The sequence below is a fragment of the Xylophilus sp. genome (assembly GCA_009914555.1).
Taxonomy (GTDB): Bacteria; Pseudomonadota; Gammaproteobacteria; order Burkholderiales; family Burkholderiaceae_C; genus WNDY01.
The window spans coordinates 1-53,944 of the sequence record WNDY01000021.1; the positions used below are offsets into that span (position 1 = coordinate 1).

Here is a 53,944-nt window from a genome sequence, read left to right on the forward strand (position 1 = left end):
GAAAGCGTTCTCCTCCTCCAGCCGCGCCACTTCACGTTTGAGCCGTGCATGTTCGGCCAACTCCAAGCGTTGTGCCTGATCGTCCTGGTCGTGCCGCCGCGCCTGGGCGCGCCAACTGTACAGCTGGGCAGGCTGCAACCCCAGATCACGAGCCACCGTGGTTACCCCTTCTGTGGCCGCTCGCAACAGTGCCTGCTGCCTGAACTCCAGGCTGAACTCCTGCCCCTTTCTGCCTGCCTTGCTCTTGGTCATCGTCCACCTCCTATTGCGATAGTTAATCGCTTATAGGGGTGTCCGTGAAACGGGGGCAAGATCACTCGGTGTTCCGCTCCTCCTGCGCAACAGCAGGCCATTGCGGCTCACCGAGGCCGGTCGGTTCTTTTTCGAGCAGGCCGTTCAGGTGCTGGATCGGGTAGACCAGATGGCGAGCGCCACCCGACGGCTTGGCCTGAACCAACGGGGGACGCTATCGATCGGATTCGTGCCGTCCACGCTGTACGGTGGCGTGCCGGTGGTGCTGCGCAAGCTGCGTGACCAGCACCCAAAGCTGGATATCCAGCTCGTGGAACTGTCGTCGATCCAGCAGGTCGAGGCGCTGAAGACAGGGCGCATCGATATCGGTTTCGGTCGTATACGCGCCAACGACGGTGCGGTCGAGCGCATGGTGCTGCGGGAAGAGCGACTGGTCGTGGCCATGCCGTCGACTTCCGCCGGAGGTCCCAAGCCGCAACCCATGCGGCTGGCCGAGCTGTCTGACCAACGGCTGATCGTCTATCCGAAAAGTCCCCGGCCGAGCTTTGCGGACCAGATTCTTGCGCTTCTCAACGGCTGCGGTGTCCGTCCTTCCGAAATCATCGAGGTCACCGAGCTTCAAACGGCCCTGGGTATGGTCGCATCCGGGGCGGGGGTCTGCATCATTCCCGCGTCTGTGACGTTTCGCGCCGATCTCCGCTATCGCCCGATCATTGATGCGAACGCTACTTCACCAATCATCATGTGCCATCGCCTGAATGACGATGGGTGGTACATCGGCGTGGTGAAGAAACTGGTGAAGGATCTGTATGCCACCGGACCCACTGCGTCAGGCTTGGGCTTTCCCCAGTTCCCCGAACACATCGTCTAGCGAAAGCGATTGCACAACCGCCTCGGGCGCATCGAGCGTCGTCGCATTGGCCGGCGAAGCACGCGGTGCACAGGGTGTTGGAGCGTACCGGCATCCATTCACGCCGGCCAGCCGGCCGCGTCCTTGATCGACTCCAGCATGAAGCTCGACCGGCAGTCGCGTACGCTCGGGTGCCGCAGCAGCGTCTCGGAGATGAAGCGGTTGAGGTGCTCCACATCGGTCACGGCTACGCGCATCAGGATGTCGGTGTCGCCGGTGAGGGCCACGCAGTCCACGACCTCGCGCCAGGTCTGCACGGCGGCCTTGAACTGGTCCTTGTGGCTGGTGCGCTGAGCGCCGCCATGCTTTTCGAGCCGCAGGGTCACGTAGGCCACGAGACTGATGCCGAGTGCCGATGGGTCGAGCACTGCACGGTAGCCGGTGATGATGCCGGCGGCCTCCATGCGTTTGACCCGCCGCAGTACGGCCGAGGACGACAGGCCGACGGCATCGGCAATGTTGTCGAAGGTGGCGCGCGCATGGCCCTGGAGGGTACGCAGAATGCGGCGGTCGATCTCGTCGATGGGGGATTCTTTGGCTGCCATGGCTTGCCTGTGGAAAGGCGGTGCCATCTTAATGACCGCCAAGCAGCGTGCGGCAACAGGTATGAGGAAAAACCGTATCCAAGAAAAAAGCGGCCCGAGGAGCCGCTTGATTCATTTTGCCTTATGGCGGAGAGGGTGGGATTCGAACCCACGGTACGCTTGCACGTACGCCTGATTTCGAGTCAGGTACATTCGACCACTCTGCCACCTCTCCTGGTCGAAGCGCGGATTCTACATCAGCTTTTGCGCAGGATTTCCGTGCCGCCGAGGTAGGGCCGCAGAACCGCCGGCACGGTGACGCTGCCGTCGGCGTTCTGGAAATTCTCCAGCAGCGCGACCAGCGTGCGGCCCACGGCGAGGCCCGAGCCGTTCAGGGTGTGCACGAGTTCGTTTTTGCCCTGGGCGTTCTTGAAGCGCGCCTGCAGGCGGCGGGCCTGGAAGGCCTCGCAGTTGCTGATCGAACTGATCTCGCGGTAGGTGCCCTGCGCCGGGATCCAGACTTCGATGTCGTAGGTCTTGGCAGCGCCGAAGCCGATGTCGCCGGTCGACAGCGCCACCACGCGGTAGGGCAGGCCGAGCTTCTGCAGCACGGATTCCGCATGGCCGGTCATTTCTTCCAAGGCCTCGTAGCTCTTCTCGGGATGCGCGATCTGCACCAGCTCGACCTTGTCGAACTGGTGCTGGCGGATCATGCCGCGCGTGTCGCGGCCGTAGCTGCCGGCCTCGGAGCGGAAGCAGGGCGTGTGCGCCGTGAGCTTGATCGGCAGGTCGGCCTCGGCCACGATTTCGTCGCGCACGAAGTTGGTCAGCGGCACTTCGCTGGTCGGGATCAGGTACAGCGCCGACTGGTCGGGCACCGGCTCGGCGTCCTGGCCGCCCTTCTTTGCGGCGAACAGGTCGGCCTCGAACTTCGGCAACTGGCCGGTGCCGCGCAGCGTGTCGGCATTGACGATGTAGGGCACGTAGCACTCGGTATAGCCGTGCTCGTCGGTCTGCAGGTCGAGCATGTACTGGGCGAGCGCCCGGTGCAGCCGCGCGATGGGGCCGCGCATGACGGTGAAGCGCGCGCCCGCCAGCTTGGCTCCGAGGTCGAAGTCCAGGCCGAGCGGCGCGCCGACGTCCACGTGGTCCCGGGCTTGCGTCACCTTCGGATCCTGGCCGTCGGGGCTCCAGCGGCGTACCTCGACGTTGGCCGACTCGTCGGCGCCCACAGGCACGCTCTCGTGCGGCAGGTTGGGCACGGCCAGCAGCAGCGCGTGCAGTTCCGACTGGATCTGGTCGAGCCGTGCTGCGGAGGCTTCGAGCTCGCCCTTGAGCGCGCCGACTTCGGCCAGCACCGCGTCGGCATTCTCGCCGCGGGACTTCAACTGGCCGACCTGCCTGGACAGGCTGTTGCGCCGGGCCTGCAGTTCCTCGGTACGGGTCTGGATCTGCTTGCGTTCGGCTTCGAGACTGCGGAAGGCCTCGACATCGAGGAAGGGCTGCGGGTTGCGGCGCGTCTCCAGGCGGCGGATGGCGCTGTCGAGGTCCTTGCGAAGGAGAAGAATGTCGAGCATGGCGGCGATTGTAGGTTTGCGCCGCGCGTGCGCCCTTCGCGGTGGCGCGGCGAAGCGGTGACACGCTGACGCATGGCAGTCATAATCCGGCTTCCCGCTGCGGCCGCGCCAGCGCTCGCGAGCGTCCCATCTACCGCTGAACGCCCGTCAAGGAGACGATTCGTGCACGCTGCTGCTGCTGTTCCTTCCTTCCTCCGCAATCCCCTGACGGCCCTGGCGCTCGCCGCGGCCGCGCTGGCGCCGGGCCTTGCCGCAGCGGCCGACGCCTCGGTCGCGGTCACGACCATCGTGGAGCATCCCGCGCTCGACGCCACGCGCGACGGCGTGCGCGACGAGCTGAAGGCCGCCGGCTACGAGCCGGGCAAGAACCTCAAGTTCGAATACCAGAGCGCCCAGGGCAACACCGGCACCGCCGCGCAGATCGCGCGCAAGTTCGTCGGCGAGCGCCCGAGCGTGATCGTGCCGATCGCCACGCCCTCGGCCCAGGCCGTGATCGCCGCCACGCGCGACATCCCCGTGGTCTACAGCGCCGTGACCGATCCGGTCGCCGCCAGGCTGGTCAAGGGCTGGGGCGCCTCGGGCACCAACGTGACTGGCGTGTCGGACCTGGCGCCGGTCGAGAAGCATCTGGAGCTCATCAAGAAGATCGTGCCGAACGCCAAGCGCCTGGGCGTGATCTACAGCCCCGGCGAGGCCAACTCGGTGGCCATCGTCGCCGCGCTGAAGAAGGCCGCCGGCCCGGCCGGCCTCACCATCGTGGAGGCGCCCGCGGCCCGCACGGTCGACGTGGTCAGTGCCGCGCAGAGCCTGGTCGGCAAGGCCGACGTGGTCTACACGCCCACCGACAACAACGTGATCTCCGCCTTCGAAGGCATCGCCAAGGTCGCGCAGCAGGCCAGGCTGCCGGTCGTGGCCGGCGACACCGACACGGTCAAGCGCGGCGCGGTCGCTGCGCTCGGCCTGAACTACTACGACCTGGGCCGCCAGACGGGCAAGATCGTCGTGCGCATCCTCAAGGGCGAGAAGCCGGGCGCCATCGCCTCGCAGGTCAGCGACACCTTCGAACTGCACGTCAACCCCGACGCGGCCCGCAAGCAGGGCGTGACGCTGTCGGACGCGCTGATCAAGTCGGCCAAGGTCGTCGTCCAGTAGACGCCGGCACCGCCGGCCGCCGCCCGTTCACGGCAGGAACGGGCGGTTTTTTGCTTTTATCCACCTCCAGAATCCATTCCACGATTCACCTGCCAGGGTCCGTCGCGCCATGTCCCTCATCGCATCGCTGGGCGCCATCGAAATCGGCCTGATCTTCGGGCTGGTCGCGCTGGGCGTCCACCTCTCCTTCCGCATCCTCGACTTTCCGGACCTCACGGTCGACGGCAGCTTCCCGCTCGGCGGGGCCGTCGCCGCCACGCTGATCGTGGCCGGCTGGAACCCCTTCGCCGCCACCGCTGCCGCGGCCGGGGCCGGCGCGGCGGCGGGCTTCGTCACCGCCTGGCTCAACGTGCGGCTGCGCATCCTGCAGCTGCTGGCCAGCATCCTGACGATGATCGCGCTCTACTCGGTCAACCTGCGCATCATGGGCAAGCCCAACCAGGCGCTGATCAGCGAGCCCACGGTATTCAGCATCCTGAGCTGGGGCGGCTGGCCCGACTACATCACCAAGCCGATCGTGCTGCTCGGCGTGGTCGTCATCGCCAAGCTGCTGGTCGACCTGTTCTACGCGTCGGAGACCGGCCTGGCGCTGCGCGCCACCGGCAGCAACCCGCGCATGGCCCGCGCCCAGGGCATCGCCACGGGCCGGCTCACGCTGGGGGGGCTCGCGTTGTCCAACGCCCTGGTGGCCGTGGCCGGCGCGCTGTTCGCACAGACCCAGGGCGGCGCCGACATCTCGATGGGCGTGGGCACCATCGTGATCGGTCTGGCCGCCGTCATCATCGGCGAGACCGTCGTGCCCTCGCGCAGCCTGGCGGTCGCCACGCTGGCCTGCGTGGTGGGCGCGGTGCTGTACCGCGTCTTCATCGCGCTGGCGCTCAACAGCGACTTCATCGGCCTGCAGGCGCAGGACCTGAACCTCGTCACCGCCGTGCTTGTCGCCATCGCGCTCATGGTGCCGGCCTACAAGCGCAAGGTCGCCCGCTGGATGGGTGGCGTGCGCGCGAGCTCCGACCATCGCAGGGGAGCCCGCTGATGCTGCGTGCCGAGCAACTCGAAATCACCTTCAACCCCGGCACGCCGATCGAGAACCGCGCGCTGCGCGGACTCGACCTGCAGATCCCGGAAGGGCAGTTCGTCACCGTCATCGGCTCCAACGGCGCCGGCAAGTCGACCTGCCTGAACGCCATCAGCGGCGACCTGCCGGTGGACAGCGGCAGCATCCACATCGATGGCGTCGACGTGACGCGCCGCCAGGCCTGGCAGCGCGCCGACCTGGTGGCCCGCGTGTTCCAAGACCCGATGGCCGGCACCTGCGAGGGGCTGACCATCGAGGAGAACATGGCCCTGGCCGCGCGGCGCGGCGAGCGGCGCGGCCTGCGCCTGGCCATCAACCGCGTGCTGCGCGAGCGCTTCCGCGAGAAGCTGTCGATCCTGGGCCTCGGTCTGGAAAAGCGCCTGTCGGACCGCATGGGCCTGCTCTCGGGCGGGCAGCGGCAGGCGGTCAGCCTGCTGATGGCCTCGCTCAAGCCTTCGCGCATCCTGCTGCTCGACGAGCACACGGCCGCGCTCGATCCCAAGACCGGCGCTTTCGTGATGGAGCTCACGGCCCGCATCGTCGCAGCCGGCCGGCTCACCACGATGATGGTCACGCACAGCATGCGTCAGGCGCTCGACTACGGCGACCGCACCGTCATGCTGCACGAGGGCCGCGTGGTGCTCGACGTGAGCGGCGAGGAGCGCCAGGGGCTCGACGTGCCGGACCTGCTGCGCATGTTCGAGCGCGTGCGCGGCGAGACGCTCGATGACGACAAGCTGCTGCTGTCATAGCATGGCAGGGGGTATGCAGCTATAGCGCCCGTCATAAGGGCGCTGTAAGTATATCCTGGCCAGAGTATATGCAGCGGTACCCGACGCCTCAGCCAGCGCTGCGACGGTTCAGCCGAGGGCGGCACGCCCCAGGCCCTCGATGATCAGGCGCAGCCCTGCGTCGAATGCCTCGTCGTGTCCCATGCCCAGGCCGTCGATCCCGTCGCCGGCGCCACCGGCGGATTGCTGCTCCAGCACGCTGCCGACCGTGAAGTGCCCGGCGGTGAGCATCGCGGTCTTCACTGCGCGCTCCGGCAACCCTGCGGCGATCAGGAATTCCATCTTGTGCAGGGCGCGGGAGAGGTCTTCGCCCTGGGGGTTCGTCCCGGCATGCAGCCTCGCTCCGTCGCGGTGCATCAGCAGGGCGCTGCGGAAACTGCCCCAGTTGCCGCGGAACCATTCGCGCCAGTCATCCGCCGGCCCCGGCAACGGCGCGGCGGCATGCGGCGCCATCGCGGCCTTGGCCATCGCCGTGAGGAGTTCCGCCTTGCGGCGGAAGTGCCAGTAGAGCGAGGGCTGCTCCACGCCGAGCCGGCGGGCGAGCAGCCGGGTGCTCACCGCATCGAGGCCGACCTCGTCGAGGAGGGCCAGTGCTTCGGCGACGATCACGTCGCGGTCCAACTTCGTCATGTTGACATTTTATCAGCGATAGGGAATGATCGAGTCATCTATCGATGATAAGGAGAGGCGGATGGCACCATCAGACACGGACGCGCGGCGTCTGAGAATCCTGGTCTGCGGCGGCGGCATCGCCGGGCTGGCGGTGGCGTTCTGGCTCGCCCGCGGCGGTCATGACGTCACGGTCGTGGAACGGTTTGCGGCGCTGCGGGCCAGCGGCGCACAGGTCGACCTGCGCGGCCAGGGCATTGCGGCGGTCGCGCGGATGGGCCTGCTGGAGTCGGTGCGCAGCAGGCTCGTCCATGAACCGGGCGTCGCCTTCGTCGACCGGCGCGGCAGGACCTGGGGCAAGGTCATGGCGAACACCTCCGGCAAGGGCCGGCAGACGCTGACCAGCGAGTACGAGATCATGCGCGCAGACCTGGTCCGCATCCTGCACGACGCGGTCCGGGACGATGTCCGCTTCGTCTTCGGCACGACGGTCGAGCGCTTCGCACAGGACGACCGCGGCGTGCTGGCCCGATTCTCCGACGGCACGGCCGACACGTTCGATGTGCTGATCGGCGCGGACGGCCAGGGTTCGCGCATCCGCCGCGACATCCTGCCCGCAGGCGCGCCGGATCCGTACCACCCCGTGGGCATCCACATGGCATACTGGTTCATCCCCCGGGATGCCAGCGACGGCGACCTGCGGCAGACCTACAGCGCCCCGGGCGGGCGCCAGATCATGCGCCGCAGCCACAGCGCCACCGAGAGCCAGGTGTACCTCGCGCTCTGGGAGCGGTCCGAGGAGGCCAGCGCGATCCACCGCCAGGACGTGCAAGCCCAGAAGCGGTTCTGGGCCGAGCGGTACCGCGATGCCGGCTGGCAGGTCCGGCGGTTCCTGGACGGACTGGAGACGACGGAGTTCTTCTACTCGCAGGAAGTCGTGCAGGTGCGCACCGGCACCTGGTCGAGCGGCCGCGTGGCGCTGGTCGGCGACGCCGCCTACTGCCCGTCGCCGTACAGCGGCATGGGCACTTCCGCCGCCCTCGTCGGCGCCTACGTGCTCGCCGGGGAGATCGGCCGCCATGCCGCCGACCTGCCGGCCGCCTTCGCGGCGTACCACCGCACGCTGCAGCCCTTCATCGACCACTGCCAGGCCGAGGTCAACCCCACCCTGCTGCGCATCGGATTTCCGAGGACCCGGCTCGGCACCTATGCGCTCCTGATGCGCTCCTGGCCCTGGGCGCGTTGCTCACCGTCACCCGGGCCGCTGACATCGCCGCCCGCTTCTCGACGGAAGACCGCGGCGGCGACTGGCTCCTGCCCGACTGCCCGGAGCTCGATGCCCGGAGGTGATGCCGGCCGGAGGCGGCGCTCAGCTGCCCGGTGCCTCGGCCAGCGCCTGCAGGAAGCTGCGCCGCCACCAGTGCACGTCCTGCTCGCGGATGCGCGCCAGCAGCTTCTGGTGGCGTTGCTGGCGCTCCTCGCGCGGCATCTGCAGGGCCCGCTGGATCGTCTCGGCCGTGCCGTGGGTGTCGTAGGGGTTGACCAGCAGCGCTTCCTTTAACTGCTCGGCCGCGCCGGCGAAGCGCGAGAGCACCAGCACGCCGGGGTCGCCCGGGTCCTGCGCGACGACGAACTCCTTGGCCACCAGGTTCATGCCGTCGCGCAGCGGCGTGACCAGCCCGACGCGCGCAACGCGGAAGATGCCCGGCAGCTTCTTGCGCGCGATGGTGCGGTGGATGTAGCGCACCGGCATCCAGTCGAGCCCGCCGTAGTCGCCGTTGATCGCGCCGCACAGGCTCTCCAGCTCGCGGCGGATGTCGCCGTAGGCGTCCACGCTCTCGCGGCTCGGCGAGGCGATCTGGATCAGCGTGGCGCTGTCGCGGTTCTCGGGATAGTTCGCCAGCAGTTCGCGGAAGGCGCGCACCCGGTGCGGGATGCCTTTGGAATAGTCGAGCCGGTCCACGCCGATCAGCAGGCGGCGGCGCTTGTACTCCTCGGCCATGCGCTCGTACATGTCGACCGCCTCGCGCGCATGGGTGAGCGCGGCGAACTCGTCCACGTCGATGCCGATCGGGAACGCGCGCGCATGCACCGTGCTGCCGAAACCCTGGAAGCGGTGGGCGTCAAGCGGCTGCGCACCGGCCTCCTTCTCGACGTAGCCGGCGAAGTGCGACAGATCGGTCTCGCTCTGGAAGCCCACGAGGTCGTAGGAGAACAGCGAGCGCACCAGCCAGGCGTGCTGCGGAATGGCCGCAAGGATCTGCGGCGGCGGCAGCGGGATGTGCAGGAAGAAGCCGATCTTCTGCCTGCAGCCCAGCGCGCGCAGCTCGGCCGCCAGGGGGATCAGGTGGTAGTCGTGCACCCAGACCGTGTCGTCGGGCTTGAGCAACGGCAGCAGCTTGCGCGCGAACAGCTGGTTCACCCGGCGGTAGCCCCCGATGTAGCCGCTGTCGAAGTCGGCCAGGTCCACGCGGTAGTGCAGCACCGGCCAGAGCACGCCGTTGCTGTAGCCCTCGTAGTAGCTCGCGTAGTCCTCGCGGCTCAGGTCGACCGAGGCGAGCGTGACGCGGCCGGCCTGGTGGCGGTGCAGTTCGCCTTCGCCGGGCGCGCCGTCCTCGGCGATCTCGCCGCTCCAGCCGAACCAGAGGCCGCCGGTCTCGTTGAGCGTTTCGGCCAGCGCCACGGCCAGGCCGCCGGCGGCGGCCTTGCGCGGATCGGCCAGGCGGTTGGAGACGACGACAAGGCGGCTCATTGGAAGACCTCCGCGCTGCGCGCTGCGGTGCGAACCGACGAAACACCTTCGCCTGCGGCTGCGGTGCGAGCCCCTTCGGGCGGCCGGGCGGTGCTCATATCTTCGAATCCCAGGGTTCCGACAGCCTCACGGCCGCGTTGATCAGGCCGACCATCGAATAGGTCTGGGGGAAGTTGCCCCACATCTCTCCGGTGACCGGATGGGTGTCCTCGGACAGCAGGCCGAGGTGGTTGCGCGCGGCCAGCATGCGCTCGAAGATGGCGCGGGCCTCGGCCTTGCGGCCGATGCGCGCGAGCGCGTCGATGCGCCAGAACGTGCAGATGTTGAAGGCCGTCTCGGGCCGGCCGAAGTCGTCCGGCGCCTCATAGCGGCGCATGAAGGGTCCGTCGCAGAGCGAGCGCTCCAGCGCCTCGACGGTGGAGACGAAGCGCGGGTCCTTCGGGTCGATGAAGTTGACCTCGGCCATCAGCAGCACGCTGGCGTCGAGGTCGCGGCCGCCGAAGCTCTCGGCGAAGGCCTGGCGCTCTTCGCTCCATGCGCGCTCGATGATCTCCTCGCGCATGCGGGTCGCATGCCCGCTCCAGTAGGCGGCGCGCTCGGGCAGCTCCAGCACCTGGGCGATCGTGGCGATGCGGTCGCAGGCGGCCCAGCTCATCAGGGCCGAGGAGGTGTGGATGCGTGCGCGCGTGCGCAGCTCCCACATGCCGGCGTCGGGCGTGCCGTAGACCTCGATCGCCTTCTCGCCGACCTGCTCCAGATAATGGAAGTCGTGCAGTCCCGAGCGGCGCAGCAGCCGGTGGTCGTGGAAGGCCTGGGCCGCGCCGAGCACGATGTTGCCGTACACGTCGTGCTGGCAGTGCTCCTGCGCCTGGTTGCCCACGCGCACCGGGCCCATGCCGCGGTAGCCGACGAGGGAATCGACGAACGACTCGGGCAGCTCGCGTTCCAGGCCGATGCCGTAGAGCGGCTGGATGTGCCCGCCCTTGGCACCGGCGACCACGTTGCCGAGCCAGCGCAGGTAGTCCTCCATCGTTCCCACTTCCGAGAGGCTGTTCAGCGCGCGCACGACGAAGAAGGCGTCGCGCAGCCAGCAGTAGCGGTAGTCCCAGTTGCGCTGGCTGCCCGGCGCCTCGGGGATGCTCGTGGTCATCGCCGCGACGATGGCGCCGGTGTCCTCGTAGAGCGAGAGCTTGAGCGTGATGGCCGCGCGGATCACCGCCTCCTGCCATTCCAGCGGCAGCGCCAGACGCTGGCTCCACTTGCGCCAGTAGGCCACCGTCTCCTGCTCGAAGAGGCGGGCGGTGTCGGCGATGCCGTCGGCCAGCGTCTCGTCGGTGCCGAGCAGGAAGTTGTATTCGCGCGTGATGACGAACGGCTGCTGCGCGAGCACGTGCGAGACCGGTGCGTCGGTGTTGAGCCGCAGCGTCATTTCCTCGCCGACGTAGCGGACGTGGTTGCTGCCGCGCGTGATGGTGGGCACGCTGCGGCCCCAGTCGTAGCGCAGGTCCAGCCGCACGCGGATGCGCGGCGAGCCCTGCACCGGCCGCACGCGGCGCACCAGCGTGAGCGGGCGGAAGTAGCGCGAGCGGCTGTAGAAGCGCGGGCAGAAGTCGGTCACCTCGATGCCGTTGCCGCGCGCGTCGCGCAGCTCGGTGCGCAGCACGGCGGTGTTGGGCTCGTACCACTGGCGGGCGCTGACCTGGTCCTCCAGCTCGATCGCGAAGGCGCTCGCGCCCTCGGCCGGGTGCAGCAGCGCGTCGAAGACCGGGTCGCCGTCGAAGCGCGGCAGGCAGCACCAGACGATGCGTGCATGCTGGTCGACCAACGCGCTGAAGGCGCAGTTGCCGATCACGCCGAGCGCGAGCGAGGGCGGCGCCAGCGGGCCGACGGAGCGGCCTTCCTCGGTCTCATGGGCCGGTTCCGCGCTGGCACTGGCGGCATCGCCTTCGAGCGGCGAGTCTTCGTGGGCGGGGGTCATGCGGATATCTCCGGAAAGAAGGCGGGGGCGGGCGCTCAGGCCGGCACGGCCTGCGCGGCGATCCATTCGCGCAGCGCCGCGGGGCCGGCGCAGCGCAGCGCCGCGGCCGTGGGGCCGCTGCCGACCTTGATGCCCTGGCCGCCGTGGGCCTGCACCGCGGCGAAGGCGGCCTCGTCGGTCACGTCGTCGCCGGCGAAGACCGGGTCGCGGCCGACGAACGGCGCGCCGGCCATGAAGACGTCGATGGCCTGGCCCTTGTTCACGCCACGCGGCTTGAGTTCGAGCACGAACTTGCCTTCGAGCAGGTCCGTGCCGGGCACGGCGGCCACGGCCTGGCGCAGCGTCTGGCGGCACAGGGATTCGAGGCCGGGCGCGTTGCGGTAGTGCAGCGCCAGGCCGGCGATCTTGCGTTCGAGCAGCAGCTCGGGGTGCTGGGCGACCAGCGCGGCCGCGGCGGCGACGGCCGCGTCCAGCGGCGCGGGCGGCAGGCCGTGGGCGCTGCCGTCGGCCATGCGGTACTGGGCGCCGTGCTCGCCGGCGACCGGCAGCACGAGGGGGTGGAGGAAGCGGTCGATGTCGGCGATGGGCCGGCCGGTCACGATGGCCAGCGCGCCGCCCAGCCGGCCGTGCAGCCGCGTGAGCTGCGCCACCAGCGCCGGCGGCACCCGCACCGCATCGGGCTGCGGCGCGATGTCGGCCAGCGTGCCGTCGAAGTCGAGGAAAAGGGCGGAGCGCGGCGACAGCGGAGGCAGGGGGCGGATCGTATCCATGAAGGGCGAACCATAACAGCGACGGTACTGTCGAGCTGTAGGACGGCCGCTGAACCTCCGCGCACAGAGCCGATGCGGCAGGAGGCTCGGTACTGGTGCCAGGATGCCCATGTAGTCGGCGAAAATAGCGCGCTGATGGTGGGTTGACGGGGGAGTATCTAGGCCGGCACGCCCAGCGCCTGCGCCACGGCCGCCTCGCGCGCCTGCGCGATGCGCTCGCCCACCTTCGGCCCCGCGAGGCCCGCAGCCTGGGCCTGCGCGGCGACCGCCGCCGTGTCCACCGCCTGCGCGGCCGCCAGCACCGCGAGCAGGCGCGGGCGCTGGGGGTAGGGCCGCTCCTGGAGCCCGAGCCGGCCGCGGGCGTCGCATTCGCAGGCCAGCAGCGCCTCGGCGAAGCGCGCGGGCTTGCGCAGCGCGTCGCAGCGGGTGAGCAGCCGCACCAGCGCCGCAGCGCCGAAGTGGCCGCTGCCGTGGATGTTGCCGTGCTCGCGCGCCACCAGGTCGGCCAGTGCGCGGCAGTCGCCCGGCACGCGCAGCCGCTCGCAGACGGCCGCGGCCAGCCGGGCGCTGCGGGCCTCGTGGCCGATGTGGCGCGGCAGCACGTCGGCCGGCGTCGTGCCCTTGCCGAGGTCATAGCACAGGCAGGCGAAGCGCACGGTGAGCGGCGCGCCAAGGCGCGCGGCCATGTCGAGCACCATCATCGCGTGCACGCCGGTATCCACCTCGGGGTGGTGGTCGGCGCGCTGCGGCACGCCCCAGAGCCGGTCGAGCTCGGGCAGCAGCACGGCCAGCGCGCCGCAGTCGCGCAGCACGGCGAACATGCGCGAGGGCGCGGCTTCCATCAGGCCGCGAGCCAGCTCCTGCCAGACGCGCTCGGGCACCAAGTGGTCGGCTTCGCCGTCCTCGACCATGCCGCGCATCAGCGCCAGCGTCTCGTCGGCCACGTGGAAGTCGGCAAAGCGCGCGGCGAAGCGCGCGACGCGCAGGATGCGCACCGGGTCCTCGCGGAAGGCATCGGTCACGTGGTGCAGCCGGCGTGCGCGCAGGTCGGCCAAGCCGCCGTAGGGGTCGATGAGGCCGGCCTCGGGGCCGCGCGCGGCGTCCCCGGCGCGCTGGGCCATGGCGTTGATCGTCAGGTCGCGGCGGGCCAGGTCCTGCTCCAGCGTGACGCCGGGGTCGGCCTGCACCGCGAAGCCCTGGTAGCCGCGCGCGATCTTGCGCTCGGTGCGAGCCAGGGCATATTCCTCGCGCGTTTCGGGGTGCAGGAAGACCGGGAAGTCGCGGCCCACCGGCAAGTAGCCCTGCGCAGCCAGCTGCTCGGGCGTGGCGCCGACGACGACCCAGTCGCGGTCGTGCACCGGGCGGCCGAGCAGCGCGTCGCGCACCGCGCCGCCGACGATGTAGGTGTCCATCGCGGCAGTGTACGGCGCGCGCGCCGCGCGGGGCGGCCTCAGCGGTTGAGGATGGAGGCGATGACGCCGGTGGCCACGGCGACGAGCACGTAGTCGGAGCCCACCTGCACCCAGCGGTGGCCCTTGGGCGGCGCCTTCAGGCCATGGGCACGCCAGTCGTCGACGTAGTGCTGCCTGTTGCGGTATTCGGTCGGCAGGCGCTCGCCCTTGTGGAAGTCCCTGCCGCGATGCACCCCTTGGTCCTGCGGGCCGCCGTTGGCCTGCTGCGGACGGGCGGGCTGCTGCTGCTGTTGCTGCGAGGGGCCGGAAGTGTGCTGCTGGTGCCCGTTATCGCCGCCGCGCTGCTGCGGCTGCTGTTGGCCCGCGCCGTCCTGCCGCTGGTCGTTGGGACCCGCCGGTTGCGCCACGGCGCCGAGGCTGGTGGCTGCCAGCGCGGCCGACACGATGAGCGAGGTCATTTTCTTCATGGGAGGCTCCTTGGAGAAGTGGCAAAAAGGTGTGGCAAAAGCATAGCCCGCGTGCGCAGCCGCGCTGTTGCAGAGACGTAAAGCACGCGCGGCGCCTTGCCAATGCCGACGGGGGCCAGCATCGGCGGCGATGCGCTGCCGCGCGGTCCGCCGGCAGCCGTCCAGCGCGTAACATCCTGGCACAATCCAGCCGCGTGGACCGCCCGGCACCCGGGCGATGTCGTCGATCGTGCTCCTTCTTCTTTCGCTCCTCCCCGCGCGGCTGTGCGGCCCGCTGCTCGCGCTGGCCATGGCGCTGGCCGCGCTGCCGCCGGTGGCCTGCGCGACGCAGGAGCGCGTGGCGCGCATCACGCCGCAAGCCGAAGGGCAGCCGGTCGTTGCCGAGATGGCCGTCTTCGAAGACACCACGCGCACGCTCGACATCGACGCCGTGCGCGCGCGGGCGCAGCAGGCCCGCTTCATGCATCCCGGCGATCCGCTGCGCGGCGCCGAATCCGACCGTGTGCTGTGGTTCCGTCTGCGGCTCCAGCTTGCCGACGCGGCCGATGCGCGGCGCGACTGGCTGCTGGTCGTGCCCACCATCTCCACCCACGAGCTGCGCTTCTACGGTCCCTACGGCGCCGACGGCCGGGTGCTGGCGCCGCCGGTGGTGACCGGCATGCGCTATCCGTGGAGCACCCGGCCGGCCGCGTCGGAGCAGATGGCCTGGCGCTTCCGCCTGCCCGATGCCCAGCCGTACACCGTGTACTTCCGCGTCGATTCGACCTTCGCCCGGTTCTACGCCGCCACCGTCTGGGACGCGACCGACTACCTCGTCCACACACAGGACAAGCGCATGTTCGACGGCGTGTGCTACGGCATGCTGCTGGGTCTGATCGTCTTCGGCGCGGTGATGCTGCTGGTCTTCCGCGAGCGCATCTATGCCTGGTACTTGCTGTCGTGCGCCAGCGCGCTGCTGGCGCTGGCCGGCTTCAACGGCCACACGCTGCGCTATCCGTTCGCCCACTGGCCGGCGGCCGCCGGCTTCTTCTACAGTGTGGCGCCGCCGCTGTGGGCGATCTCCAAGCTGATGTTCGGCCGCTCGCTGCTGCGGCTGGCGCAGTATGCACCGCGGCTCGACCGCGTGGTGCTCGGCATGGTGGCCGCGCTCGGGGCCGCCACGGTCTACGGGCTTACGGGGTCGCAGCCGCTGCTGCTGTTCCGGCTGGTGCAGGCGTCGGTCATGGTCTCCACCATCGTGCTGTCCGCCGGCGCCGTGGCCGCGATGCGGCGGCGCTACTGGCCGGCGGTGCTCTACTGCGTCGGCGTGGCGGTGCTGCTGGCCGGCATCTGCGTGATCATCGTGGCGAGCTGGGGCTGGGTGGCCTGGACGCCGCAGCAGATGGACGTGACGCAGGCCGCGCTGGTGGCCGAGTCCATCGTCTTCGCCGCGGCCATGGCGTCGCGCGTGCGGCTGCTGCGCCATTCCGAGCAGGCGCTGACGGTGCGCACCCGCGAGCTGGTCGAGGCGCTGGGCACCGACGCGCTCACCGGCGTGGCCAACCGCGCCGGCCTCACCGGCCGGGCCGAGGCCCTGCTGCGCACCGGCCGGCCGTTCGTGCTGCTGCTGCTGGACCTGGACGGGTTCAAGGCCGTCAACGACAGCCACGGCCACGCCGCCGGCGACGCGGTACTGGCCGCGCTGGCGCTGCGCCTGCGCACGCAGCTGCGGGCCGACGATCTGGTGGCCCGCCTGGGCGGCGACGAGTTCGCCGTGCTCATGGCCGGCGCGCCGTCGCACGAGCGGCTCCGCGCCCTGGCGCGCCGCATGGCCGCTGCCGCGGCCGACCCGGTGGTCTTCGAAGGCCGCCAGCTCGCCGTGGGCATGAGCCTGGGCATCGCGCGCCATCCGCAGGACGCGGCCACGCTGCCGGAGCTGCTGCGCGCGGCCGACCGCGCCATGTACACGGCCAAGCGCCGCGCCGAAGGCGCCGAGTGCTTCGTGTTCGCGGAAGACCTGCCGGCCGATTAGGAGCCGGAGTATGGGCCTCTGGCGCGCGTGCTTTCAAAGTGCTATGGAACAGCGCCCTGGGGAGTATGCGAGCGGCGACGCGCCCGCACGGTCACTCGTCGCCCTCGCCGAGCTGCGACTGCAGGTAGTTCTGCAGGCCGACCTTGCCGAGCACGTCGATCTGGGTTTCGAGGAAGTCGATGTGCTCCTCGGTGTCGTCGAGGATCTTGCGCAGCAGGTCGCGCGAGACGTAGTCGCGCACCGTCTCGGCATGGGCGATGCCTGCCTTGATCGTGGCCTGCGCGCCGTATTCGGTCTTGAGATCGGCTTCGAGGATCTCGGGCACGTCCTCGCCCACGTTGAGCTTGCCCAGATCCTGCAGGTTGGGCAGGCCGTCGAGCAGGAAGATGCGGTCCATGAGCCAGTCGGCGTGCTTCATCTCGCCGATCGACTCCTCGTACTCCTTCTTGGCCAGCCGGTTGAAGCCCCAGTGCTTGAGCATGCGGTAGTGCAGAAAGTACTGGTTGATGGCGGTCAGCTCGTTCTTCAGCTGCGCCTGCAGATGTGCGATGACCTGTGCGTCGCCTTGCATGGTGGGGCTCCCGTTGTCGTTGCGCTTGTAGGGGCGTGCCGGAAACCGGCGCGGTGGCGCGGATTGTCGCGGCGCGGCGAGGTGGCGGCAAGGCAAGCCCCCGCCGCGGCGGTCTGGTTGCGTCCGAGGTTGAAACGTGTTCGTATTGGCAGGCGGCGGGCGTCTCCGCAGGCTTCCGGCGCGCTTCCGGCAAGCCTCTTAGAATAGTCTAATCCAATTGATTTGATCTAGTCAATCAATTGGATTGATGGGATGCGATCTCCTATCCTTGCACCTGTCGCCTCTTCTTCCAACCCTCCTGTAGCTCAGCAAAGGAACCTCCATGTCCCTGATCAATTCGCCAGTCCAGCCCTTCAAGACCCAGGCTTTCGTGAACCGCAACGGCAAGGGCGAGTTCATCGAAGTCACTGAGGAAACCCTCAAGGGCAAGTGGTCCGTCCTGATCTTCCTGCCGGCAGCCTTCACCTTCAACTGCCCGACCGAGATCGAGGATTCGGCCGACAACTACGCCGAGTTCCAGAAGCTCAACACCGAGGTGTACATCGTCTCGACCGACACGCATTTCGCGCACAAGGTCTGGCACGAAACCTCCGAAGCCGTGGGCAAGGCCAAGTTCCCGCTGGTCGGCGACCCGACGCACCAGCTGTCCACCGCCTTCGACGTGCTGATCCCCGAGGAGGGCCTGGCGCTGCGCGGCACCTTCATCATCAACCCCGAAGGCGTGATCAAGACCGCCGAGATCCACTCCAACGAGATCGCCCGCGATGTGTCGGAGACCTTGCGCAAGCTCAAGGCGGCCCAGTTCACCGCGGCGCATCCTGGCCAGGTCTGCCCGGCCAAGTGGAAGGAAGGCGCTGCGACCATCACGCCGTCGCTGGACCTGGTCGGCAAGATCTGACGGCACACGGCGCGCGGACCTCGGTCCGCTGCACACGGGAGCGCCGCAGCGCGCTCCCCGGCCGGACCGGAGCAGGGCGTCCGTGCGCCAGGCCGTCCGGCTTTTTTTTGCCTGCCGCGGCCGCATCTCTTCCCTGACGAACAGCCTCTCGAAAAGGACACCACCATGCTCGACGACCAACTCCAATCCCAACTCGCCGCCTACCTGGAGCGCGTGACCCAGCCCTTCGAGATCGTGGCGTCGCTGGACGATACCGTCGCCTCGACCGAGACGCTGCAGCTGCTGCAGACCATCCAGCGCCTGCGCAGCGACAAGATCACGCTGCGCACCGACGGCAACGACGCGCGCAAGCCCTCGTTCACGCTGCAGCGCACCGGCACGCAGAACCAGCTGCGCTTTGCCGGCCTGCCGCTCGGCCACGAGTTCACCTCGCTGGTGCTGGCGCTGCTGTGGACCGGCGGCCATCCGCCCAAGGTCGAGCAGGACGTGATCGACCAGATCCAGGCGCTGGAGCCGGTCGAGGGCACCGAGTTCAATTTCGAGGTCTACACGAGCCTGACCTGCCACAACTGCCCGGACGTGGTGCAGGCGCTGTCGCTCATGGCCATCCTCAACCCCAAGGTCAAGACCACGGTCATCGAGGGCGGCACCTTCCAGGCCGAGGTGGAAGAGCGGGAGATCCTGGCCGTGCCGATGGTCTTCCTCAACGGCCTGGTGTTCTCCACCGGCCGCACCAGCGTCGAGGAGATCATCGCCAAGCTCGACACCGGCGCCGTGGCGCGCGACTCGGCCCGGCTGGCAGCCAAGGAAGCCTTCGACGTGCTGATCATCGGCGGCGGCCCGGCCGGCGCGGCGGCGGCCGTGTACGCGGCCCGCAAAGGCATCCGCACCGGCGTGGCGGCCGAGCGCTTCGGCGGCCAGGTCAACGACACGCTCGACATCGAGAACTACATCTCGGTTAGTAAGACCGACGGCCCGAAGTTCGCCGCCGCGCTGGAGCAGCACGTGCGCGACTACGAGGTCGACCTGATGAACCTGCAGCGCGCCCGGGCGCTGAAGCCGGCGGCCGCCGAGGGCGGCCTGATCGAGGTCGAACTGGAGAACGGCGCCACGCTGAAGTCGCGCGCGGTCATCCTCTCGACCGGCGCGCGCTGGCGCAACATGAACGTGCCGGGCGAGGAGCAGTACCGCACCAAGGGCGTGACCTACTGCCCGCACTGCGACGGCCCGCTGTTCAAGGGCAAGGCCGTGGCAGTGATCGGCGGCGGCAACTCGGGCGTCGAGGCCGCGATCGATCTCGCCGGCGTGGTCCGGCACGTGACGGTGCTGGAGTTCGCGTCGGAACTGAAAGCCGATGCGGTGCTCCAGCGCAAGCTGCGCAGCCTGCCGAACGTGGACGTGGTCCTCAACGCCCAGACCACCGAGGTCCACGGCGACGGCAGCCGCGTGACCGGCCTGAGCTACAAGGACCGCACGACGGACGAGGTGAAGCAGTTGGCGCTCGAAGGCATCTTCGTGCAGATCGGCCTGCTGCCGAACACCGACTGGCTCAAGGGCGCGGTCGAGCTGTCGCGCTTCGGCGAGATCGTGGTGGATTCGCACGGCCGCACCAGCGTGCCCGGCGTGTTCGCCGCCGGCGACTGCACCACGGTGCCGTACAAGCAGATCGTCATCGCGGCCGGCGAGGGGGCCAAGGCCGCGCTCGGCGCGTTCGACTACCTGATCCGTACTTCGGCGCCTGCATAAGCCATCCAGGAAGTCCATCGTCAGCGTGGATGCGAGCTTCATCGATAAGTTCTTCATTCCCGAGGTGGCCTTCGGCGACACGCGCTTCACGGTCACCACTCCCGGCGGGCAGCGCGTGCCGTTCTCGGACATCCACCAGTTCAGGACGCGCACCGTCGCCGAACAGAAGCTGCCCGACGAGCAAGGCACCTACCGCCTCAGCACCGGGCCGCGCCTGGGAGCGCAACGGCAGGACCGAGGTGGCGCGCGACCCAGGCCAGCCCCTTACCGAAGGCGGGAAGCTGACCGCGCACTACCAGTCGCTGTCCCTCTCCGAGGCCTACGTGAGCGCCGGCGCGCCCACGCGCGCTGCGCTCGCGCCCTACGGCAAGGGGCTGGAAATCGTGCCCGAGACCATCCAGGCGACCTGTTCGCCGGCGAGAAGTTCGAGTTCGCCGTGCTGTTCGACGGCCAACCGCTGGCGGGCAAGAAGGTGGACATCTACCGTTCTCCGATGGACCTGTCGAACCAGCACAGCGCCGAAAGCCTGGACACCGACGCGCAGGGCCGCATTACCTGGACCCCGGCCAGGCCCGGCATCTACCTGCCCCTGGTGCGCCACCGCGCCACGGCTCCCGCGGGTGCGGCCGCGCCGATGTACGGCCACAACTACACGCTGACGTTCCGCGTGCTGGATCCATAGCCGTCGCGGCTGCATGTCCCCATGAAAAAGCCGCGCTCTCGGGCGCGGCTTTTTCATGGGGGCGTCCCCGGGGAGTCCGGGAACGCCGCTGCGCGGATCAGCGCTGGTCGATCGGCTTGACGTCGCGGCGGGTGGCGCCGGTGAACAGCTGGCGCGGTCGGCCGATCTTGTATTCCGGGTCGCCGATGAGCTCGTTGAGCTGGGCGATCCAGCCCACGGTGCGGGCCAGCGCGAAGATCGCGGTGAACAGCGACACCGGGATGCCGATGGCGCGCTGCACGATGCCCGAGTAGAAGTCCACGTTCGGGTAGAGCTTGCGCTGCACGAAGTAGTCGTCTTCCAGGGCGATCTGTTCGAGCTTCTTGGCCAGGGCGAACAGCGGATCCTTCTCCAGGCCCAGCGCGGTCAGCACTTCGTTGGTGGTCTCCTGCATGAGCTTGGCGCGCGGGTCGTAGTTCTTGTACACGCGGTGGCCGAAGCCCATGAGTTTGATGCCCGAAATCTTGTCCTTGACCTGCTTGATGAAGTCGCCGATCTTCTCGACGCCACCGGCTTCCTGCAGCTGGTACAGCATGTTGAGCGCGGCTTCGTTGGCGCCGCCGTGGGCGGGCCCCCAGAGGCAGGCCACGCCGGCCGCGATGGCGGCGAACGGGTTGGTGCCCGACGAGCCGGCCAGGCGCACGGTCGAGGTCGAGGCGTTCTGCTCGTGGTCGGCGTGCAGGATGAAGATGCGGTCGAGCGCGCGCTCGATCACCGGGTTCACCACGTACTCCTCGGCCGGGTTGGCGAACATCATGCGCAGGAAGTTGCCCGAGTAGCTCAGGTCGTTGCGCGGGTAGATGAACGGCTGGCCGATGCTGTACTTGTAGGCCATGGCCACGAGCGTCGGCAGCTTGGCGATCAGGCGGATCGCCGAGATGTCGCGGTGCTCGAGATTGTTGATGTCGGTGTTGTCGTGGTAGAAGGCCGACAGGCCGCCGACCAGGCCGGTCAGCACGGCCATCGGGTGGGCGTCGCGGCGGAAGCCGCGCAGGAAGAACTGCATCTGCTCGTGGACCATGGTGTGCTTGGTCACGCGCTCGTCGAACTCGGCCTTTTGCGCCGGGGTCGGCAGTTCACCGTACAGCAGCAGGTAGGCCGTCTCGATGAAGTCGGCATTGACGGCGAGCTGCTCGATCGGATAGCCGCGGTACAGCAGTTCGCCCTTGTCGCCGTCGATGTAGGTGATGGCGGACTGGGTGGCAGCCGTGGAAAGGAAGCCCGGGTCGTAGGTGAACAGACCCGTCTGCGCATAGAGCTTGCGGATGTCGACCACGTCCGGGCCGATCGTGCCCTGGAAGACGGGAAGGTCCACGCTCGGGCTGCCGTTCGAGAACGACAGGGTGGCTTTGTAGTCGGCTTGCTTCAGTGTCATTTCCACTTTCCTTTAGAGAATATGCCCCGTTGATCCTTGCAGAATCGGTTGCGAGACGCTTTCAGTGCCTTTGCGGGGCCCCGCCCGCGCTGTGGAGCAACGCAAGCACTTCGAGCACTTCCGGCGTGGCCAGTCCTGCTTGCGGTAGCTTGCGCCGCAGCAGCAAGTCCAGCAGGTCGTTGTCCGCCAAGTCCATGAGCGCATCCAGCCCTCTGGCATGTCGCTCCGTCAGCGCAGCGCCGTAGCGTTCGAAGAACGACGTGATGAACAGGTCGTTCTCCAGCAGCCCGCGGCGGCACCGCCAGTGCAGCCGCCGCACGGCACGCTCGTCGAGCGGTGGCGAAGCGGTCGCAGAGGTGCCGACGTCCATTGTTTGTCTCCGATATGCGTAAGCTGTTCGCCGAGGTCGCCGCCGTCTGTCAGACGGCGCGCCGCACCATCAGCTCCTTGATCTTGCCGATGGCCTTCGTGGGGTTCAGTCCTTTGGGGCAGACGTCCACGCAGTTCATGATCGTGTGGCAGCGGAACAGGCGGTACGGGTCTTCGAGGTTGTCCAGGCGCGCACCGGTGGCTTCGTCGCGGCTGTCGGCGATGAAGCGGTAGGCCTGCAGCAGGCCGGCCGGGCCGACGAACTTGTCGGGATTCCACCAGAACGACGGGCAGCTCGTCGAACAGCTCGCGCACAGGATGCACTCGTACAGGCCGTTGAGTTCGTCGCGCTCCTCGGGGCTCTGCAGGCGCTCGCGCTCGGGCGGCGGCGTGTCGTTTTGCAGGTAGGGCTTGATGAAGTTGTACTGCTTGAAGAAGTCGCTCATGTCCACGATCAGGTCGCGGATCACCGGCAAGCCCGGCAGCGGCTTGAGCACGATCGGGTCCTTGAGCGTGCGCAGGTTGGTCAGGCAGGCCAGGCCGTTCTTGCCGTTGATGTTCATCGCGTCGGAGCCGCAGACGCCTTCGCGGCAGGAGCGGCGGAAGGCGATGCTCGGGTCCAACGCCTTGAGCTTGACCAGGGCGTCCAGCAGCATGCGCTCGTTGCCTTCGAGCTCGATCTCGACGGTCTGCAGGTAGGGCTTGGCGTCCTTGTCCGGGTCGTAGCGGTAGATCTGGAATGTGCGCTTTTGGGTCATGGTGTTCTACTCTCTCGTCGTGAGGCGGGCCGTTTTCAGAACGTGCGGACCTTGGGCGGCACGCTGTCGACCGTCAGGGGCTTGAGGTTCACCGGCTTGTAGGTCAGGCTGTTGGATGCGCTGTGCCACAGCGTGTGCTTGAGCCATTCCTTGTCGTTGCGGCCGAGCGGGAAGTCGGGGTGGTCGGCCGGGTGCTCGTAGTCGTAGACGGTGTGGGCGCCGCGGCATTCGTGGCGCGCGGCGGCCGAGATCATCGTGGCTTGTGCCACTTCGATCAGGTTGTCCACTTCCAGCGCTTCCATGCGGGCGGTGTTCCAGACCTTGGACTTGTCTTTCAGGGTGACGGTTCCCACGCGCTCGCGGATCGCGTTGATCTTGGCCACGCCCTCGTCCATGCCGGCCTGCGTGCGAAACACGCCCGCGTGGCCTTGCATCGTGGCGCGGATGTCGTTGGCCACGTCCTGCGCGTAGGCGCCGCCGGTGGATTCCTGCAGCTGGTTGAGCCGGGCGAGCGTGCGGTCGGCGCCGTCGGCCGGCAGCGGCTTGTGCTCGCCGCTGTTTCTGACGAACTCGACGATGTGCCTGCCGGCGGACTTGCCGAACACCAGCAGGTCGAGCAGCGAGTTGGTGCCCAGGCGGTTGGCGCCGTGCACCGACACGCAGGAGCATTCGCCCACTGCATAGAGGCCGCCCACGACCCGGTTGTGCACCTCGCCGTTCTGGATCACGACCTGGCCGTTGATGTTGGTCGGGATGCCGCCCATCTGGTAGTGGATGGTGGGCACCACGGGGATCGGCTCCTTGGTGATGTCCACGTTGGCGAAGTTGTGACCGATCTCTTCCACCGACGGCAGGCGCTTGCGGATCGTGTCGGCGCCCAGGTGGTCGAGCTTCATCAGGATGTAGTCCTTGTTGGGACCGCAGCCGCGACCTTCCTTGATCTCCTGGTCCATCGAGCGCGAGACGAAGTCGCGCGGCGCCAGGTCCTTCAGCGTGGGCGCATAGCGCTCCATGAAGCGCTCGCCGTTGCTGTTGAGCAGGATGGCGCCTTCGCCGCGGCAGCCTTCGGTCAGCAGCACGCCGGCGCCAGCCACGCCGGTCGGGTGGAACTGCCAGAACTCCATGTCCTGCAGCGGGATGCCGGCGCGCGCGGCCATGCCGAGGCCGTCGCCGGTGTTGATGAAAGCGTTGGTCGAGGCGGCGAAGATGCGGCCCGCGCCGCCGGTGGCCAGCAGCACGGCCTTGGCCTGGAGCGCGTAGAGCTCGCCGGTCTCCAGTTCGAGCGCGGTCACGCCGACCACGTCGCCGGATTCGTCGCGGATCAGGTCCAGCGCCATCCATTCGACGAAGAAGTTGGTCTTGGCCTTGACGTTCTGCTGGTACAGCGTGTGCAGCATGGCGTGGCCGGTGCGGTCGGCCGCGGCGCAGGCGCGCTGCACCGGCTTTTCACCATAGTTGGCGGTGTGGCCGCCGAACGGGCGCTGGTAGATCGTGCCGTCGGCATTGCGGTCGAACGGCATGCCGAAGTGCTCGAGCTCGATCACGACGTTGGGCGCCTCGCGGCACATGAACTCGATGGCGTCCTGGTCGCCCAGCCAGTCGGAGCCCTTGATGGTGTCGTAGAAATGGTAGTGCCAGTTGTCCTCGCTCATGTTGCCGAGCGAGGCCGACACGCCGCCCTGGGCCGCGACGGTGTGCGAGCGGGTCGGGAACACCTTGGACAGCGAGGCCACGTTCAGGCCGGCGCGGGAGAGTTCGAGCGCGGCACGCATGCCGGAGCCGCCCGCGCCGACGATGACGACGTCGAACTTGCGGGTGGTGATGTTGGCTTTGGTGTAACTCATGGTTCTTGTCTTGGGAGCTTCGTCGTGGGGATCAGAGGCGCCAGAGCACCTGGAAGGCCCAGCCCGCCACCGAGACGAGCCAGACGATCGTGAGAATCTGCAGCGACAGGCGCGCCCAGACAGGCTTGACGTAGTCCATCAACACGTCGCGCACACCGACCCAGGCGTGGTAGGCGACGCCGACGATGACGGCGAAGGTCAGCACCTTCATCCACTGCGCGGCGAAGATGCCGGCCCACTTCCCATAGCCGATCGGGCCCGAGGTGAAAATCACCTGCACCAGCAGGGCGATGGTGAAGAGCGCCATCAGCGCGGCGGTGGCGCGCTGCGCCAGCCAGTCGCGCAGGCCGTAGTGGGCGCCGACGACGACGCGCTTGGAACCGTAATTCACGGACATGGTGGGAAACCTCGTTGTTCTCGTGGGGGCGAAGGATGCGGCCGCGGCTTTTAGTACAGGCCGAACAGCTTGGCGCCGAGGATGACCGCCAGGCCGATGCTCAGCACCAGCACGGCACGGGCCGAATTGGCGCCGAACTGCTTGTTGACCGCGTCGTGGCTCACGTCCATCCAGAGGTGGCGCAGGCCGGCGATGAAGTGGTGCAGGTAGGCCCAGATCAGCGCCAGGGCGACCAGCTTGATGAACCAGCCCGGAACGAAACCAAGGCCGCTGTTGAAGGCGGCCTTGAAGCGTGCGAACGAGATTTCGGACGAGACGGATGTGTCGAACAGCCACACCACGAAGGGCAGCAGCAGGAACAGCACGAGGCCGCTGACACGGTGGAGGATGGATACCCAACCCGCAGCCGGAAGCCGGTAGGTCGTGAGGTCCTTGAAGGCGTTGATGTTGCGGAACTCAGGCCGCTTCTTGGCTAGCTCGGTCATGGCGGGGTGCTTTCTTTAGGGGTGGCTGCGCGGTAATTTCGTAAAAGCAAACAACCCAAAATTCTATTGCAATGCCGCAACAGCGGGCTGTGCAAACGGTATTTTCGACGGTTCTGCTCAAGTTGCAGGTGCATGGAAGGCACGTGCGCGGCGGGCCGTCAGCTGAGTTGGTTGCGGTAGTGGTGGGTGTCGGTCCGGTAGAGCCCGCGGCGTAGTTCCATGGGGGTGTCGCTGTAGGTATAGGCGATGCGCTCCACGCTCAGCAGCGGCGTGGGGGTGCCGGCGGCGATCGCCAGCAGCCGCGACTGCTCGGCATCGGCAAGCACGGCGCGGATCTTTTCCTCGGCGCGCACCATGCGCACGCCGAATTCCAGTTCGAACAGCGCATAGGTCGGGCCCTGGTGGCCGTCGATGCGCTCGGCCGTGAGGCCCTTGAAGGGGCCGCCGGGCAGCCAGATGTCTTCGAGGATCGTCGGCAAGCCCGCGAACGCGAGCACCCGGCGCACCTGCACCACCGCATCGCCGCTGCGCAGAGCCAAGGCGCGGGCCACGTCGGCGCTGGCGCGCTGGCGGCGGCAGTCGATGATGCTGCGCTGGGCCGGGCCTTCCTCGGCCGCGGCGCCGCTGTCGGGCTGCAGCCGCAGGAAGCGGTACTGCACCTGGCGCTCGGCATGGGTGGCCACGAAGGTACCCTTGCCCTGGCGGCGCACCAGCAGGTTCTCGGCCGCGAGTTCGTCGATGGCCTTGCGCACCGTGCCCTGGCTCACGCGGAAGCGGCCGGCCAGGTCGATCTCGCTCGGGATGGATTCGCCCGGCTTCCATTCGCCGGCCTGGAGGCTCTGCAGAATCAGCCCCTTGATCTGCTGGTACAGCGGACTGAACGCCGGTGCCGGCAGCGAGGCGGACGGGCCGCCCGCTGCGGAGCCGGAGCTTTCGGTCGAGGGGATGTTCTGGGCCATGAGGCGGGTCGGAATGCCGGTGGGGCGGCTCGGATCATATCTTATATAAGACATAAGACAAATTGACGGGCGCCTTTTTTCAGGCGTACACTCCGCGGCTGCTTGCAGGGCTCGGGCTCATGGCATCGACAGCGGTGCGACAGTGCTGTGCTTGGTCCTGCCAAGACCCTTCCACATGTCACTTCCAGGAGTCCTCTCATGAGCAACCCCCCCGTTCGCGTGGCCGTCACCGGCGCCGCAGGCCAGATCGGCTATGCCCTGCTGTTCCGCATTGCCTCCGGCGAACTGCTGGGCAAGGACCAGCCGGTGATCCTGCAGCTGCTGGAGATCCCGAACGAGAAGGCCCAGAACGCCCTGCGCGGCGTGATCCTGGAACTGGAGGACGGCGCCTTCCCGCTGCTGGCCGGCATCGCAGCCCACAGCTATCCGCTCAAGGCGTTCAAGGACACCGACTATGCCCTGCTCGTGGGCGCCAGCCCGCGCAAGCCCGGCCAGGAGCGCGCCGACCTGCTGGCGACCAACGCCCAGATCTTCATCGCCCAGGGCAAGGCGCTCAACGAGGTCGCCAGCCGCAACGTCAAGGTGCTCGTCGTCGGCAACCCGGCCAATACCAATGCCTACATCGCCGCCAAGAGCGCGCCGGACCTGCCGCGCAAGAACTTCACCGCGATGCTGCGCCTGGACCACAACCGCGCGCTCACCCAGATCGCCCAGAAGACCGGCACCAAGGTTGCCGACATCAAAAAGCTGACCGTCTGGGGCAACCACTCGCCCACGATGTACGCCGACTACCGCTTCGCCACCGTCAACGGCAAGAGCGTCAAGGACCTGATCAACGACCAGGAATGGAACGCCAACGTGTTCCTGCCCACCGTCGGCAAGCGCGGCGCCGCCGTGCTCGAAGCCCGCGGCCTGTCGTCGGCCGCCTCGGCCGCCAACGCCGCCATCGACCACATCCGCGACTGGGCCCTGGGCTCCAAGGGCGAGTGGGTCACGATCGGCGCGCCGTCCAACGGCGAGTACGGCATTCCCGAAGGCATCGTGTTCGGCTTTCCGACCACGACCGAGAACGGCGAATACAAGATCGTCGAAGGCCTCGAGATCGACCAGTTCAGCAAGGAGCGCATCGCGATCACGCTGAAGGAACTGGAAGACGAGCGCGCCGCGATCGCCCACCTGCTGTAAGCAGCCTCTGCCGAGCCGCCCGCCATGGCCACCGACTGGAACCCCGCGCTCTACCGCCGCTTCGAAGGCGAGCGCACGCGCCCGGCGCAGGAACTGCTGGCGCGCGTGCCGCTGCCGCGCGCGGATGCGGTCGTCGACCTGGGCTGCGGCCCCGGCAACTCCACCGAGCTGCTGGTGCACCGCTTCGCCTCGGCCGAGGTGGTCGGCATCGACAACTCCGAGGCCATGATCGAGAGCGCGCGCGAGCGGCTGCCGCAGGCGCGCTTCGGCCTGGCCGACATCTCCACCTGGGCGCCCGCCGGCGACGCGCCCGACCTGGTCTATGCGAACGCCTCGCTGCAGTGGGTGCCCGACCACCCGACCCTGCTGCCCCGCCTCTTCGCCACGCTCGCGCCCGGCGGCGTGCTCGCGGTGCAGATGCCCGACAACCGCGAGGAGCCCAGCCACCAGCTGATGCGCGAAGTGGCCTCCGAGGCGCCGTTTTCCACCTTCATCCCGGACGCGCGCGGCGTGCGCACGGCCATCCTGCCGCTCGCCGCGTACTACGACCTGCTCAGCACCCAGGCCGCGCAGGTCGACGTGTGGCACACCATCTACCAGCATCCGCTGCCCTCGGCCGAGGCCATCATGGACTGGGTGCGGGCCACCGGCCTGCGCCCGTTCGTCGACCGGCTGCCGCCCGACCTGCAGCTGCGCTTCGTGGCCGAATACCAGCGCCGCATCGACGCGGCCTACGGCGCGCGCGCCGTAGGCCTGCGGCTGCTGGCCTTCCCGCGGCTCTTCATCGTCGCGCAGCGCAAGGCATGAGCATGGGATTGGGCGTGGTATATACCCTGGTGGGTAATGTGCCAGGGCGCTCGGAAAGTGTGCGCAACATGTCCGTCCTCCCGGGGGTATTGTTGTGACCCAGACCGGCGGCGTGCTGCGGCGCCATCCGCGCGAGGTATTGCCCGATGCGCAGTCCAGCGCCATCGCGCTGCCGGTCTGCGACCACTACAGCGGCGTCGAGGCGCGCATGCGCAAGAGCCTGGCATTGCAGGCCGAGCTGGCCGCAGAGTTCGGCGCCTGGGTCTTCGACGTCACCCTCGACTGCGAGGACGGCGCACCAGCCGGCGCCGAGGCCGAGCATGCCGCCCTGGTCGCGGAGCTGGCCCTGGGCGCCGCGCCCGGCGCCCGCGTGGTCGCCCGCGTCCATCCGGTGGACCATCCCGCCTTCGAGGCCGACGTGGCCGCCATCGCCGGCCGGGCCGGCGCGCGGCTCGCGCACGTGATGGTGCCCAAGGTCGAGACCGTGGCCGACGTGGAGCGCGCGGTGCGCGCCGTCGATGCCGCCGGCGCCCCGCGGCTGCCGCTGCATGTGCTGATCGAGTCGCCCGCGGCCGTGCACCGCGCCTTCGACATCGCCGCCCATCCGCGGGTGCAGTCGCTTTCCTTCGGCCTGATGGACTTCGTCTCGGCCCACGGCGGCGCGATTCCGTCGGGCGGCATGGGCGTCGCGGGCCAGTTCAGCCATCCGCTGGTCGTGCGTGCCAAGCTGGCCATCGCCTCGGCCGCGCATGCCCACGGCAAGGTGCCGTCGCACTGCGTCGTCACCGAGTTCCGCGATGCCGGCGCCCTGCGCGCCGCCGCCACCCGCGCCGCGCGCGAGTTCGGCTACACGCGCATGTGGAGCATCCATCCCGACCAGATCCGCCCGATCCTCGCCGCCTTCGCCCCGGCGGCCGAGGAGGTCGAGACCGCCGCGCAGATCGTGCTGGCGGCACAGCAGGCGGACTGGGCACCCATCAGCTTCGGCGGCCAGCTGCACGACCGTGCAAGCTACCGCTATTACTGGCAGGTCCTGGAGCGGGCGCACCGCACCGGGCAGGCCCTGCCGGCCGAGGCTGCCGGCTATTTCGCCGCAGCCGATTCCTGAAAACCCACGAGGTCCTCTCACCCATGAAGCCGAACACCACCCTCGCCGCACTGGCCTGCGCGTCCGCGCTGCTCCTGTCCGCGGCCTCGGCCCAGGCCGCCGAGACCGCTCCTGCCAAGACCCATGCCAAGCCGGCCGCCGCCAGGGCTGCCGCGGCCAAGAAGCCTGCGCGGCCCAAGGCCAGGATCGCCAAGACGGCGGCCAAGGCCGTCGAGGAAGTCACGCCGGTGGACGACGATCCGAACATCACCCTGAGCGAAGCCGACCTCGAAGTCGCCAAGCGCGTCTACGTGGGTGCCATCAAGTGCGAACTCGGCGCCAACGTGCAGATCGATGCCGACGAGAAACACCCGGGCTTCTTCACCGTCAGGACCGCCCAGGTCCGCTACCGCATGCACCCGGTCGAGAGCCGCACCGGCGCCGTGCGCCTGGAAGACCCGCGCGCTGGCGCCATCTGGATCCAGCTGGGCAACAAGTCGATGCTGATGAACCAGAAGATCGGCGAGCGCCTGGCCGACGAATGCCAGGGCACGCAGCAGGTCGCCTTCGCCGAAGAGATGAAGAAGAACCCGCCCAAGAGCCTGTTCGAGCCGGCCGACGCGCCCGCCAAGTAAGCAAGCAGGAGCAGGCCGTCACGGGCCTGTCCGACCCGATACCTTTGCCCCCGGAGAAAGAGAATGTTGCAAGCCTACCGTGAACATGCCGCCGAACGCGCCGCGCTCGGTATCCCGCCGCTGCCGCTGGATGCCAAGCAGGTCGCCGCGCTGATCGAACTCATCAAGAACCCGCCGGCCGGCGAAGAAGCATTCCTGCTCGACCTGCTGACCCACCGCGTACCGCCCGGCGTGGACGATGCGGCCAAGGTCAAGGCCAGCTTCCTGGCCGCCGTGGCGCACGGCGACATCCAGGTGGGCCTCATCTCCAAGGCCAAGGCCACCGAACTGCTGGGCACCATGGTGGGCGGCTACAACGTGCATCCGCTCATCGAGCTGCTCGACGACGCCGAAGTCGCCGGCGTGGCCGCCGAGGGCCTGAAGAAGACGCTGCTGATGTTCGACTTCTTCAACGACGTGGCCGAGAAGGCCAAGGCCGGCAATGTCCGCGCCAAGGAAGTCATCCAGTCCTGGGCCGATGCCGAGTGGTTCACCAGCCGCCCCGAAGTCGGGAAGAAGATCACCGTCACCGTCTTCAAGGTGCCCGGCGAGACCAACACCGACGACCTCTCGCCCGCGCCCGACGCCTGGAGCCGTCCGGACATCCCGCTGCACTACCTCGCGATGCTGAAGAACACCCGCCCCGACGCGGGCTTCCAGCCCGAGGAGGACGGCAAGCGCGGCCCGATCCAGTTCATCGAGGACCTCAAGAAGAAGGGCCACCTCGTCGCCTACGTCGGCGACGTCGTCGGCACCGGCTCTAGCCGCAAGTCGGCCACCAACAGCGTGATCTGGGCCACCGGCCAGGACATCCCCTACGTGCCCAACAAGCGCTTCGGCGGCGTCACGCTCGGCGGCAAGATCGCGCCGATCTTCTTCAACACGCAGGAGGACTCCGGCTCGCTGCCGATCGAAGTCGATGTGTCCAAGCTCGAACTCGGCGACGTGATCGACGTGCTGCCCTACGACGGCCGGCTGGTCAAGAACGGCGAGACCGTGGCCGAGTTCAAGCTCAAGAGCGACGTGCTGTTCGACGAAGTGCGCGCCGGCGGCCGCATCAACCTCATCATCGGCCGCTCGCTGACCGCCAAGGCGCGCGAGTTCCTGGGCCTGCCCGCATCGACCGTGTTCCGCCTGCCGCAGGCGCCGGCCGAGACGAAGGCCGGCTTCACGCTCGCGCAGAAGATGGTCGGCCGCGCCGTCGGCCTGCCCGAAGGCCAGGGCGTGCGCCCGGGCACCTACTGCGAGCCCAAGATGACCACCGTCGGCTCGCAGGACACCACCGGTCCGATGACGCGCGATGAGTTGAAGGACCTCGCCTGCCTGGGCTTCAGTGCCGACATGGTTATGCAGTCGTTCTGCCACACCGCGGCCTATCCGAAGCCGGTCGACGTCAAGACCCACCGCGAACTGCCGGCCTTCATCAGCAACCGCGGTGGCGTCTCGCTGCGCCCCGGCGACGGCGTGATCCACTCCTGGCTCAACCGCCTGCTGCTGCCCGACACCGTCGGCACCGGCGGCGACTCGCACACGCGCTTCCCGATCGGCATCTCCTTCCCCGCGGGCTCGGGCCTCGTGGCCTTCGGCGCGGCCACCGGCGTGATGCCGCTGGACATGCCCGAGTCGGTCCTCGTGCGCTTCAAGGGCGAACTCCAGCCCGGCGTGACACTGCGCGACCTGGTGCATGCGATCCCGCTGTACGCCATCAAGCAGGGTCTGCTGACGGTGGCCAAGGCCGGCAAGAAGAACGTCTTCTCGGGTCGCATCCTGGAGATCGAGGGCCTGCCGGACCTCAAGGTCGAACAGGCATTCGAGCTGTCGGACGCCTCGGCCGAGCGCTCGGCCGCCGGCTGCACGATCAAGCTCAACAAGGAGCCGATCATCGAGTACCTGAACTCGAACATCGTGCTCATGAAGAACATGATCGCCGACGGCTATGCCGACGCGCGCACGCTCAAGCGCCGCATCGAGAAGGTCGAGGCCTGGCTGGCCCAGCCCGAACTGCTCGAAGCCGACAAGGACGCCGAATACGCGGCCGTCATCGAGATCGACCTGGCCGACATCACCGAGCCGATCGTCTGCTGCCCGAACGACCCGGACGACGCCAAGTTCCTCTCCGAGGTCGCCGGCACCCAGATCGACGAAGCCTTCATCGGTTCGTGCATGACCAACATCGGCCATTTCCGCGCCGCGGCCAAGCTGCTCGGCGGCCAGCGCGACATTCCGGTCAAGCTCTGGGTCGCGCCGCCGACCAAGATGGACCAGAACGAGCTGATCAAGGAAGGCCACTACGCCGCCTTCGGCACCGCCGGCGCGCGCACCGAACTGCCGGGCTGCTCGCTGTGCATGGGCAACCAGGCGCAGGTGCACGAGGGCGCGACGGTGATCTCCACCAGCACGCGCAACTTCCCGAACCGCCTGGGCAAGAACACCAACGTGTTCCTGGGCTCGGCCGAACTGGCCGCCATCGCCTCGCGCATCGGCCGCCTGCCCACCAAGGAGGAATACCTCCAGGAAATGGGCATCATCGACGCCGACAAGGCCAGCGTGTACCGCTATCTGAACTTCAATCAGATCGAGGAATACGCGGACGCGGCCAAGGCCGTAGCGGTCTAACCGAACGGTCCGGCCGTTCGGCCCGGGGCAAGCGCCTGCTTGCCGGGGCCCGAGGGATACCCAGACATCGCGCCCTCGGTGAACTGGATCGGCCGGGCGCCCGCGTCGGCCGCCTGCCGCATGAAGGCTCGGATCTGCGCTCCGTTCTCACGCGCATCGAATGCGACTAAGGTCTGCGCTAGGGCAACGCGCAGCCTGGGGGCGACAGCCGCGGGGCTGACTTTGTTCTCGCGATGTCCCATCCGCCGGATGATGGAGGGGCCGGTACTCTATCGGCAGGTTCGCCCGCAACGGCGCGCCCTGTGCGGGTCGCAGAGGCGCGGCCGGGGAGAGGGGGCAGTGAACTCAGGCCAGTTCCAACTCCCTGTGCTCGCCGAGGTTGCGCGGCTGCTTGCCGGTCATCGCGGCGCGGGCCAGCTTGAAGAGCTGGACCATCTTGCTTTCCTTCACGTCCCAGTATTCGGCATGGCCGATGTCCACGGCCAGCAGCGCCAGATCCGGATCGGCCGGGCCGCCCGGGAACCAGGCCTTGGCCATCTGCGACCACAGGGCCTCGACCTTGGCGCGGTCTTCCACGAAGCGGGCGTGGCCCGAGAGCGAGACGTAGCTGTCGGCGTCGGGGTTCGCATACGAGACGTTGACGTTGCCGTCGGCCTGGAGGTGGCCGAAGAGGTGGGTCTTGCGCGAGACGAAGAAGTAGAGCGTCGCGTCCTCGTCGAGGTCCGTGTTCTGCGTGGTCAGCGGATGGGCGTGCAGGATGCCCTCGGGATGGCGATGGGTCAGCATGCCGAAGCGCGTGTCCTTGATGAGCTTCCACAGCGTGCCGCGAACGTCGTGCTGGTCGCGGGAGGTGTCGGGTGTTGCAGTCATCTGGCGGCTCCTTTCGTGTGTGGTATCGGGTGTGATGGCATTCACTCTTGCTGCCGCGCAGCGGGCCGGCCGTGGGGCCGGGCAGACGGCGGCTGTGCGGCATCTCCGACAATGCCGCCACGAAAGGGGTATGGCCGGGGGTATATGGCCATAGCGGGCATGGCCAGCCCGCTGTGGAAAGGTATATGGGGGAGTATCAGTCCTTGGGCCGGAACGCCAGCAGCAGCGACGACGGCACGCGCCCGTCCACGTCGCGCGGCAGCGTCTCGGTCTTGTCGATGGCGCGCAGCACGGCGTCGTCCCAGGACTTCACGCCGCTGGACTTGACCAGCCGCTTGCCGACGATGGTGCCGTCGGGCGAGGCCCGCACCTCGACCTCGGCGGCCGGGTTGCCGCCCACATCGTCGGTGAAGGTAATGTTGGGCCGCACCTTGGCGGCCACCTTGCCGCCGTAGCTGCCGGACGGCCCGGACGAGCGCTGGGCGCTGCCGGTGGCTGTGGCGCCTCCGGTCGCGCCGGCCAGGCCCTGGAGCCGCTTGAGGTTGTCGGCGCGGTCGCCGCGCAGCGCCGCCAGCTGCTTTTCTTCCTGCGCCTGCCTGGCGGCCTCGCGCTTCCGGGCGTCGGCGGCGGCCTGCTGCTGCTTCTTCTTTTCCTCGGCGAGCTTGTCCTGCCTTTCCTTTTCGCGCTGCTCCTTTTCTTCCTGCGCCAGACGCTGCTGCTGGCGCTCCTTCTCGCGCTGGGCTTCGAGCTGCTGCTTCTTCTTGTCCTGGGCGAGCTTTTCCTGGCGCTCGCGCTCCTCGCGCTCGGCGCGTTCCTGTTCCTTCTTCTGCTGCTCGGCGCGCAGCCGCTCCTGCCGTTCCTTCTCCTGCTGCTTCTTTTTCTTCTCGCGCTCCAGGGCGATGTCGGCCTCGCGCGTGTCGGGCTGCGCCTGGGGCGGCGGGGGGGGAGGTGGCGGCGGCGGCGCGGGCCGGGGCTCCGGCGGCGGGGGCGGCGCCGGCGGCGTGGGCTCGGGCGGCGGCGCGGCCAGGCGCGGCGCGGCCTGCTGCGGCACGGCCGACCAGAGTTCGGCCTCCACGGCCGGCTGGTCGGCGCTGGTCTTCCAGTGCACGCCCCAGGTCAGGGCGGCGATGAGGGCGGCATGCACCACCACCGCCAGCGCCACCGCGCGCAGGCGGCCCGGCGGGCGCGGGGGCGCCAGCTGGTCGCGTTCGTCGTAGTTCGGCATCGTCTGGTCGGTACCCCGGGCTTGTGCGTCAGCTGCCCTGCTTGACCGATAGGCCCACGCGCTGCACGCCGGCGCGCTGGAGCGCGTCCATGGCCTTGACCACAGAGTCGTAGCTCACGTTCCTGTCGGCGGTGATCAGCACGGGCGTGCCTTCGGGCTGCGTGGCCTGCCAGTCGCGCGCGGCCTTGCCGAGCGCGCCGAGCGACACGGGGCGCTCGTTGCCGTCGGTCTTGAGCTGCAGGCTGCCGTCCTTCTGCACGACCACCTGGCCGAAGGTCTTGGGTGCCTTGCTGCCCTTGCCGACGCTGGGCACGTTGATGCTGCTCGGCGTGAGCATGGGCGCGGTCACCATGAAGATGATGAGCAGCACCAGCATCACGTCGATGAAGGGCACCATGTTGATCTCGTTCATCGAACGGCGGCGGCTGCCGCTGCGGGATGCCATGACGGGCATGGGGCCTCCTTCAGCGGCCGGAAGCCGTGGCGGCGGCCTGGCTGCCCAGGTTGCGCTGCAGGATGTTGGAGAACTCCTCGATGAAGGTCTCCTGGTGCGTGGCCACGCGGTCGATGTCGCGCGCGAAGCGGTTGTAGGCGACGACGGCCGGGATGGCGGCGAACAGGCCGATGGCGGTGGCCACCAGCGCCTCGGCGATACCCGGCGCCACGGTGGCGAGCGTGACCTGCTCCATGCCGGCGAAGCCGGTGAAGGCATGCATGATTCCCCAGACGGTGCCGAACAGGCCGACGTAGGGGCTGACCGAGGCGACCGAGCCAAAGAAGGACAGGCTGGTCTCGATCACGTCCATCTCGCGCTGGAAGCTCGCGCGCATGGCGCGGCGCGCGCCGTCGAGCAGGGTGCCGGCGTCGGTGATGCGGCGCTCCCGCAGCTTCTGGTATTCGCGCATGCCGCTGGCGAAGATGCGCGCCATCGGGCCGACGTTGCGCGCGTTCTGGGCGGCCGCGGCATACAGGTCGTTCAGGCTGGTGCCGGACCAGAAGTCGCGCTCGAACTGGTCGTTGAGCTGCTTGACGCGGCCCAGGGCGAACAGCTTGCGGAAGATCGCTGCCCAGCTGGCGATGGAGACGCCGATGAGCAGCAGCATCACCAGCTGCACCACCCAGCTCGCGTTGAGGACCAGGTGGACGATCGACAGGTCTTGGGAGTTCATGGATGCTGAATCGCTTGGAGGATGGAGGACGGAATGCGCGCGGGCCGCAGAGTTCCCGCATCGACCCAGCCGATGCGGATGGTGCCGGTGCACAGCGCGGCGGCGGGCGCGTCGGCGCGATGGGCCGGCGCGGGCAGGGCGCGCTGTGCAATGGTGAGGCGGGCGCGGCCGGCCTCGGCGAGTTCGGCCGTCACGAGGAGCTGGTCGTCCAGCCGCGCGGGCCGCAGGTACTGCACCTCGCTGGAGGTGACGATGAACATGCCGCCGGCCTCCTCGCGCAGGCGCTGCTGGCCGATGCCCAGCGAGCGCAGCCATTCGGTGCGCGCGCGTTCGAAGAACTTGAGGTAGTTGGCGTAGAAGACGATGCCGCCGGCGTCGGTGTCTTCCCAGTAGACGCGGATCGGGAACGCGAAGGACATAGGCATGCGGAATGTAACGCGCGTCTGTCGCGGGGTGGTAACAGGCGGTGGTCAGCGGAGGATGGCGCCCAGCCGCGCCACGGCCTCCTGCAGCTGTTCCGGCGCGCTGGCGGTGGAGAAGCGCACGAAGCGCGCGGTGTCGGCCGTGCCGAAGTCGCGCCCCGGCGTGATCGCCACGTGGGCGCGGCGCAGCACCTCGAAGGCGAAGTCCCAGCCGCCCTGCACGCCGAGCCGGGCCGCCGCCTGCGTGCAGTCGGCCCAGGCATAGAAGGCGCCGTCGGGCGCGACCGGCACCGGCAGTCCGAGCGCCTGGAGCTGCGGGACGAACCAGTCGCGCCGCGCGCGGAACGCGGCGCGGCGGCGTTCGTACTCGGCGATGCTCTCGGGCGCGAAGCAGGCCAGCGCCGCATGCTGGGCCACCGTGCTGGCGCAGATGAACAGGTTCTGCGCGAGCCGCTCGACGGCCGGCACCAGCGCCTCGGGCACGACCAGCCAGCCCAGGCGCCAGCCGGTCATGTGGAAGTACTTGCTGAAGCTGTTGACGCTGATGACGTCGTCGCCCCCGTCTGCGCAGGTCGCGAGCGCGGTCTGGCCATAGGCATCGTCGTGCGACAGGCCCAGGTAGATCTCGTCGACGATGGTGATGCCGCCACGCGCGCGCACCACGTCGTGGATGGCGCGCATCTCGGCCGGCACGATCGAGGTGCCCGTGGGATTCGACGGCGAGGCCAGCAGCACGCCGCGCGTGGCCGGGCGCCAGGCGGCCTCGACCTTGGCCGCGCTGAGCTGGAAGCGCTCGGCCGCCGTGGTCGGGATCAGTACCGGCGTACCCTCGGCCGCGCTCACGAACTGGCGGTTGCAGGGGTAGCTCGGGTCCGGCAGCAGGATCTCGTCGCCGGATTCGACCAGCGCCAGGCAGGCCAGCTGCAGGGCGGCCGAGGCGCCGGCGGTGACGACGATGCGCCGGGCCGGCACGTCCACGCCGAAGCGCTCGGCATACCAGCCGCTGATGCGCTCGCGCAATGCATCGAGCCCGAGGGCCGGCGTGTACTGGGTGGCGCCGTCGCGCACCGCGCGCTCCGCGGCCTGCCGCACCAGCGGCGGCGCGGTGAAGTCGGGCTCGCCGATGTTGAGGAAGACGAGCGGGCGCGTGTCCTCGATCGCGCCGCAGGCCGCATCCCGTGCGATGGCCTGGGCGGCCTTGGCCACCTCCATCACATAGAACGGCTCGATGCGCCCGGCGCGCGCGGCGATCCTCATTGCCTGGCGGCGTCGGTGTCCGGTTGCGCTTTCTGCGGCGCGGGGCGGCTGCCTCGGGGGTCGGCGGCGACCTCCTGCGGGCGCAGCTGCGGCGCCAGGCCGCCGAGCACGCCGTTGACGTACTTGTGGCCGTCGGTGCCGCCGAATTCCTTGGCGAGTTCGATGCACTCGTTGAGCACCACGCGCCACGGCACGTCGAGGCAGTGGCGCAGCTCGTAGGCGCCGATCCACAGCACGCCGTGCTCGACGGGCGACAGCTCGGAGAGCTTGCGGTCGAGCAGCGGCTCGATCAGCGCGTCGAGTTCGACCGCCTGCGCGATGGCGCCGTGCAGCAGCGCGTCGTAGTGCGCCGCGTCGGCCTTGTGGAAGCCCGAGAGGTCGCGCGTGAAGGCGTCGATGGAGGCCGCGTCGTTGCGGCCGACCAGATGCTGGTAGAGCGCCTGCAGGGCGAACTCACGGGCGCGGGTGCGCTCGGACTTGGCCGAGGCCTTGCGGGCGCCGGTCAGCGTGCGGCCCGGCTCGGGGCGGGAGGGCTTCGGGTCCGTGGTCATGCGAGGGTGTCGAGGAGGTTGGCCATTTCCACCGCCACGCGGGCGGCGTCGCGGCCCTTTTCTTCCTGGCGGGCGATGGCCTGCTCCAGGTTCTCGGTGGTGAGGATGGCGTTGGCGATGGGCAGCCGGTAGTCGAGCGACACGCGGGTCACGCCGGCGCCGGATTCGTTGGCGACCAGCTCGAAGTGGTAGGTTTCGCCGCGGATGATGGCGCCCAGGGCGATCAGCGCGTCGTACCGGTCGCGCTCGGCCAGGGCCTGCAGGGCTACGGGCACTTCGAGCGCGCCGGGCACCAGGACGTGGTCGATGTGCTTCTCCTGCACGCCCAGGGCGAGCAGCTCCGCGCGGGCCGCGGCGGCCAGCGCGCTGGTGATGCCCTCGTTGAAGCGGGCCTGCACGATGCCGATGGAGAGTTTGTGGCCGTCGAGCTTGTCGGCCGTGCCTTTGTCTGCGCCGAACATGGTCGTCGTCAATCCTTGTGGTTGATGTAGCCCACGAGCTCCAGGCCGTAGCCCGCCATGCTCGGCATGCGCCGGGCCTGGCCGAGCAGGTTCATGCGCTGCACGCCGCATTCGCGCAGGATCTGCGCGCCCACGCCGTAGGTGCGCAGGTCCATGCGGCCGCGCTCGGGCGCCTGGGCGGCGCGGGCGGTGCCTTCGAACTGGGCAAGCAGGTCGGCGCTGCTTTCGGCGCAGTTGAGCAGCACGGCCACGCCGGCGCCGCTGCGGGCGATGTGGCGCAGGCTGGCGTCGAGGTTCCACGAGTGCATGGAGCGGTTGACCGCCAGCGCGTCGAGCAGCGAGGTGGGCTCGTGCACGCGCACCGGCACCACGTCCTCGGGCTTCCAGCTGCCGTAGACCAGGGCGAGGTGCACGTCGCCGCTGGGCTTGTCGCGGAAGGCGCGGGCGGTGAAGCGGCCGAAGGCGGTCTCGATCTCGCGCGTGCCGGCGTGGGCCAGCAGCGATTCGGTGCGGCTGCGGTATTCGATCAGGTCGGCGATGGTGCCGATCCTGATGCCGTGCCGGGCGGCGAACAGCTGCAGGTCCGGCAGGCGCGCCATGGTGCCGTCGTCGTTCATGACCTCGCAGATGACGGAGGCCGGCGACAGGCCGGCCAGCGTGGCCAGGTCGCAGCCGGCCTCGGTATGGCCGGCCCGCATGAGCACGCCGCCGTCGACTGCCTGCAGCGGGAAGATGTGGCCGGGCTGCACCAGGTCGCTCGGCTTGGCGTCGCGGGCGACGGCGGCGGCCACCGTGCGGGCGCGGTCGGCGGCCGAGATGCCGGTGGTCACGCCCTCGGCCGCCTCGATCGAGACGGTGAAGGCGGTTGCGTGCTTGGCGCCGTTGCGCGCCACCATCGGCGGCAGGTGCAGCCGCTCGCAGAGTTCGCGCGAGAGCGTCAGGCAGATGAGGCCGCGCGCGTGGCGGGCCATGAAGTTGATCGCCTCGGGCGTGACGTGGTCGGCGGCGAGGACGATGTCGCCCTCGTTCTCGCGGTCCTCTTCGTCCACGAGGATCACCATGCGACCGGCGCGGATCTCGGCGACGATGTCTTCCACCGGCGAGATCGGCTCGGGTTTCAGGGGGGTGGTCATGGGATTCTTTCGGGAAGCGGCGGCGCTCAGGGGGCCGCGGCGGGAGCCGGAATTCTACGCGCGTCGCAGCAGTACCCGCAGTGGCTGCAAGGCGGGGTGGAAATACTCATGCCAGGACCGTGCCGTGGTGCTTGGAAGAAGAGCGCTGGAGCGGCATTCATCTGGGAGTATGTGGGGGCGACGCATGCCGGTCAGCCCGGTGCGACCGCCCGCTCGGTGGGCGGCGGGCTGCATCGCCATCTTTCCGCTGTCGTGGCCGAGCAACAACCTGTCACTTTCGCGCAGGCGCCGCAGGGTTGTTCTCGACGGCGCAGCGCGGAGGAAAAAAAATCGGATTCATTCTCAATTGATAGATCGATCGAATCGAACGCCGTGACTCCTTCCCGCCTTTTCGCGTTGTCCCCGCTGTCGCTGGCCGTCCTGATGGCCGCAGCCGCCCCGGCCCAGGCCCAGCAGGCCGCGTCGTCGTCTGCCGGCGCCGCCGACGCCACCCTGTCCACCGTGACCGTCAACGCCAGCGCCGACGCGTCGGCCGAAGGCCTGACCAAGCCCTACGCCGGCGGCCAGGTCGCCCGCGGCGGGCGCGTGGGCCTGTTGGGCACGCAGGACACGATGGACACGCCGTTTTCCATCACCAGCTACACCAGCGAGCTGATCCAGAATCAGCAGGCCCGCAGCGTGGCCGACGTGCTGCAGAACGACCCGGCCGTGCGCGTGGCGCGCGGCTACGGCAACTTCCAGGAAACGTATTTCATCCGCGGCTTCATCCTGAGCTCCGATGACGTCGCCTACAACGGCCTGTATGGACTGATGCCGCGCCAGTACACCTCGGCCGAGCTGTTCGAGCGCGTCGAGGTGCTGCGCGGCGCCAGCGCCTTCCTGAGCGGCGCGACGCCCTCGGGCGGCGGCATCGGCGGCAACATCAATCTGCTGCCCAAGCGCGCGCCCAACGAGCCGCTCAACCGCATCACCGTGGGCGTGGCCAGCGGCGGCCAGCCCTATGCGGCGGCCGATGTCGCGCGGCGCTTCGGCCCCGACCAGAGCACGGGCATCCGCGTCAACCTGGCGCACCGCCAGGGCGACACCGCCGTCGATGGCGAAAGCGTGGGCCTGAACGTCGCCTCGGTCGGCCTGGACTGGCGCAGCCGCCGCGCGCGCCTGTCAGCCGACGTCGGCTACCAGAACTACAAGCTCAATGGCACGCGCCCGAGCGTCACCCTCAGCGGCGTCACCGACGTGCCCGCGGCGCCGAAGAACACCACCAACTACGCCCAGCCCTGGACGCACTCCTACGAGCGCGACGTCTACAGCACCGTGCGCGGCGAATACGACTTCAGCGACAGCGTGACCGGCTGGTTCGCCGCCGGTGCCCGCAAGGCCGACGAGAACAACCGCCTGGCCGGCGTGACAGTGACGGACGCATCCACCGGCGACGGCACCACCTACCGCTACGACAACCACCGCAAGGACACCGTCAAGACCGCCGAGTTCAGCCTGCGCGGCAAGTTCGACACCGGCGCGGTCAAGCACACCGTCGTCGGCGCTTTCTCGTACTACGGCCTGCACGAGAAGAACGCCTACGTGATGGACTACTGGAACACGTTGTCCACCAACATCTACTCGCCCGCGAGCCACGCCCTGCCCGCCGTTAGCGGCTCGGCCTACGCGGGCGGCGACCTGGCCAACCCCGGCAAGCTGAGCACCGTGCGCCTGACCAGCCTGGCGCTGGGCGACACGCTGTCGCTGCTGGACGGCAACCTCCTGGCGACGCTGGGCCTGCGCCACCAGAAGCTGTCGAGCACCAGCTACAACTACAGCGACGTGATGAGCGGCACGCCCTACGACGAAAGCCGCACCAGCCCCGTGGCGGGCATCGTCTTCAAGCTGCGGCCGGGCCTGTCGGTGTACGGCAACTACATCGAGGGCCTGTCGGCGGGCGAGAACATCACCGGCACCTACCGGAATGCGGGCACCTCGCTGCCGCCTTACGTCTCCAAGCAGAAGGAGGTCGGGGTCAAGTACGACGGCGGGCGTTTCGGCGGCAGCCTGGCCTTCTTCTCCACCGACAAGCCGGGCAAGCTGGTGGTGGACAACACCGTCACCGCCAATGGCAAGGACCGCCACCAGGGCCTGGAGTTGACGACCTACGGCGAGCCGGCCAGGGGCCTGCGCGTGCTCGGCGGCGTGACCTTCCTCGACGCCAAGCAAAAGGACACCGGCAGCAGCACGACCGAGGGCCGGCGCGTGATCGGCGTGCCGCGCCAGCAGGGCAACATCGGCGTGGAGTGGGACGTTCCTCCACTGCGCGGCCTGACGGTCGACGCCCGCGTCGTCGCCACGGCCAGCAGCTACGCCGACAACGCCAACACGCTGCGTGTGCCGGGCTGGGCGCGCCTGGACCTGGGCGTGCGCTACCTGACGGAGTTCAACGGCAAGCTGCTCACGCTGCGCGGCCGTGTGGACAACGTGGCCGACCGCAGTTACTGGAGCTCGGTCGGAGGCTATCCGGGCAACGGCTATCTCGTGCTCGCCGCGCCGCGCACGTTCACTGTAAGCGCCTCGGTCGACTTCTGACCAGGCTCCCGCAGGCCGTTTCCTGCCGGGAAACAGGCCTGCGGAACGGGGCGCGCATGACGTACCATCCTGCGTTCCATGAGCCTCGTCACCCTCAATTTCAACGCCATCCGGCTCGGCCACCCGCTGCCTTTTCCACTGCGCGGCGCCAACGGGATGCTGCTGGCGCAGAAGGGCTACGTGATCCCGTCGCGCGAGGACCTGGACCATCTCATCGCGCGCGGCATGCAGCTGTGCGTGGACACCGACGAGGTCGGGCCCGACCAGACCGTCTACCTCTCGCGCCAGCGCGGCCTGCGCTCCACGCCGGTGCCCGAAGCCGGCGGGCGCGAGGCAGGGCCGCCTGACTGGATCGAGCTGCAGATCCGTGCCACCCAACTGCTGCGCGCGCCGCAGGTCGCCGGCTTCGGCCAGCGCTTCGAGCACCTGCACGACGAACTGGCCCGCCACGTGCGCCGCGCGCCCGACGCCGCGCTGCTGGCGCTGATCTACCTGTCGGCCGACGAGACCCGCATGTACAGCGCCACCCATGCGCTGCTGGTCAGCGCGGCCTGCATGCTGACCGCGCGCGACGTGCTGCGCTGGTCCGACGAGGAGGTCGGACTGGTCGGCCGCGCCGCCCTGAGCATGAACGTCGGCATGACCGCGCTGCAGGACACGCTCGCGCGCCAGGTCACGCCGCTGCGCAGCGAGCAGGTCGAGCAGATCGGCACGCACCGCGACCGGTCCGGCGAACTGCTGCGCGAGGCCGGCATCGACCATCCAGTCTGGCTCGAAGCGGTGCAGCACCACCACCTGCGCGAGCCCGGCCGCCTGGCCGACAGGACGCCGGCGCGCCGCATGGCCCGGCTGATCCAGCGCGCCGACCTGTTCGCCGCTCGCATCGCGCCGCGCGTCTCGCGCCCGCCGATGGCGGTCACCGCCGCCATGCAGGCCAGCTATTTCGACGAGGACAACCGCATGGACGAGGCCGGGGCCGCGCTCGTCAAGGCGCTGGGCATCTACGTGCCGGGCTCCTTCGTGCGGCTGGCCAGCAACGAGGTCGGCATCGTCACGCGCCGCGGCGCCAGCGGCACCACGCCGCGCGTGGCCGTCCTCCTCAACCGCCAGGGGTTGCCGGTGGCCGAGACCACGCAGCGCGACACGTCCCACGTCATGTTCAAGGTGGTCGGCCACCTCACCGCCCGCGAGGCGAAGGTGCAGTGGCCGCTCGACAAGGTGCTGGCGCTGGCCTGACGGCGGTGCGCGGCACGCCCCGATCCTTCCTCCGAGGCTGAAACCATGCGCACCTTCATCGTTGCTCCGATCCTCTCCCTGATGCTGGCAGCGCCCGCGCTGGCCGCCGGGCACGCGGCAGACCCGCCCGCGCCCGCCGCCGCGCCGGCCGCCTGCCCGTCCACGCTCCAGTACAGCTTCGACCGTCTCCAGGACGAGAAGCCGCAGTCGCTGTGCCAGTACACCGGCAAGGTGCTGCTGGTGGTCAACACCGCGAGCTTCTGCGGCTTCACGCGGCAGTACCAGGGGCTGGAGGCGCTCTACGGCCGCTACCGCGACCGCGGGCTGGTCGTGCTCGGCTTCCCGTCGAACGACTTCGCCCAGGAAAAGGGCAGCAACCAGGAGATCGCCGCGTTCTGCGAGAACACCTTCGGCGTCAAGTTCCCGATGTTCGCCAAGTCGCATGTGGCGGGCCGGCAGGCGAGCGACTTCTACCAGAGCCTCGCGGCCCAGGCCAACGGCCAGCAGCCCGCATGGAACTTCCACAAGTACCTGCTCGGCCGCGACGGCCGCGTGGTCGGCAGCTACCCCAGCAAGGTCGAGCCGGACGATCCCAGGCTGATCGCCGAGATCGAACGGCTGCTGGCGCGCTGATGCGCAGGCGACACAAATCTTTACGCGGCGCCGGCCGAAACGTGGGAACTTCGAACCCTCGGTTCCTCTCCGAGATGTGTGGGCGGCGCGAGCCGTTCACATGGCATACGAGTGTTTATGCTGCGAAGCCTTCCAGATGCGTCTGGTCGAAATCCCGGAGCGGTTCTCCTCCCTCCCTCTCAATTCGTTCCGGGGCGCTTCGCAGCATCTTTATTCCCTTCCCCCCTTTTTTCCTGATTCCCAGGTCCGCGCGGCTTTGCACGCCGTCCGGAGCCCGTGTGCGTCCGGGCATTGCTGAACAGGGGGTATGCCTTGCAGGCGCACGTTTTCCGTGCGCTGCCAGCCTTAACCGGGGAGGGTATCCTTGAAGCTCTGGCGCTGCTCCAGCTTGTCGAGCAGGCGTACCAGGTTTGGATGCGCATCGCGCCAGCCGATCTGCGGATGGCGGAACGTGATCCAGGCCAGCGCGCAGCCCACGGCCACGTCGGCCAGCGACAGGTGGATGCCCGCGCACCAGGGCTTGTCGCCCAGGCCCAGGCTGATGGCCTTGAGGCCGGCGTCGATCTTGCCGGTCTGGCGGTCGATCCAGGCCGGGCTGCGCTCGCCCTCGGCACGGCCGGGCCAGGTCGCTTCGAGCCGGGCAGCCACGCCGGCGTCGACCACGCCGTCGGCCAGTGCTTCCCAGGTCTTGACTTCGGTGCGCTCGCGGCCGCCGGGCGGGATCAGCTTGCCCACGGGCGAGAGCGTGTCGAGGTATGCCACGATCACGCGCGAATCGAACACCGCCTCGCCGCCTTCCATCACCAGGCAGGGAGCCTGGCCCAGCGGATTGGCCGCGGCCAGCTGCGGCGCCGCTTCCCAGGGGTTCTCTTCGATGAACTGGTAGTCGAGTTTCTTCTCTGCCATGACCACGCGCACCTTGCGCGCATAGGGGCTGGAGCGGGAACCGATGAGCTTCATGGCGGTGGGGGCGAGAGCTGGCGCAGGCCAGCGGGGACGGGCGGCGCGGGAGCGTCGATTCTATCGGCCGGCCGCCGGCCACCTCCTACAATCCGGGGATGAGCTTCACCCCCGTTTCCGCCCTGTCGCCGCTGGATGGCCGCTACGCCGCCAAGCTCGCCCTCCTGCGCCCCCTCATGAGCGAACAGGGCTACATGCACCGCCGCGTGCAGGTCGAGGTGGCCTGGTTCATCGCGCTGTCGGACGCCGGCTTCGCCGAGTTCAAGCCGCTGTCGCCCGGCGCGCGCACCTACCTGCTGGGTCTGGTCAAGAACTTCTCCGCCGCCGACGCCACGGCCATCAAGGAGATCGAGAAGACCACCAACCACGACGTCAAGGCCGTCGAATACTGGATCAAGTCCAAGTTCGAAGCCCGGCCCGAGCTGCAGGCGGCCGCCGAGTTTGTGCATTTCGCCTGCACCAGCGAGGACATCAACAACACCAGCCACGCCCTGCAGATCAAGGCCGGCCGCGACCAGGTGCTGCTGCCCGCGCTCGACGCCATCATCACCCGCCTGCGCGAGCTGGCCCATGCCCATGCCGCCGTGCCGCTGCTCGCGCGCACCCACGGCCAGACGGCCAGCCCCACGACCGTCGGCAAGGAACTGGCCAACGTCGTGGTGCGCCTGGTCGCCGCGCGCGAGAGGATCGCCGGCGTCAAGCTGCTGGCCAAGATGAACGGCGCCGTCGGCAACTACAACGCCCACGTCTCGGCCTGGCCGGAGTTCGACTGGGAGAACTTCAGCCGCAGGGTCGTCGAGACGCCCGAGCCGCTGGGGCTGGGCCTGAACTTCCAGCCCTACAGCATCCAGATCGAGCCGCACGACTACATGGCCGAATTCTTCGACGCCGTGGCCCGCACCGACACCATCCTCGTGGACCTGTCGCGCGACATCTGGGGCTACATCAGCCTCGGCTACTTCAAGCAGCGCCTGAAGGCCGGCGAGATCGGCTCCTCGACGATGCCGCACAAGGTCAACCCGATCGACTTCGAGAACGCCGAAGGCAACCTGGGCCTGGCCAACGCCCTCCTGCGCCACCTGAGCGAAAAACTGCCGGTGAGCCGCTGGCAGCGCGACCTGACCGACTCCACCGTGGTGCGCAACATCGGCGTGGCGCTGGGCTATGCGGTGCTGGCCTACCAGTCGCTGCTCACCGGTCTGAACAAGCTCGAACTCAACGAGGAGGCGCTGGCCCGCGACCTCGACGCGGCCTGGGAAGTGCTGGCCGAGCCGATCCAGACGGTGATGCGCCGCTTCGGCGTGCCGGGCGCCTACGAGAAGCTCAAGGAGGTCACGCGCGGCAAGGCCGTCACGCGCGAGGCGCTGCATGGGCTGATCCGCTCGCTGGAGATTCCCGAGGCCGAGAAGGCGCGCCTGCTCGCACTCACGCCGGCCGCCTACGTCGGCAAGGCTGCGGAACTGGCCCGCAGGGTCTGACGCTCAGCCCTTCGCGGCGGGCGCCTTCCACACGATGTCGCGCACCGTGAACTTCTTCGGAACGATGCCGAGCGCATAGAAGTTGTCGGCGAGCTCCTGCTGCTGAGCGATCTGGGCGTCGGTCAGCGGGCCGACGGAGAATTCCGCGCGCGCGAACGCGGCCTGCCAGGTCGGCGCATCGATGCCCGTGGCCTCGGCCGCCAGCGCGGCCAGGTCGGCGCGGTGGGCGCCGGCCCATTCGGTCACCTGGCGGATCTCGTCGACCGCGGCTGTGATCACCGCCGGGTGCTTCCCGGCGAACGGGCGGTGCGCGAGGTAGTAGGACGAACTCGCGAGCCGGCGGTCCGACGTGTCTGCGAGCACGCGCGCGCCATAGTGCCGCTCGGCGATCGCGTAGTACGGATCCCAGACCACCCAGGCATCGATGTTGCCGCCGTTGAAGGCCGCCGTCGCATCGGCCGGCGCAAGGTAGGTCGGCACCACGTCCTTGAGCGTGAGGCCGGCCAGCGCCAAGGCCTTGATCGCCACGTTGTGCGCGCTCGAGCCGCGGCCGAAGGCCACGCGCCTGCCCTTGAGGTCGGCCAGCGAGCGCACCGGCGAGTCGCGCGGCACCAGCACCGCATGCTGGGCCGAGGGCGTGCCGGCCACGTAGACGATGTCGGAGCCGCCGGCCTGGGCGAAGATCGGCGGCGTGTCGCCGACCGAGCCGATGTCGATCGCGCCGTGGCCCAGCGCCTCCAGCATCGGCGGGCCGAACTGGAACTCGACCCACTTCACGCTCTGCACACCCAGCGGCCTGAGCCGCGTCTCCAGCGACGGCCGCTTGCGCACCAGCAGCAACAGCGCCGAGCCCTTCTGGAAGCCGACGCGGAACTCCTGCGGAGCCGATGGCGGCTGTTGCTGCTGCTGCGCGAATGCGCCGCGCGATGCCAGCGCCGGTGCGCCGGCCAGGGCCAGCAGGGCGCGGTGGATGGTTCTGCGATTCGTCTGCACGGTGCCTTCCTCTCCTGATGGGCGGGGGAACCGGCCATTCTTGGACGGCCCCGCGCCGGCGCCAAACATGGATTCGGCATAAGCACATGTGGCCGCCGGTGCCGAGAATTCCGCGCCATGACCACGTCCGAACTCCCCGCCACCAGCGTCGACCAGATCACCCAGCGCCGCCGCGGCACCGGCCTCATTGCGCGCGACGCGCAGCGCGACGCCGGCGGCTACACGCTGATCGCGCCGCAGACCGGCGGCGGCCGGGTCTGGCTCGTCGATGCCGACGGCGCCGTCGCCCACCAGTGGCAGCTGCCGGTGCGCCCGGGCCGCCATGCGGTGCTGCTGCCCAACGGCAACCTTGGATACAACGGCAGCCATGCCGATTCGCCCGCGCGCTATGCGGCCTGGTCGATGTGGCACGGCGGCGATTTCTACGAGGTCACGCCCGGCGGCGAGGTCGTCTGGCGCTACCAGGACCCGGCCCACCACCACGACGCGCTCTGGCTGCCCGACGGCCATCTGCTCTATGCCGCCTGCGAACCGGTGCCCGACGCGTTCGCCGCCCGCGTGCCCGGCGGCCACGGCACGGCCTCGCCGCTGCACGCCGACGTGGTGCGCGAGGTGGACCGCAGCGGCCGCCTGGTCTGGGAATGGCGGGCCGCCGAGCACCTCGACCCGGAGCGCTTCCCGATCCACCCGGGCTTCGGCCGGGTGCATTGGCCGCTGGTCAACGGCCTGGGCGTGCAGGCCGACGGCACCGTGCTGCTGAGCCTGCGCACCACGAGCGGCGTGGTCGGCGTGGACCGCGCGACGGGTGCCGTGCGGCTGCACATCGGCCCCGACGTGCTGTCGCACCAGCATGCGCCGGTGCCGCTGGCCGACGGCCGCATCCTCGTGTTCGACAACGGCAACTTCCGCGCCGGCAGCCACGTGAGCTATTCGCGCGTCGTCGAGATCGAGCCGGCCACCGGCGCTGTCGTCTGGTCGTACAGCGACCCGGTGGTCCAGGCCTTCTACACGCCGTTCATGGGCAATGCGCAGCGGCTGTGGAACGGCAACACCCACATCACCGAATCGGCCACGGGGCGGCTGTTCGAGGTCACGCCGGCCGGCGAGGTCGTGTGGGAATACGTGATCCCCTGGTTCGCCGAATACCCCGACGCCGAGGCCCGCGCCACCGGCCCGGGGCTGCTCAACAGCGTGTTCCAGACCTTCCGCTACCGGCGCGAGCAGATACCGTGGCTGTAGCGCGGTATCGTCGCGGGTTTCCCGCACGACGAACCGCTGCCGCATGGCCCTCAAATCCATCATCTTCAAGGCGAACCTCGCGATCGCCGACATCGACCACGGCTACTACGCCGACCATGCGCTCACGCTCGCGCGCCATCCGAGCGAGACCGACGAACGCATGATGGTCCGCCTGGCCGCGCTGGCGCTGCAGGCCCACGAACTGCACGACACCTGCGGCGGCGACGGCACGCTGGCCTTCGGCGCCGGCCTGTCCGACCCCGACGACCCGGATGCCTCGCTGACCGACTTCACCGGCCGCAAGCGCCTGTGGATCGAGGTCGGCCAGCCCGAGGACAAGCCGCTGTCCAAGGCCTGCAGCAAGGCCGACAGCGTCATCGTCTATGCGTTCAACCACGCAGCCGAAGTCTGGTGGAAGGGCATCGAGAACAAGCTCTCCCGGCTCGACCGGCTGCAGGTCTGGCGCGTGCCGACCGAAGCCGCGCAGGCCCTGGCCGGCCTGGCCGAGCGCAGCATGCAGCTGCAGGCCACGATCCAGGAGGGCGTGCTCACGCTGGGCTCCAACCGGGGCGCGGTCGATATCGAATGCGTCCGTTGGAAGTAGGGGTATAGGCCGCTAGCGCGCAGCGAGAAGTCGCTCTGGGGCCCTACTCCGGCTAGTTTGACGACTTGGGCGCAGCTGGCGCGTGGTAGGCGGTCGCCAGCTCGCGCAGCAGCTGCGTCGCATGGCGCACGGTGCGCGTGATCGGCCGGGCCAGCGGCGTGGCCAGCACCACGCGGTTGCGCACGGCCGGGCCGTACAGCGCGGCCACCTGTGGCGCCCGCGCGCCGCTCCACAGCGTGAGCCCGCTGCGCGGCAGCACCGTGGCGCCCACGCCGCGCTCCACCAGCGACAGCACGGTGCGCACCGAATCCACCTCGGCCACCACCCGCAGCGCCACGCCGCGCGGGCGGGCCTGTTCCTCGATCAGCCGGCGCAGCGCGTTCGGCCCGCTCGGCAGCACGAGCGCGAGGTTCGACAGGTCGGCCACCCGCATGCGCGCCGGCAGCGGTTCGGCCGACACCACCACCACCGGCTCGCGCGCCAGCGTCTCGTACTGCAGCGCCGCGGCATAGGGCGGGTCGAACAGCAGCGCCATGTCGAGCCGCCCGGCCACCAGCCATTCGCGCAGCCGCATGCTCAGGCCCTCCTGCACGCTGATGACCGCATCGGGATAGGCGACGCGGAAGCGCTCCACCAGGTCGGCCGCCAGCGCATAGGCCACGCGCGGCGGCAGGCCGACCGTGACCTGCCCGCGCGGGCTCGCCTGGCGCTCGGCCAGGTCCACGCGGGCCTTCTCGGCCAGGTCGAAGATGGCGCGCGCATGCGCCAGCAATGCCACGCCGGCCTCGGTCGGCTCCACGCCGCGGCCGGTGCGCACCAGCAGGCGCTGGCCCAGCTCCTCCTCCAGCAGCTGCACCTGCCGGCTCAGCGCCGGCTGCGACAGGTGCAGCGTGGCCGCGCCGCGGCTGAAGCTGCCGGCTTCGGCCACGCCGGCGAAGTAGGCCAATCGTCCCAGGTCCATGGCAGTGCTTGGTGATTCAGTTTTTCGATAGCTGGTATCGAGCCTAACCTATGGCTCGGCGAAGGAGCGGCTTCCACAATCCAGGCATGCCAGCGCCTTCCCCGTCCTCTCCCGTGCAGACCTACCTGCCGCATCCGTCGCGGCCGCGGCCCGCGCTGCCGCCGGGCGCCTGCGATGCGCACTGCCACATCTTCGGCCCGGCCGACCGCTTTCCGTATGCGCCGCAGCGCAGCTTCACGCCGGTGGATGCCACGCGCGAGCAGCTGTTCGCGCTGCACCGCATGCTCGGCATCGAGCGCTGCGTGCTGGTGCAGTCGGCCGTGCACGGCTTCGACAACGCGGTGATCGAGGACGCGATCGCCGCCGGCGGCGGCCGCTACCTCGGCATCGCGCTGGTGCCGGTGGACGTGGCCGATACCGAGCTGCAGCGCCTGGCCGCGGCGGGCTTTCGCGGCGTGCGCTTCAACTTCATGGCCCACCTGCCGTCGGCCGACCCGGCCGCGGTCGTCGCGCTCACGCGCCGGCTCGCGCCGCTGGGCCTGCATCTGCAGGTGCACTTCGAAAGCAGCCTGGTGCACACGCTCGGGCCCGTGCTCGCGCAGTCGGCCGTGCCGGTGGTGATCGACCACTTCGGCCGCGTCGACGCATCGCTCGGCGCCGACCATGCCGACTTCCGCGCATTGGCCGCGCTGCTGCGCAACCCGCTGTTCCACGTCAAGCTCAGCGGCGCGGACCGCAACAGCCGCCTTGCATCGTCGCATCGGCCGCCGTATGCCGATGCGACGGCGCTCGCACGGCGGCTGCTGGAGGCCGCGCCCGAGCGCTGCTTCTGGGGCACCGACTGGCCGCATCCGAACCACACCCACATCCCCGACGACGGCCTGCTCGTCGATGCGCTGGAGCAGATCGCACCGACCGCGGCGCTGCGCCGGCAGCTGCTGGTGGACAACCCGCAGCGCTTCTACCGCTTCATCGGCTGAGCATCCCCATGACGACGACTCCCTCCTTCGACGACGCCGTCTCGCCGCTGCCGGCCGGCGCCGGCCGCCTGGCCGGCAAGGTCGCCCTGATCACCGGCGCCGGCTCGGTCGGCCCCGGCTGGGGCAACGGCCGCGCGATGGCCGCGCTGTTCGCCCGCGAAGGCGCCCGGGTCTTCGGCCTGGACCGCGACCTGACCCGCCTGAAAGAGACGGCCGAGCGCGTGCGCGCCGCCGGCGGCGAACTGCACAGCGCGCAGTGCGACGTGACCTCGGGCGCCGCCGTGGCCGCGGCCGTGCAGGCCTGCGTCGAGCGCTTCGGCCGCATCGACGTGCTGGTCAACAACGTCGGCGGCTCGGCCAAGGGCGGTCCCGAGGAGATGAGCGAGGAGGTCTGGGACGCGCAGATCGACCACAACCTCACCAGCGTTTTCCTGCTGTGCAAGCACGCGCTGCCGCACCTGGTGCGCAACGAGAACGGTGCGGCCATCGTCAACATTTCGTCGACTTCGGGGCTGCGCTGGACCGGCGCGGCGCAGGTGGCCTATGCGGCGACCAAGGCGGCGGTGATCCAGTTCTCGCGCGTGCTCGCGGTGCAGTACGCGCCGCAGCGCGTGCGCGTCAACACCGTCGTGCCGGGCCAGCTGCACACGCCGATGGTCGAGGTGCGGCTCGCCGGCCAGCGCGCCGGCGGCGACGTGGACGCGCTGCTGGCCCAGCGGCAGGCGCGCATTCCGCTGCCCTTCATGGGCGACGGGCGCGACACGGCGCATGCGGCGCTGTTCCTCGCGAGCGACGAGGCCCGCTTCGTCACCGGCACCGAGATCGTCGTGGACGGCGGCATGTCGGTGCGCTGCGGGTAGATCGCTACATCACAACAACGGAGACCCACCATGCACACCCTCAACCGCCGCCGCCTGTTGGCGCTCGGCTCCAGCGCCGCGCTGGCGGCTGCCGTGTCGGCCGCCCAGGCTCAGGGCGGCCACATCACCCGCCTGGTCGTCGCCTTTCCGCCCGGCGGGCCGGTGGATTTCGTGGCCCGCGCGCTGTCCGACCGGCTGGCCAGGGAACTGGGCGATTCGGTCATCATCGAGAACCGGGCCGGCGCCAACGGTGCCATCGCGGCCGAGTTCGTGGTGCGGGCCGCTCCCGATGCCCGCACGCTCTGGCTCACCAGCGTGGGCGCGGTGGCGATCAATCCGTCGCTCTACGAGAAGCTCGCCTACGATCCCGTGCGCGACCTGGCGCCGGTGGCCATGGTGGTCAGCAATGTCGAGGTGCTGGTGGTGGGCCCGAAGACCAAGGCAGCCTCCGCCCGCGAGCTGGTCGATGCCGCGAAGAAGAGCGGCACGGCCGCCACCTTCGCCTCGTCGGGCACCGGCAGCGTGCCGCACCTGGCGGCCGAACTGCTGCGCGACGTCTCGGGCGCACCGTTCACCCACGTGCCGTACAAGGGCGCCGCGCCGGCCATCGCCGATGTGATGGCCGGCCATGTGGACGCCTTCTTCGGCGACATCGCCGGCGTCCTGCCGCACATCAAGGCCGGCAAGCTGCGGGCCATCGGCATCGCCGCGCCGGCCCGCAGCCCGCTGCTGCCGGACGTGCGCACCTTCGAGGAAATGGGCCTGCACGGCGTCGATTCGGACAACTGGTACGGCCTCTTCGCCGGCGCCAAGGTGCCGGCCGCCGAGATCGAGCGCGTGAGCCAGGCTGTGCGCCGCACGCTGGCCGACAAGGCGGTGGCCGACCGCCTGGCCGCCGCGGGCTCGGAGCCGCGCTGGCTCGCGCCGGCCGACCTGGCCGCCGTGCTGCGCCGCGACGCCGCCAAGTGGGGCAAGGTCGTGCGCTCCAAGAACATCAAGCCCGATTGACCGAGCCGCCATGCGCATCGAACCCATCGCACCGGGGAGCCGCCCCGAACTCGCCGGTCTCGAATCCCGCATCCTGGCCGAGCGCGGCCGCATCTCGCCGCTCTACCAGGTGCTACTGCAGAGCCCGCCGGTCGCCCACGGCTGGGAGCAGATGCTCTCGGCCGTGCGCAACCGCAACAGCCTGCCCGCCGGGCTGCGCGAGTTGCTGATCCTGCGGGTGGCCACCCTGAACCGGGCGCCGTACGAATTCGATGCCCACGTGCCGCATGCGCTGGCCGCCGGCGTGCCGCAGGCCACGGTCGACGCGATGCGTATGGCCGAGCTGCCGGCCGACCTGCCGCTCGGCCCGGCCGAGCGGGCCGCGCTGGCCTATGCCGAGTCGATGACGCGCGCGATCCAGGTGCCCGACGCGGTGTTCGACGGCGTGCGCGCGCACTTCGCCGGCCAGCAGCTGGTGGACCTCACGGCCACCGTCGCGGCCTACAACATGGTCTCGCGCTTCCTCGAAGCGCTTCAGGTGGGCTACTGATGGCAGCCGACGCATGGTGGCTGCTG

The 53,944-nt window shown here is 69.4% G+C and carries 53 protein-coding genes, 1 tRNA gene and 1 pseudogene (1 of these 55 cut by a window edge); 25 read left to right on the forward strand and 30 right to left on the reverse strand.

Annotated elements, in window-relative coordinates:
• Window positions 1-252, reverse strand: a 252-nt coding sequence (locus tag GAK38_RS11155; protein WP_291781585.1) for a transposase, incomplete at its 3' end; no start/stop codon positions are given.
• Window positions 253-352: 100 nt separating this feature from the next.
• Between GAK38_RS11155 and GAK38_RS11160 the strand changes: the two genes are divergently transcribed.
• Window positions 353-1,123, forward strand: a complete 771-nt coding sequence (locus tag GAK38_RS11160) for a LysR substrate-binding domain-containing protein (RefSeq protein WP_325344103.1) — start codon at window positions 353-355, stop codon at window positions 1,121-1,123.
• Window positions 1,124-1,221: 98 nt separating this feature from the next.
• On the opposite strand, the gene GAK38_RS11165 is transcribed toward GAK38_RS11160, so the two are convergent.
• The 3 genes from GAK38_RS11165 to serS form a co-directional block, all read right to left on the reverse strand.
• Window positions 1,222-1,707, reverse strand: coding sequence for an Lrp/AsnC family transcriptional regulator (locus tag GAK38_RS11165; RefSeq protein ID WP_325344105.1), 486 nt, complete (start codon window positions 1,705-1,707; stop codon window positions 1,222-1,224).
• 124 nt (window positions 1,708-1,831) lie between these two features.
• A tRNA-Ser gene (locus GAK38_RS11170) sits at window positions 1,832-1,921 on the reverse strand.
• A gap of 22 nt (window positions 1,922-1,943) precedes the next feature.
• Window positions 1,944-3,263 (reverse strand): serine--tRNA ligase, encoded by a 1,320-nt coding sequence (gene serS / locus GAK38_RS11175; protein WP_325344107.1) that lies wholly within the window; start codon window positions 3,261-3,263, stop codon window positions 1,944-1,946.
• Between the two features lie 162 nt (window positions 3,264-3,425).
• On the opposite strand from serS, the gene GAK38_RS11180 reads away from it, so the two are divergent.
• From GAK38_RS11180 to GAK38_RS11190, 3 genes are all read left to right on the forward strand, one after another.
• Window positions 3,426-4,415: an ABC transporter substrate-binding protein gene (locus GAK38_RS11180; RefSeq protein WP_325344109.1), complete on the forward strand. Its 990-nt coding sequence runs from the start codon at window positions 3,426-3,428 to the stop codon at window positions 4,413-4,415.
• A gap of 109 nt (window positions 4,416-4,524) precedes the next feature.
• Entirely contained in the window at window positions 4,525-5,451 is a 927-nt protein-coding gene (locus tag GAK38_RS11185; protein ID WP_325344111.1) for an ABC transporter permease, read from the forward strand.
• Window positions 5,451-6,245, forward strand: a complete 795-nt coding sequence (locus GAK38_RS11190; protein ID WP_325344113.1) for an ABC transporter ATP-binding protein — start codon at window positions 5,451-5,453, stop codon at window positions 6,243-6,245. Before GAK38_RS11185 ends, GAK38_RS11190 begins: the two co-directional genes overlap by 1 nt.
• A 108-nt stretch (window positions 6,246-6,353) precedes the next feature.
• On the opposite strand, the gene GAK38_RS11195 is transcribed toward GAK38_RS11190, so the two are convergent.
• Window positions 6,354-6,914 carry a TetR/AcrR family transcriptional regulator C-terminal domain-containing protein gene (locus tag GAK38_RS11195; protein WP_325344115.1) on the reverse strand — a complete coding sequence of 187 codons (561 nt, stop codon included), beginning with the start codon at window positions 6,912-6,914 and terminating at the stop codon, window positions 6,354-6,356.
• Window positions 6,915-6,975: 61 nt separating this feature from the next.
• On the opposite strand from GAK38_RS11195, the pseudogene GAK38_RS11200 reads away from it, so the two are divergent.
• Window positions 6,976-7,950 (forward strand): annotated as a pseudogene (locus GAK38_RS11200) (FAD-dependent oxidoreductase); the annotation flags it as partial.
• Between the two features lie 312 nt (window positions 7,951-8,262).
• Here GAK38_RS11200 and otsA read toward each other — a convergent pair.
• The 5 genes from otsA to GAK38_RS11225 all read right to left on the reverse strand — a co-directional run bounded on the left by otsA (window position 8,263) and on the right by GAK38_RS11225 (window position 14,272).
• On the reverse strand, window positions 8,263-9,645 hold the full coding sequence (gene otsA, locus GAK38_RS11205) for an alpha,alpha-trehalose-phosphate synthase (UDP-forming) (RefSeq protein ID WP_325344117.1): 1,383 nt from the start codon (window positions 9,643-9,645) through the stop codon (window positions 8,263-8,265).
• Between the two features lie 94 nt (window positions 9,646-9,739).
• Entirely contained in the window at window positions 9,740-11,623 is a 1,884-nt protein-coding gene (locus GAK38_RS11210) for a glycoside hydrolase family 15 protein (RefSeq protein WP_325344119.1), read from the reverse strand.
• A gap of 35 nt (window positions 11,624-11,658) precedes the next feature.
• Window positions 11,659-12,393: a trehalose-phosphatase gene (gene otsB / locus GAK38_RS11215; RefSeq protein ID WP_325344121.1), complete on the reverse strand. Its 735-nt coding sequence runs from the start codon at window positions 12,391-12,393 to the stop codon at window positions 11,659-11,661.
• 158 nt (window positions 12,394-12,551) lie between these two features.
• The gene (locus GAK38_RS11220; protein WP_325344123.1) at window positions 12,552-13,805 is read right to left on the reverse strand and encodes a multifunctional CCA addition/repair protein; all 1,254 of its coding nucleotides are present in this window, start codon (window positions 13,803-13,805) and stop codon (window positions 12,552-12,554) included.
• A gap of 38 nt (window positions 13,806-13,843) precedes the next feature.
• Complete coding sequence (locus GAK38_RS11225) at window positions 13,844-14,272, reverse strand: RcnB family protein (protein ID WP_325344125.1); 429 nt, start codon at window positions 14,270-14,272, stop codon at window positions 13,844-13,846.
• A 217-nt stretch (window positions 14,273-14,489) separates the two neighbouring features.
• Between GAK38_RS11225 and GAK38_RS11230 the strand changes: the two genes are divergently transcribed.
• Window positions 14,490-16,283, forward strand: a complete 1,794-nt coding sequence (locus GAK38_RS11230; protein ID WP_325344127.1) for a sensor domain-containing diguanylate cyclase — start codon at window positions 14,490-14,492, stop codon at window positions 16,281-16,283.
• A 91-nt stretch (window positions 16,284-16,374) separates the two neighbouring features.
• Here the strand turns inward: GAK38_RS11230 and bfr are convergent, their stop codons facing one another.
• Window positions 16,375-16,854: a bacterioferritin gene (bfr, locus tag GAK38_RS11235; RefSeq protein WP_325344129.1), complete on the reverse strand. Its 480-nt coding sequence runs from the start codon at window positions 16,852-16,854 to the stop codon at window positions 16,375-16,377.
• Between the two features lie 322 nt (window positions 16,855-17,176).
• On the opposite strand from bfr, the gene ahpC reads away from it, so the two are divergent.
• From ahpC to GAK38_RS11250, 3 genes are all read left to right on the forward strand, one after another.
• A complete protein-coding gene (gene ahpC / locus GAK38_RS11240; RefSeq protein WP_325344131.1) occupies window positions 17,177-17,752 on the forward strand; it encodes an alkyl hydroperoxide reductase subunit C in 576 nt (191 codons plus the stop codon).
• A gap of 165 nt (window positions 17,753-17,917) precedes the next feature.
• The gene (gene ahpF / locus GAK38_RS11245; RefSeq protein WP_325344133.1) at window positions 17,918-19,498 is read left to right on the forward strand and encodes an alkyl hydroperoxide reductase subunit F; all 1,581 of its coding nucleotides are present in this window, start codon (window positions 17,918-17,920) and stop codon (window positions 19,496-19,498) included.
• 25 nt (window positions 19,499-19,523) lie between these two features.
• A complete protein-coding gene (locus GAK38_RS11250; RefSeq protein WP_325344135.1) occupies window positions 19,524-20,180 on the forward strand; it encodes a DUF4198 domain-containing protein in 657 nt (218 codons plus the stop codon).
• Between the two features lie 97 nt (window positions 20,181-20,277).
• Here GAK38_RS11250 and GAK38_RS11255 read toward each other — a convergent pair whose 3' ends face one another.
• The 7 genes from GAK38_RS11255 to GAK38_RS11285 form a co-directional block, all read right to left on the reverse strand.
• On the reverse strand, window positions 20,278-21,588 hold the full coding sequence (locus GAK38_RS11255) for a citrate synthase (protein WP_325344213.1): 1,311 nt from the start codon (window positions 21,586-21,588) through the stop codon (window positions 20,278-20,280).
• Between the two features lie 67 nt (window positions 21,589-21,655).
• Window positions 21,656-21,964: an FAD assembly factor SdhE gene (locus tag GAK38_RS11260; RefSeq protein WP_325344137.1), complete on the reverse strand. Its 309-nt coding sequence runs from the start codon at window positions 21,962-21,964 to the stop codon at window positions 21,656-21,658.
• Between the two features lie 49 nt (window positions 21,965-22,013).
• The gene (locus GAK38_RS11265; RefSeq protein ID WP_325344139.1) at window positions 22,014-22,721 is read right to left on the reverse strand and encodes a succinate dehydrogenase iron-sulfur subunit; all 708 of its coding nucleotides are present in this window, start codon (window positions 22,719-22,721) and stop codon (window positions 22,014-22,016) included.
• Between the two features lie 35 nt (window positions 22,722-22,756).
• Window positions 22,757-24,565 (reverse strand): succinate dehydrogenase flavoprotein subunit, encoded by a 1,809-nt coding sequence (gene sdhA / locus GAK38_RS11270; RefSeq protein ID WP_325344141.1) that lies wholly within the window; start codon window positions 24,563-24,565, stop codon window positions 22,757-22,759.
• A gap of 31 nt (window positions 24,566-24,596) precedes the next feature.
• Complete coding sequence (sdhD, locus tag GAK38_RS11275) at window positions 24,597-24,962, reverse strand: succinate dehydrogenase, hydrophobic membrane anchor protein (RefSeq protein WP_325344144.1); 366 nt, start codon at window positions 24,960-24,962, stop codon at window positions 24,597-24,599.
• Window positions 24,963-25,012: 50 nt separating this feature from the next.
• Window positions 25,013-25,447, reverse strand: a complete 435-nt coding sequence (gene sdhC / locus GAK38_RS11280) for a succinate dehydrogenase, cytochrome b556 subunit (protein ID WP_325344146.1) — start codon at window positions 25,445-25,447, stop codon at window positions 25,013-25,015.
• A gap of 158 nt (window positions 25,448-25,605) precedes the next feature.
• A complete protein-coding gene (locus GAK38_RS11285; protein ID WP_325344148.1) occupies window positions 25,606-26,406 on the reverse strand; it encodes a GntR family transcriptional regulator in 801 nt (266 codons plus the stop codon).
• 198 nt (window positions 26,407-26,604) lie between these two features.
• Here GAK38_RS11285 and GAK38_RS11290 point away from each other — a divergent pair, with 198 nt between their 5' ends.
• The 5 genes from GAK38_RS11290 (at window position 26,605) to acnB (ending at window position 32,775) form a co-directional block, all read left to right on the forward strand.
• Window positions 26,605-27,591: a malate dehydrogenase gene (locus GAK38_RS11290; protein ID WP_325344150.1), complete on the forward strand. Its 987-nt coding sequence runs from the start codon at window positions 26,605-26,607 to the stop codon at window positions 27,589-27,591.
• Between the two features lie 24 nt (window positions 27,592-27,615).
• On the forward strand, window positions 27,616-28,398 hold the full coding sequence (gene tam / locus GAK38_RS11295; protein ID WP_325344152.1) for a trans-aconitate 2-methyltransferase: 783 nt from the start codon (window positions 27,616-27,618) through the stop codon (window positions 28,396-28,398).
• A gap of 94 nt (window positions 28,399-28,492) precedes the next feature.
• Window positions 28,493-29,506, forward strand: coding sequence for an HpcH/HpaI aldolase/citrate lyase family protein (locus GAK38_RS11300; RefSeq protein ID WP_325344154.1), 1,014 nt, complete (start codon window positions 28,493-28,495; stop codon window positions 29,504-29,506).
• A gap of 23 nt (window positions 29,507-29,529) precedes the next feature.
• Entirely contained in the window at window positions 29,530-30,120 is a 591-nt protein-coding gene (locus tag GAK38_RS11305) for a hypothetical protein (RefSeq protein ID WP_325344156.1), read from the forward strand.
• Between the two features lie 63 nt (window positions 30,121-30,183).
• Window positions 30,184-32,775, forward strand: coding sequence for a bifunctional aconitate hydratase 2/2-methylisocitrate dehydratase (gene acnB, locus GAK38_RS11310; protein WP_325344158.1), 2,592 nt, complete (start codon window positions 30,184-30,186; stop codon window positions 32,773-32,775).
• A 345-nt stretch (window positions 32,776-33,120) separates the two neighbouring features.
• Here the strand turns inward: acnB and GAK38_RS11315 are convergent, their stop codons facing one another.
• The 9 genes from GAK38_RS11315 to ribBA form a co-directional block, all read right to left on the reverse strand.
• The gene (locus GAK38_RS11315; RefSeq protein WP_325344160.1) at window positions 33,121-33,645 is read right to left on the reverse strand and encodes a pyridoxamine 5'-phosphate oxidase family protein; all 525 of its coding nucleotides are present in this window, start codon (window positions 33,643-33,645) and stop codon (window positions 33,121-33,123) included.
• 196 nt (window positions 33,646-33,841) lie between these two features.
• The gene (tolA, locus tag GAK38_RS11320) at window positions 33,842-34,870 is read right to left on the reverse strand and encodes a cell envelope integrity protein TolA (RefSeq protein ID WP_325344162.1); all 1,029 of its coding nucleotides are present in this window, start codon (window positions 34,868-34,870) and stop codon (window positions 33,842-33,844) included.
• A 28-nt stretch (window positions 34,871-34,898) separates the two neighbouring features.
• Window positions 34,899-35,324 carry an ExbD/TolR family protein gene (locus GAK38_RS11325; protein ID WP_325344163.1) on the reverse strand — a complete coding sequence of 142 codons (426 nt, stop codon included), beginning with the start codon at window positions 35,322-35,324 and terminating at the stop codon, window positions 34,899-34,901.
• Between the two features lie 10 nt (window positions 35,325-35,334).
• The gene (gene tolQ, locus GAK38_RS11330; protein WP_325344165.1) at window positions 35,335-36,039 is read right to left on the reverse strand and encodes a protein TolQ; all 705 of its coding nucleotides are present in this window, start codon (window positions 36,037-36,039) and stop codon (window positions 35,335-35,337) included.
• Window positions 36,036-36,458: a tol-pal system-associated acyl-CoA thioesterase gene (gene ybgC, locus GAK38_RS11335; RefSeq protein WP_325344167.1), complete on the reverse strand. Its 423-nt coding sequence runs from the start codon at window positions 36,456-36,458 to the stop codon at window positions 36,036-36,038. The genes tolQ and ybgC overlap by 4 nt, the downstream gene beginning before the upstream one ends.
• A gap of 51 nt (window positions 36,459-36,509) precedes the next feature.
• Window positions 36,510-37,718 carry a pyridoxal phosphate-dependent aminotransferase gene (locus GAK38_RS11340; RefSeq protein ID WP_325344169.1) on the reverse strand — a complete coding sequence of 403 codons (1,209 nt, stop codon included), beginning with the start codon at window positions 37,716-37,718 and terminating at the stop codon, window positions 36,510-36,512.
• Entirely contained in the window at window positions 37,715-38,269 is a 555-nt protein-coding gene (gene nusB, locus GAK38_RS11345; protein WP_325344171.1) for a transcription antitermination factor NusB, read from the reverse strand. Before nusB ends, GAK38_RS11340 begins: the two co-directional genes overlap by 4 nt.
• Window positions 38,266-38,730, reverse strand: a complete 465-nt coding sequence (gene ribH, locus GAK38_RS11350; RefSeq protein ID WP_325344173.1) for a 6,7-dimethyl-8-ribityllumazine synthase — start codon at window positions 38,728-38,730, stop codon at window positions 38,266-38,268. Before ribH ends, nusB begins: the two co-directional genes overlap by 4 nt.
• A gap of 8 nt (window positions 38,731-38,738) precedes the next feature.
• The gene (gene ribBA, locus GAK38_RS11355) at window positions 38,739-39,863 is read right to left on the reverse strand and encodes a bifunctional 3,4-dihydroxy-2-butanone-4-phosphate synthase/GTP cyclohydrolase II (RefSeq protein ID WP_325344175.1); all 1,125 of its coding nucleotides are present in this window, start codon (window positions 39,861-39,863) and stop codon (window positions 38,739-38,741) included.
• A 396-nt stretch (window positions 39,864-40,259) separates the two neighbouring features.
• On the opposite strand from ribBA, the gene GAK38_RS11360 reads away from it, so the two are divergent.
• From GAK38_RS11360 to GAK38_RS11370, 3 genes are all read left to right on the forward strand, one after another.
• Window positions 40,260-42,437 carry a TonB-dependent receptor gene (locus tag GAK38_RS11360; protein WP_443089200.1) on the forward strand — a complete coding sequence of 726 codons (2,178 nt, stop codon included), beginning with the start codon at window positions 40,260-40,262 and terminating at the stop codon, window positions 42,435-42,437.
• 78 nt (window positions 42,438-42,515) lie between these two features.
• Entirely contained in the window at window positions 42,516-43,673 is a 1,158-nt protein-coding gene (locus GAK38_RS11365) for an HD-GYP domain-containing protein (protein WP_325344177.1), read from the forward strand.
• A 45-nt stretch (window positions 43,674-43,718) separates the two neighbouring features.
• Window positions 43,719-44,306, forward strand: coding sequence for a glutathione peroxidase (locus GAK38_RS11370; RefSeq protein WP_443089198.1), 588 nt, complete (start codon window positions 43,719-43,721; stop codon window positions 44,304-44,306).
• A 345-nt stretch (window positions 44,307-44,651) separates the two neighbouring features.
• Here GAK38_RS11370 and GAK38_RS11375 read toward each other — a convergent pair whose 3' ends face one another.
• The gene (locus GAK38_RS11375) at window positions 44,652-45,266 is read right to left on the reverse strand and encodes a glutathione S-transferase family protein (RefSeq protein WP_325344179.1); all 615 of its coding nucleotides are present in this window, start codon (window positions 45,264-45,266) and stop codon (window positions 44,652-44,654) included.
• A gap of 98 nt (window positions 45,267-45,364) precedes the next feature.
• Here GAK38_RS11375 and purB point away from each other — a divergent pair, with 98 nt between their 5' ends.
• Entirely contained in the window at window positions 45,365-46,744 is a 1,380-nt protein-coding gene (purB, locus tag GAK38_RS11380) for an adenylosuccinate lyase (protein WP_325344181.1), read from the forward strand.
• A 3-nt stretch (window positions 46,745-46,747) separates the two neighbouring features.
• Here purB and GAK38_RS11385 read toward each other — a convergent pair whose 3' ends face one another.
• The gene (locus GAK38_RS11385) at window positions 46,748-47,737 is read right to left on the reverse strand and encodes an aliphatic sulfonate ABC transporter substrate-binding protein (RefSeq protein WP_325344183.1); all 990 of its coding nucleotides are present in this window, start codon (window positions 47,735-47,737) and stop codon (window positions 46,748-46,750) included.
• Between the two features lie 117 nt (window positions 47,738-47,854).
• Between GAK38_RS11385 and GAK38_RS11390 the strand changes: the two genes are divergently transcribed.
• Together GAK38_RS11390 and GAK38_RS11395 are read left to right on the forward strand one after the other, a co-directional pair.
• Entirely contained in the window at window positions 47,855-48,976 is a 1,122-nt protein-coding gene (locus GAK38_RS11390; RefSeq protein WP_325344185.1) for an aryl-sulfate sulfotransferase, read from the forward strand.
• Window positions 48,977-49,019: 43 nt separating this feature from the next.
• Entirely contained in the window at window positions 49,020-49,580 is a 561-nt protein-coding gene (locus GAK38_RS11395; RefSeq protein ID WP_325344186.1) for a YaeQ family protein, read from the forward strand.
• A 52-nt stretch (window positions 49,581-49,632) separates the two neighbouring features.
• Here the strand turns inward: GAK38_RS11395 and GAK38_RS11400 are convergent, their stop codons facing one another.
• Window positions 49,633-50,541 carry a LysR substrate-binding domain-containing protein gene (locus GAK38_RS11400; protein ID WP_325344187.1) on the reverse strand — a complete coding sequence of 303 codons (909 nt, stop codon included), beginning with the start codon at window positions 50,539-50,541 and terminating at the stop codon, window positions 49,633-49,635.
• Between the two features lie 86 nt (window positions 50,542-50,627).
• Here GAK38_RS11400 and GAK38_RS11405 point away from each other — a divergent pair, with 86 nt between their 5' ends.
• The 5 genes in view from GAK38_RS11405 to GAK38_RS11425 are tightly spaced (at most 30 nt apart) and all read left to right on the forward strand, a layout consistent with a single transcriptional unit that may run on beyond the window.
• Window positions 50,628-51,521 carry an amidohydrolase family protein gene (locus tag GAK38_RS11405; RefSeq protein ID WP_325344188.1) on the forward strand — a complete coding sequence of 298 codons (894 nt, stop codon included), beginning with the start codon at window positions 50,628-50,630 and terminating at the stop codon, window positions 51,519-51,521.
• A gap of 8 nt (window positions 51,522-51,529) precedes the next feature.
• Entirely contained in the window at window positions 51,530-52,381 is an 852-nt protein-coding gene (locus tag GAK38_RS11410) for an SDR family NAD(P)-dependent oxidoreductase (RefSeq protein ID WP_325344191.1), read from the forward strand.
• Between the two features lie 30 nt (window positions 52,382-52,411).
• A complete protein-coding gene (locus GAK38_RS11415; protein ID WP_325344193.1) occupies window positions 52,412-53,389 on the forward strand; it encodes a Bug family tripartite tricarboxylate transporter substrate binding protein in 978 nt (325 codons plus the stop codon).
• A gap of 10 nt (window positions 53,390-53,399) precedes the next feature.
• Window positions 53,400-53,918, forward strand: a complete 519-nt coding sequence (locus GAK38_RS11420; protein WP_325344195.1) for a carboxymuconolactone decarboxylase family protein — start codon at window positions 53,400-53,402, stop codon at window positions 53,916-53,918.
• Window positions 53,918-53,944, forward strand: partial view of a hypothetical protein gene (locus GAK38_RS11425; RefSeq protein ID WP_325344196.1) — the 5' portion only. 597 nt of this gene lie beyond the right edge of the window; 27 of the gene's 624 nt are visible here — the first part of the coding sequence; its start codon is at window positions 53,918-53,920; the stop codon falls past the right edge of the window. Before GAK38_RS11420 ends, GAK38_RS11425 begins: the two co-directional genes overlap by 1 nt.

What these genes read in the sequence shown, in the direction of transcription:
- GAK38_RS11165 (WP_325344105.1), bottom strand. Translation starts at nt 1,707, where the DNA reads ATGGCAGCCAAAGAATCCCCCATCGACGAGATCGACCGCCGCATTCTG.
- serS (WP_325344107.1), bottom strand. Translation starts at nt 3,263, where the DNA reads ATGCTCGACATTCTTCTCCTTCGCAAGGACCTCGACAGCGCCATCCGC.
- GAK38_RS11185 (WP_325344111.1), top strand. Translation starts at nt 4,525, where the DNA reads ATGTCCCTCATCGCATCGCTGGGCGCCATCGAAATCGGCCTGATCTTC.
- GAK38_RS11190 (WP_325344113.1), top strand. Translation starts at nt 5,451, where the DNA reads ATGCTGCGTGCCGAGCAACTCGAAATCACCTTCAACCCCGGCACGCCG.
- GAK38_RS11195 (WP_325344115.1), bottom strand. Translation starts at nt 6,914, where the DNA reads ATGACGAAGTTGGACCGCGACGTGATCGTCGCCGAAGCACTGGCCCTC.
- otsA (WP_325344117.1), bottom strand. Translation starts at nt 9,645, where the DNA reads ATGAGCCGCCTTGTCGTCGTCTCCAACCGCCTGGCCGATCCGCGCAAG.
- GAK38_RS11210 (WP_325344119.1), bottom strand. Translation starts at nt 11,623, where the DNA reads ATGACCCCCGCCCACGAAGACTCGCCGCTCGAAGGCGATGCCGCCAGT.
- otsB (WP_325344121.1), bottom strand. Translation starts at nt 12,393, where the DNA reads ATGGATACGATCCGCCCCCTGCCTCCGCTGTCGCCGCGCTCCGCCCTT.
- GAK38_RS11220 (WP_325344123.1), bottom strand. Translation starts at nt 13,805, where the DNA reads ATGGACACCTACATCGTCGGCGGCGCGGTGCGCGACGCGCTGCTCGGC.
- GAK38_RS11225 (WP_325344125.1), bottom strand. Translation starts at nt 14,272, where the DNA reads ATGAAGAAAATGACCTCGCTCATCGTGTCGGCCGCGCTGGCAGCCACC.
- GAK38_RS11230 (WP_325344127.1), top strand. Translation starts at nt 14,490, where the DNA reads ATGTCGTCGATCGTGCTCCTTCTTCTTTCGCTCCTCCCCGCGCGGCTG.
- bfr (WP_325344129.1), bottom strand. Translation starts at nt 16,854, where the DNA reads ATGCAAGGCGACGCACAGGTCATCGCACATCTGCAGGCGCAGCTGAAG.
- ahpC (WP_325344131.1), top strand. Translation starts at nt 17,177, where the DNA reads ATGTCCCTGATCAATTCGCCAGTCCAGCCCTTCAAGACCCAGGCTTTC.
- ahpF (WP_325344133.1), top strand. Translation starts at nt 17,918, where the DNA reads ATGCTCGACGACCAACTCCAATCCCAACTCGCCGCCTACCTGGAGCGC.
- GAK38_RS11260 (WP_325344137.1), bottom strand. Translation starts at nt 21,964, where the DNA reads ATGGACGTCGGCACCTCTGCGACCGCTTCGCCACCGCTCGACGAGCGT.
- GAK38_RS11265 (WP_325344139.1), bottom strand. Translation starts at nt 22,721, where the DNA reads ATGACCCAAAAGCGCACATTCCAGATCTACCGCTACGACCCGGACAAG.
- sdhA (WP_325344141.1), bottom strand. Translation starts at nt 24,565, where the DNA reads ATGAGTTACACCAAAGCCAACATCACCACCCGCAAGTTCGACGTCGTC.
- sdhD (WP_325344144.1), bottom strand. Translation starts at nt 24,962, where the DNA reads ATGTCCGTGAATTACGGTTCCAAGCGCGTCGTCGTCGGCGCCCACTAC.
- sdhC (WP_325344146.1), bottom strand. Translation starts at nt 25,447, where the DNA reads ATGACCGAGCTAGCCAAGAAGCGGCCTGAGTTCCGCAACATCAACGCC.
- GAK38_RS11285 (WP_325344148.1), bottom strand. Translation starts at nt 26,406, where the DNA reads ATGGCCCAGAACATCCCCTCGACCGAAAGCTCCGGCTCCGCAGCGGGC.
- GAK38_RS11290 (WP_325344150.1), top strand. Translation starts at nt 26,605, where the DNA reads ATGAGCAACCCCCCCGTTCGCGTGGCCGTCACCGGCGCCGCAGGCCAG.
- tam (WP_325344152.1), top strand. Translation starts at nt 27,616, where the DNA reads ATGGCCACCGACTGGAACCCCGCGCTCTACCGCCGCTTCGAAGGCGAG.
- GAK38_RS11305 (WP_325344156.1), top strand. Translation starts at nt 29,530, where the DNA reads ATGAAGCCGAACACCACCCTCGCCGCACTGGCCTGCGCGTCCGCGCTG.
- acnB (WP_325344158.1), top strand. Translation starts at nt 30,184, where the DNA reads ATGTTGCAAGCCTACCGTGAACATGCCGCCGAACGCGCCGCGCTCGGT.
- GAK38_RS11315 (WP_325344160.1), bottom strand. Translation starts at nt 33,645, where the DNA reads ATGACTGCAACACCCGACACCTCCCGCGACCAGCACGACGTTCGCGGC.
- tolA (WP_325344162.1), bottom strand. Translation starts at nt 34,870, where the DNA reads ATGCCGAACTACGACGAACGCGACCAGCTGGCGCCCCCGCGCCCGCCG.
- GAK38_RS11325 (WP_325344163.1), bottom strand. Translation starts at nt 35,324, where the DNA reads ATGCCCGTCATGGCATCCCGCAGCGGCAGCCGCCGCCGTTCGATGAAC.
- tolQ (WP_325344165.1), bottom strand. Translation starts at nt 36,039, where the DNA reads ATGAACTCCCAAGACCTGTCGATCGTCCACCTGGTCCTCAACGCGAGC.
- ybgC (WP_325344167.1), bottom strand. Translation starts at nt 36,458, where the DNA reads ATGTCCTTCGCGTTCCCGATCCGCGTCTACTGGGAAGACACCGACGCC.
- GAK38_RS11340 (WP_325344169.1), bottom strand. Translation starts at nt 37,718, where the DNA reads ATGAGGATCGCCGCGCGCGCCGGGCGCATCGAGCCGTTCTATGTGATG.
- nusB (WP_325344171.1), bottom strand. Translation starts at nt 38,269, where the DNA reads ATGACCACGGACCCGAAGCCCTCCCGCCCCGAGCCGGGCCGCACGCTG.
- ribH (WP_325344173.1), bottom strand. Translation starts at nt 38,730, where the DNA reads ATGTTCGGCGCAGACAAAGGCACGGCCGACAAGCTCGACGGCCACAAA.
- ribBA (WP_325344175.1), bottom strand. Translation starts at nt 39,863, where the DNA reads ATGACCACCCCCCTGAAACCCGAGCCGATCTCGCCGGTGGAAGACATC.
- GAK38_RS11365 (WP_325344177.1), top strand. Translation starts at nt 42,516, where the DNA reads ATGAGCCTCGTCACCCTCAATTTCAACGCCATCCGGCTCGGCCACCCG.
- GAK38_RS11370 (WP_443089198.1), top strand. Translation starts at nt 43,719, where the DNA reads ATGCGCACCTTCATCGTTGCTCCGATCCTCTCCCTGATGCTGGCAGCG.
- GAK38_RS11375 (WP_325344179.1), bottom strand. Translation starts at nt 45,266, where the DNA reads ATGAAGCTCATCGGTTCCCGCTCCAGCCCCTATGCGCGCAAGGTGCGC.
- purB (WP_325344181.1), top strand. Translation starts at nt 45,365, where the DNA reads ATGAGCTTCACCCCCGTTTCCGCCCTGTCGCCGCTGGATGGCCGCTAC.
- GAK38_RS11390 (WP_325344185.1), top strand. Translation starts at nt 47,855, where the DNA reads ATGACCACGTCCGAACTCCCCGCCACCAGCGTCGACCAGATCACCCAG.
- GAK38_RS11395 (WP_325344186.1), top strand. Translation starts at nt 49,020, where the DNA reads ATGGCCCTCAAATCCATCATCTTCAAGGCGAACCTCGCGATCGCCGAC.
- GAK38_RS11400 (WP_325344187.1), bottom strand. Translation starts at nt 50,541, where the DNA reads ATGGACCTGGGACGATTGGCCTACTTCGCCGGCGTGGCCGAAGCCGGC.
- GAK38_RS11405 (WP_325344188.1), top strand. Translation starts at nt 50,628, where the DNA reads ATGCCAGCGCCTTCCCCGTCCTCTCCCGTGCAGACCTACCTGCCGCAT.
- GAK38_RS11410 (WP_325344191.1), top strand. Translation starts at nt 51,530, where the DNA reads ATGACGACGACTCCCTCCTTCGACGACGCCGTCTCGCCGCTGCCGGCC.
- GAK38_RS11415 (WP_325344193.1), top strand. Translation starts at nt 52,412, where the DNA reads ATGCACACCCTCAACCGCCGCCGCCTGTTGGCGCTCGGCTCCAGCGCC.
- GAK38_RS11420 (WP_325344195.1), top strand. Translation starts at nt 53,400, where the DNA reads ATGCGCATCGAACCCATCGCACCGGGGAGCCGCCCCGAACTCGCCGGT.